The organism is Brucella pseudintermedia, from assembly GCF_008932435.1.
Classification (GTDB): Bacteria; Pseudomonadota; Alphaproteobacteria; order Rhizobiales; family Rhizobiaceae; genus Brucella; species Brucella pseudintermedia.
Map to the genome: position 1 here is coordinate 169,983 of NZ_WBWE01000009.1, position 45,046 is coordinate 215,028.

A 45,046-nucleotide genomic window follows, 5' to 3' on the forward strand; every position below is an offset into this window, starting at 1 on the left:
GGACACTGCCCTTTGCAGCGTCGGCGCCTATCAGGTGGAGGGGCCGGGCATCCAGCTCTTTGAGAAGATTGATGGCGATTATTTCACGATTGTCGGCCTGCCGCTCCTGCCGCTGCTCGACGAACTGCGCAAGGAAAAACTGATCGATGGCTAAGAAGGCATTTGTCACCGGCTTTCCGATAAAACACTCACGCTCGCCGCTGATCCACGGTTTCTGGCTCGCCGAACTCGGGATAGACGGTTCCTATGAGGCCATAGAAGTAAAGCCGGAGGACTTTGCCTCCTTCGCTTCCTCACTGGCCGAAAACGGTTTTGCCGGTGGCAATGTCACCATTCCGCACAAGGAAGCAGCCTTTGCTGCCGTGGAAAGTCTGGACGAGGCGGCCAAAGCCATCGGCGCGGTCAACACGCTCTGGCTTGAGGGCGGCAGGCTTCACGGCGGTAATACGGATGCCTACGGTTTTGCCGCCAATCTCGATGCGTCGGCTCCCGGCTGGGACAATGCCGACAGCGCCCTTGTCCTGGGGGCCGGTGGCGCAAGCCGGGCAATCGTTCATGCGCTCCTGTCGCGCGGCTTTGCGAAAGTCGCCATCGTCAATCGCACGGTGAGCCGGGCAGAGGATCTTGCGGCCCATTTCGGACCGCGTGTCGCGGCGCATGGATGGGATGCGGCACAGGACCTCGTTTCCGATGCCGGACTGATCGTCAACACCACATCGCTCGGCATGAGCGGCCATGATGACGGGGAAAAATTCCCGCTCGATCTTGGCAAGGCGTCGCCAAAGGCAGTCGCTACCGATATCGTTTATGTGCCGCTTCAAACGCCGTTTCTGAAAAAGGCCGAAGAAGCCGGACTGGCAACCGTGGACGGGCTTGGCATGCTGCTGCATCAGGCCGTTCCGGGTTTTGAGCGCTGGTTCGGCAAAAGGCCGCAAGTGACGAAAGCCCTGCGTGAGCATATTCTGGCGGATATGAAAAAGGCTGGTGCTTTATGATCGTGCTCGGACTGACCGGCTCCATCGGCATGGGAAAAACAACGGCGGCGAACATGTTCGCCGAAGCCGGCGTGCCAATCTATAGCGCCGATGATGCCGTGCATCGGCTTTATTCCGGTCGCGCGGCCCCGTTGATCGAGGCTGCTTTTCCGGGCGCGGTGGAAAACGGTGCGGTCAACCGGGACAAGCTTTCCGCCGCCGTCATTGGAAAACCGGAAGCCCTGAAAAAGCTGGAGGCTATCGTCCATCCGCTTGTGCGTGAGGAAGAAGAAGCCTTTCGCCGCGAGGCGGAAGAAACTGGCGCGGCCCTGGCGCTGATCGACATTCCGCTGCTTTTCGAAACCGGCGGCGACAGGCGGGTGGACAAGATCGTGGTCGTCTCCGCGCCCGCCGAGGTGCAGCGCGCCCGCGTACTTGCAAGGCCGGGCATGAGCGAAGAAAAGCTCGACGCCATTCTCGCCCGCCAGACGCCGGACGCCGAAAAGCGCGCGCGCGCGGATTTCATTATCGATACGAGCGGGAGTTTCGACAATCTGCGCCGCCAGATTACCGAAATCGTCGCGGAATTAAGTGGAAAGCCTGCGGTCGCGACCGAATAGCGGCAGCCGCTGTGCTATAGCTGTTCAACATATTTCCCGAGAGGTTCTTCAATGCGTGAAATCGTTTTCGATACGGAAACCACCGGTCTGGAAAGGCTTGAGGACCGTGTGATCGAAATCGGCGGCGTGGAACTGATCAACAAGTTTCCCACAGGCCGCAGATTCCACAAATACATCAACCCGCAGGGACGTCAGGTTCACCCCGAGGCGCTTGCGGTGCACGGCATCAGCAATGAGCAATTGCTGGACAAGCCGACATTCGCGGAAATTCTGGACGAGTTTCTGGAATTTTTCGATGGCGCGAAGCTCGTCGCGCATAATGCCATGTTCGACCTTGGCTTTATCAATGCGGAACTGGCACGGCTGGGAAAGGCTGAAATCCAGGCGGAACGCATCATCGATACGCTGGCGCTGGCGCGCCGCAAGCACCCGATGGGTCCGAACTCGCTCGATGCGCTGTGCAAGCGCTATGGCATCGAAAACGGCCACCGCACCCTGCACGGCGCCTTGCTCGATTCCGAGATTTTGGCGGAAGTCTATATTGAACTGATCGGCGGCAAGCAGACGGCGCTCGGCCTCAGCATCGGGGGAACGACGAGCGGCAGCAATACCGGGGATAGCGGCGCGGGCATCATCCTTGCTGCGCGTCCGAGACCGCTTGCACCGCGCATTACGGATGAGGAACGCGCGGCTCACACGGCACTTGTGGCCAAGCTCGGCGACAAGGCCATCTGGAAGAAATATCTGTCTTAAAAATTCCGCCCGAATGAAAAAAGCCCGGTCGAACCGGGCTTTTTGCTTCATGAAGTTTGCGATCAGCTTTTCACAGCGGCTTTGGCCTGTTCTTCGGCCATGCGGGTCTGGAACATCTGCGCGAAATCGATCGGGTCGATCATCAGCGGCGGGTAGCCGCCGTTGCGCGTTGCGTCTGCGATGATCTGACGTGCGAACGGGAAAAGGAGACGCGGGCATTCGATGAACAGAAGCGGCAGCATGTGCTCCTGCGGGATGCTCTGAATGCGGAACACGCCGCCATAGACCAGCTCGGTGTTGAAAAGGACGTCCTTGCCGTCGACGGCCTTGGCTTCCAGCGTCAGCACGACGTCGAAATCCGTTTCGGACAGCGGATTGGCGTTGACGTTGACATTGATGTTGATGGACGGTGCCTTCTCGCGCGGGCGCAGCGACAGCGGCGCGCCCGGGCTTTCAAAGGACAGGTCCTTCACATATTGCGCCAGAATGTTGAGGGACGGCTCGGCCGTCGCGCCATTGCCGTTCTTTACTTCGCCCGCGGCCTTATCGCTCATTATCGGTATGCCTTCTATCGGTGATTGAGATTTTTGCGCTTCCGGCGCAGCCTGTGCGCAAGCTGCTCCGAAAGGTCGAAGTGTTTGGCTAGCATGTGCGCGAGCATGAGGCAAGAAAGGCTTTTTAGGTTAGTATTTGTGCATTCAGCGATCGTCACTTGCCAGATTTATCGTCGGGCCGGGCGGTATAATCTTCAGGATCGAGATCAATGACATGGTCCTGGCGCGGATTGTGGCCGGGGCGCTGCTGCCCGTAACCGTCCGAATAGCGTGCCGACGTGGCGACGACCATGCGGCCGCGCATGAATTTTTCCCACATGACATCGCGAATGAACGGAACGAACAGCAGAATGCCGATGGCGCTGCTCACAAAGCCGGGCACGATCAGCAGGATCGCCGCCAGAACCAGCATGGCGCCATGCACCACTTCGCGATCCGGAACGCGCCCGGCCGCAGTTTCGGTGCGAATGCGCTGCAAAAGCCCGATGCCCTGCACGCGCAGGAGGAAAAAGCCCAGCATCGCGCTCAGGATAACCAGGCCGAGGGTCGCGAAAACGCCGATCTTGCTGCCGACGATGACGAAACCGGCAATTTCGATGAAAGGCATCGCCAGCAGGACGAGAGGGGCGAAAGAGGAGGACACGGAGGTTACGACCTTTGTTGTTTGGTTCCGGGGTTCAGTCTAGCCTGAATTGTAACTTTTTAAGGTTCGGAACGAAATTGAAACTGTCTGTCATGCAATATCAAATAGGTACGCATGATCGGGATTTGAATGATGACGTAAGCCGATCTATATGTATGAGATATAAATGGCAGCGTATCCCGAAAAATGCGAAGCGGTTTTCGGAAAAAGATGCGCGTAAGGACAAATGGATAGAGCATTTCCAATGGTTCACTCAGAACGGGAAACGCTCTGGGGATAGGAAAGGCGAAACGCCGGTTCCTTCAATTAGCGGCAGGCGGCATGGAATTTTTTGATTTTGGCACGATATTCTTCTTCATCGCAGCGGTGATCATCTTTCTCCAGCTGAGGAATGTTCTTGGCCGTCGTACCGGAAATGAAAAACCGCCCTTCGATCCGTACACGTCGGCACGCAGTGCCGATGTTGCACCAGCGAACAGCGAGACGGACAACGTCGTCTCCCTTCCGCGCCGGACGGGCGAAAAGGATTTTACCGCTATCGACAAGGCGGCTCCTCTTGGCACACCCGTTAATGACGGCCTGCGCGCGATTTACGCTGCCGATTCGTCGTTCGATCCCGCCGGTTTCGTGGACGGCGTAAAGATCGCCTATGAAATGATTGTGATGTCCTTCGCTGACGGGGATCGCAAGGTTTTGAAAAACCTTCTTTCCAAGGATGTCTTCGAGGGCTTTGTTTCAGCGATCGACGAGCGCGAAGCCCGCGGCGAAAGCGTGCGTTCGTCCTTCGTCGGCATCGACAAGGCGGAAATCACCGGCGCCGAGATGAAGGGATCGGAAGCGCATGTGACGGTCAATATCGTCAGCCAGATGATTTCTTCCACCTATGACAAGGAAGGCAAGCTTATCGACGGCGATGCGGACAACGTGCTCGAAATCAAGGATTTGTGGACCTTTGCCCGCGATACCCGGTCGCGCGATCCGAACTGGAAGCTTGTAGCGACCGAAGCGGAAGATTAAGAGAAAACATATGAATCGGGCCGCTGACCCCAGCGGCCTTTTTGTTTGTGTATGATTGACGGATACGGCGATGAACGGCTTGGCGAGGATTTTGCGCCCGGTGGCCTTTTCGGATTGTCCGGGCTGGGACCGGGACGATCAGTCTGCTGCATTCGCCGCATTTCGCCGTTCGGCCGATTACGCTGCCCGCCAAACCTACAAGAGCGGGAGTCTTGGCATCCGTTTCGGAGCGCTGGCGCCGATCTTTGCCGCCGCGCGCGCCCTCGACAATCCAGACCGGGCGGAAGCGCGGGGTTTTTTCGAACAGAATTTTCTCCCCTGCCGCATCGTTCCCGATCAGGGAAACGGCTTTGTGACCGCATTCTATGAACCGGAGATCGAGGCCTCGCTTCAGGCGGACGACCAGTTCAAGGTGCCCTTCCTGCGCCAGCCGGACGACCTCGTGAAAGTCACGGACGAAAACCGCCCGATGGGCCTCAATCCGTCCTTTGCCTTTGCGCGCCAGACGGAAAACGGTCTGGCGGAATATGACGACCGCCGAATGATCGAACGAGGCAGCCTTTCGGGCCGAGGGCTGGAAATCGCTTTCGTCGCCGACCGGGTCGATGCTTTTTTCGCGCATGTGCAGGGCGCGGCGCGCCTGAAACTGCGCGATGGCGGCTTGCTGCGCGTCACCTATGCGGCTAAATCCGGCCACCCGTTCACAGGCATTGGCCGCATTCTGGTCGCCAATGGCGAAATTCCGGCCTCGGAAATTTCCATGCAGACGATCCGCCGCTGGCTGGCCGGACATCCAGACCGGGCCGATGACCTCATCTGGCGGAACCGGTCCTATATTTTCTTCCGGGAAGCGCCGGTGGATGACCCAGACGCCGGTCCGATTGCCGCCGCAAAAGTTCCGCTGACCGCCGGGCGTTCGCTGGCCGTCGACAGATTGCTCCATACGTTCGGGACGCCGATCCACGTCAGCGCGCCGACTGTGACCGTCTTTGACGGCGAGCCTTTTGAACGGCTGATGATCGCGCAGGACACCGGTACGGCTATCGTCGGCCCTGCCCGGGGCGATCTTTTCGCCGGGTCGGGCGATGCGGCGGGCGAGATTGCGGGCGGCGTCAAGAACGATGCCGAATTTTACGCGCTGGTGCCGCGTACCCTGCTGGGGACTTAAATGGCGCGCGCGACCGACAAGCCGGAAAAGGACTATCTGCGGCCCGAAGACCGCATCTTATGGGAAACGGTCGCCAAGACCGCAAAGCCGCTGGTAAAGCCGAAGGCGAAACCGGACGCGCTTCCCGATTTCAAGACATTGATGGCGGAAGAAGAAAAGCGCCCGGCCAAGGCGAAGGTTCAGCCTGCGATGGAGGCGAGCAAGCCGAAGAAGGGCTTGTCGGCGCTCGGCGAAATGCAGGTTCAGTCGCTCGACAAGCCGACACATCGAAAAATAGCGAAAGGCCGCGTCGATATTGAAGCCCGCATTGACCTCCATGGTCTTACGCAGGGCGAAGCGCACGGCCTGCTCTACGGATTTCTGGTCAGCGCCCATGCGCGCGGCCTGCGTCATGTCATGGTCATCACCGGCAAGGGCCGTTCGTTTGGCAGCGAAGGCATTTTGCGGCAGGCGGTGCCGCACTGGTTTTCCACGCCGCTGTTCAGGCTTCTGGTCAGCGCCTATGAGGATGCGGCGCGTCACCATGGCGGGCATGGCGCGCTTTATGTCAGGCTTCGCCGCCAGACCCAGAACACGGCACAGCAGATATTGCCTGGAGGAAACAGGCTGCGATGACGCCATTTGGAATACGCTTGCGGGAATTACGGGAAGAACGTGGTGTGACGCAGAAGGATATGGCTGCGGCGCTCCGCGTTTCCCCGGCCTATCTGTCGGCGCTGGAACACGGACGGCGCGGCCAGCCGACCTGGGACCTGCTTCAGCGCATCATTACCTATTTCAACATTATCTGGGACGAGGCGGAAGAGTTGCAGAACCTTGCCGCCGTGTCGCATCCGCGTGTGGTGATCGATACATCGGGCCTGTCGCCGCACGCGACGGAGCTTGCCAATCTTCTGGCGCGCAATATCCGCATCATAGATCGCGAAACGATCAAACACCTGAGCGAGGAAATCGAGGCGGCACGCAAGCGTCGCCGGGGAAACAGGCCAGCAGGTTGAAGCGCTTCTCCGTCTGTCCAGGCTGGATGATCTTTGATTTACTTAAAATAAGCCGCGCAATTCGTCCAATTTGGAATTGACCAGCCAGCCATAGTAATTTTCCTGCGGCAGTAGGGGTTCCTGGCCGTCTGCCTTTCGCCTGGCGTTTTCGTTGGCCAGGGCCCGCGCGCGCGCTTCCGCGCCGCCGGTATTGTAGAGCGTGGCGGTGAGGCCCGGATTCTTCGAAATGTCGAAATCGGCGATCTGTCGATAGGAGTTGATCGACTGTTTCAGCGTTGCCGCGATGTAGGGCAGCGTCAGGTCGGGGTCCATGATGGTCTTGTAGACGGCATTGCCGTCTTCGGCATTAAGCTTGGGTAGGCCGGAAACACGGTTCACCATGTCCGACATCTGCAAGGCCGTCAGCGGATTGATCTGACCAAGGCCGAATGTCTGGCCCGCATAGAAAGGCTGGAAGAACACCGCGCTGAAGCGGTTGTTGGGATAGGCGTTGCCGCCGACCGACTTGCCGCGGAAGCTTTTATTCCACACATTCTCGCGGCAGGACCACAGCGAATAGCTGTCCTTGTGCTTCAGGCAATCGGCAAATTCAGGCCGCTTGATGAACTGGCCGATGCTCTCGCCATCATAGCCGAAGCTGACTCCCTGATTCACATAGGACATGGCCTTGACGTAATAAGTCTGCAGCCGGTCATAGACGTCGACATTATAGGTGTGCTCGCCGACGATCGCGCCGACAATGTGGATGGGATCGATGCCGTAGGCTGCTGCCGTGGAACGGATCTTGGAGCGTAGCGCAGCATCCTTTTTCAGCAGACCGTAGATCTTCTGATATTTCTTCTCGTAAGTCGTGCTCAATTCACGCGTGCGCTTGGCGGATGCGCCGGGGATCGGCGGCTGTTCCGCATTGCGATTGCCGGGTGGAACAAGGGTCGCCGCTTGCGCGCTCTGGCTGGCTACAATGAAGGCAAGGCAAAGGCCAGCAAAGCGGTTCAGTGATCTGGTCATTGTGCGGAAACGGCCCCAATATGGTGAATATCTGGTAAATTTGCCGGAAAATAGAAAACCCCCCGATGCAAGTCGAGGGGTTTTTGCGCAGTCGTTGAAAGTGGCCGGAAGCCGTGGCTTTACTGCCACTTAAATGCAAGCGCTTTTAGAGGATGAAGCGCGAAAGATCGGTATTCTTGGCAAGTCCGCCGATCTTGTCTTTCACATAGGCCGCATCAATTGTGAAGACCGCACCGGTCTTGTCGGGAGCGGTGAACGAGATTTCATCCAGAACCCGTTCCATCACCGTTTGCAGGCGGCGCGCGCCGATGTTTTCAACCGTCGCATTCAGATCGACGGCGATATCGGCCAGAGCGTCGATGGCGTCATCGGTGATTTCGAGCTTCACCTCTTCCGTCGCCATCAAGGCGATATACTGCTTGATCAGGCTTGCTTCGGTCTCCGTCAGGATGCGACGGAAGTCCTCACGCGTCAGCGCGTTGAGTTCCACGCGGATCGGCAGGCGGCCCTGAAGCTCCGGCAGGAGATCGGACGGCTTGGAGACGTGGAACGCACCTGATGCGATGAACAGCACGTGGTCCGTCTTCACCGGCCCGTATTTGGTCGCGACCGTGGTGCCTTCAACCAGCGGCAGAAGATCGCGCTGCACGCCTTCCCGCGACACGCCCGCACCCATGCCGCCTTCCCTCGAGGCGATCTTGTCGATCTCGTCGATGAACACGATGCCCTCGTCTTCGGTGACGCGAAGCGCTTCCTGCACGATCTGGTCCTGATCCAGAAGCTTGTCGGATTCGTCGTTGATCAGGATCGGATAGGAATCCTTCACCGTTGTCTTGCGCGTCTTGGTGCGCCCGCCCATCGCCTTGCCCAGCATGTCGGACAGGTTCATGACGCCGATATTGGCGCCCGGCATACCCGGAATCTCGAAGCTCGGGCCGGAGCCGGTATCGGCGACCTCGATTTCGATTTCCTTGTCGTCGAGCTCGTTATTGCGCAGCTTCTTGCGGAAGCTGTCGCGGGTTGCGGGGCTTGCCGTCTTGCCGACTAGCGCATCCAGCACGCGTTCCTCTGCATTGAGATGCGCCTTGGCCTTCACGTCCTCGCGGCGCTTTTCGCGCACCAGCGTGATGGCAACCTCGACGAGGTCGCGGACGATCTGCTCGACGTCGCGGCCCACATAGCCGACTTCGGTGAACTTGGTCGCTTCCACCTTGACGAAAGGAGCACCGGCGAGCTTGGCGAGACGGCGGGAAATTTCCGTCTTGCCGACGCCGGTCGGTCCAATCATCAGGATATTCTTCGGCATGACCTCCTCGCGCATCTGCCCTTCAAGCTGCTGGCGGCGCCAGCGATTGCGCAAGGCGATGGCGACGGCGCGCTTGGCGTCGTTCTGGCCGATGATGAAACGGTCGAGTTCGGAGACGATTTCACGGGGGGAGAAGTTACTCATGTTTTATAACCCACTTTGCCACTGCTTGATGAACTCGAACGGATGCAGCAGCATGATCACGTTGAGCGTAAGATTGTCGCGGATGACGATCAGCGCCAGAATTTCCATAAACAGCGCGATGGCGACGGTGATTTTGGTTGGCAGCCTGGCTGCGATCAGAAAGCCGAGCGCGGCGGCGAGCGTATCGGAAACCGAATTCACGATGCTGTCGCCGAAATAGTCCACCGAGGACGTATTGGCGCGATAGCGTTCGATGATGAAATTCGAATTCTCGACCAGTTCCCACAGGGCCTCTATGCCGACCGCAGCTGCAAGCCTCAGACCGAGCGGGGCTTTGGGTGAGATGACCGTGAACAGCCAGTAGAACAGAAAGCCATGGATGATATGCGACAGCGTATACCAGTCGGATATATGCTGCGAATTTTCGGTCATCAGCGAACCGGACCATAATTTTATGGTTCCGCATTCGCACATGGCAATCCGCCCGTCGAGATAGAGCCAGAAGGCTTGTACCGCGACTATGGCGAGAACGATCAGGGCGCCCAGGCCCCAGCGTTGCGCATTCGGTTTTGAGGCCTGCGCCAGCGAGCTCATTCTGCGTCCAGGCTTTCCACGAGGATATTGTGGTTGGTATAGATGCAGATATCGGCGGCGATCTCCATCGCCTTGCGGGCGATTTCCTCGGCCGACTTGTCGGTGTCTATCAGCGCGCGGGCGGCGGCCAGCGCATAATTGCCGCCCGAACCGATGGCCATAACGCCATGTTCGGGTTCAAGCACGTCGCCGGTGCCGGTCAGCGCCAGCGTCACCTTGCTGTCGGCAACCAGCATCATGGCTTCCAGCTTGCGCAGGTAGCGGTCGGTGCGCCAGTCCTTGGCAAGTTCGACCGAGGCGCGCATCAACTGGTCGGGATATTGCTCCAGTTTGGCTTCAAGGCGTTCCAGCAGGGTGAAGGCGTCGGCGGTGGCCCCGGCAAAACCGGCAATCACATTGCCCTTGCCGATGCGGCGAACTTTGCGCGCATTGCCCTTCATCACGGTATTGCCCAGCGAGACCTGTCCGTCACCGGCGATGACGACCTTGCCGCCCTTGCGCACAGTAACGATGGTCGTGCCGTAAATTGTCGTGGGATGATGTTCGATCATGGATGCTCCTTTGGCGACACATGCAATCCCGGAAGGCAATTGCAGGTGCCCCTTCATCTGTTAGAGAAACAGGTTCGGCCAGCCGTCGGCGGATGAATCGTGCTTCGCTGAGAATATTTAAGAACGTGCGGACGAATTGCAAATGCCGAATTGCAGCTCGCGAAACCGGCAAAAGGAATTGGCAAAGTGGGCAAGCTGTTCTAGAACCCCTCCAAGCTACAGGATGAGGAAAGCTTATGACTGCTGAAAGCACCCGCAAGGCAAGCATCGAACGCTCCACGAAGGAAACGAGCATTGCTGTTTCAGTCGATCTGGATGGCGTCGGCAAGTTCGACATCACCACTGGCGTGGGCTTCTTCGATCATATGCTGGAGCAGCTTTCCCGACATTCGCTGATCGATATGCGCGTGATGGCCAAGGGCGATCTGCATATCGATGATCACCACACGGTCGAGGATACCGGCATTGCGCTCGGTCAGGCCATTGCCAAGGCCTTGGGCGAACGTCGCGGCATCGTGCGCTATGCCTCAATGGACCTCGCCATGGACGATACGCTGACCGGCGCGGCCGTCGACGTGTCGGGACGCGCCTTTCTGGTCTGGAACGTCAATTTCACCACGGCCAAGATCGGCACGTTCGACACCGAGCTGGTGCGTGAGTTCTTTCAGGCTTTCGCGATGAATGCTGGCATCACGCTGCATATCAACAATCATTACGGCGCCAACAACCACCATATTGCGGAGTCGATCTTCAAGGCGGTAGCCCGGGTTCTGCGCACGGCGCTGGAAACCGATCCGCGCCAGAAGGATGCAATCCCCTCCACCAAGGGCTCGCTGAAAGGCTGAGTGATGGCGCAATTCGTCGTTCTTGAACCGGAAGATACTCAAGCAATTCCCGGAAAAGTGGGAACCGGTTTTCCGTCTGGAACTGCGATGCAAAAAAGCCTTGAGCAAACCGTGTTCGTGCGCGACGGATTCCATGTTCTGGGACTGCTGTTGCCCTTCGTCTGGCTGCTGGCGCAGCGTCTGTGGTTCGAAGCCTTCGCTGTGTTGGGCGTCACGATCTTGCTTGGTCTCGTTGCGACCCACTTCGGCATTAACGGCGCGGTGCCTCTTCTAACCCTGTTCATGTCGCTCTTCGTCGCGCTGGAAGGTGTCGACTGGAAGATCGCCAAGCTCAGGCGCCAGGGTTTTGTTGAAAAGGCGGTCATAGACGCGTCCGATCTGGAAGAAGCGGAAATCCGCTATTTCCACGGCCTCGAAGATGCGAGCCAGCCTGCCCCCGCCTGGACCACCGACTGGACTCAGGCACCCCCTCGTTCCACTTATTCCTCATTTGGCTCAACGATCGGATTCGTGGGTCATCGCGGAGAAAACTGAAAATGCGTGTTGCAATCATCGATTACGGCTCCGGCAATCTGCGCTCGGCCACCAAGGCTTTTGAGCGTGCCGCGCATGAGAGCGGTATCGCGGCGCAGATCGACCTGACGGCGGATGCCGACCGCGTGGCGAAGGCTGACCGCATCGTGCTCCCCGGCGTTGGCGCCTATGCCGATTGCCGCCGCGGCCTCCATGCCGTTCCCGGCATGGTGGAAGCGCTGGAAGATGTGGTTTTGAAAAAGGCGCACCCTTTCCTTGGCATCTGCGTCGGCATGCAGCTCATGTCCGAGCGCGGGCTTGAAAAGGAAATCACGCAAGGTCTTGGCTGGATTGCCGGCGACGTGCGTGAAATGACGCCATCCGACCCGACGCTCAAAATTCCGCAGATTGGCTGGAACAGGATTCACGTGAAACATTCTCACCCGGTCTTCGACGGGATCGAGACCGGCGAGAACGGCTTGCATGCCTATTTCGTGCATTCCTATATGTTCGACGCGAAGAACAAGGCTGATGTGCTGGCTGTGACCGATTACGGCGGCGATGTCACCGCAACGGTCGGTCGCGACAATATGGTTGGTACGCAGTTCCACCCGGAAAAGAGCCAGCTGCTCGGCCTTTCGCTCATTGCCAATTTCCTGAAATGGAAGCCCTGAGATTATGATCCTTTTTCCCGCCATCGATTTGAAAGACGGTCAGTGCGTGCGCCTCAAGCTCGGCGACATGGATCAGGCCACCGTCTATAATGAAGACCCGGCAGCGCAGGCCAAGGCCTTCGAGGATCAGGGTTTTGAATGGCTGCATGTGGTCGATCTCAACGGTGCCTTTGCCGGCGAAAGCGTCAACGGCAAAGCTGTGGAAGCGATCCTGAAAGCCACGAAAAATCCGGTGCAGCTCGGTGGCGGCATCCGCACGCTCCAGCATATCGAGAACTGGCTTTCCAAGGGGCTGCGCCGCGTCATCCTCGGCACGGTCGCTGTGCGCGATCCGGCGCTGGTGATCGAGGCCTGCAAGGAATTTCCGGGACAGGTTGCCGTTGGCATTGACGCCAAGGGCGGCAAGGTTGCTGTCGAAGGCTGGGCGGAAGCATGCGAACTCGGCGTAGTCGAACTCGCGAAAAAGTTCGAAGGCGCTGGCGTTGCCGCCATCATCTATACCGACATTGACCGCGACGGCGTTCTCGCCGGCATCAACTGGGATTCGACGCTGGCGCTTGCCGAAGCTGTTTCCATTCCTGTGATCGCATCCGGGGGCCTGGCTTCCATGGACGACATCAGGCGTCTTGCTGCGCCAGATGCCGCAAAACTGGAAGGCGCGATTTCAGGCCGTGCGCTTTACGATGGCCGCATCGATCCGGCGGAAGCATTATCCCTGTTGAGGGCTTCAGCATGACACTCAAGGCACGCGTGATCCCATGCTTGGACGTTAAAGACGGTCGGGTCGTCAAAGGCGTCAACTTTGTCGATCTGATCGATGCGGGTGATCCGGTGGAAGCCGCCCGCGCTTATGATGCGGCGGGCGCAGACGAATTGTGCTTCCTCGACATCACGGCGTCCTCGGACAATCGCGAGACAATTTTCGATGTGGTGGCGCGAACGGCCGAACAGTGCTTCATGCCGCTCACCGTTGGCGGCGGCGTGCGTCAGGTTGCCGATATTCGCAAGCTTCTGCTGGCCGGTGCCGACAAGGTGGCCATCAACACGGCTGCGGTGAAGACGCCGGAATTCGTCGCCGAAGCTGCCGACAAGTTCGGCGATCAGTGCATCGTGGTTGCCATCGACGCCAAGAAGGTTTCGGGCGAAGGCGAAGCCGATCGCTGGGAAATCTTCACCCATGGCGGTCGCCAGGCGACTGGCATCGATGCGGTGGAGTTCGCGCAAAAGGTGGTGGGCCTCGGTGCGGGCGAAATCCTTTTGACCTCGATGGATCGGGACGGAACCAAGGCCGGTTACGATGTGGCCCTGACGCGCGCCGTGGCTGACAGCGTGCGCGTTCCGGTGATCGCTTCGGGCGGTGTCGGAAATCTCGACCACATGGTCGCGGGCATTCGCGATGGTCATGCGGCAGCGGTTCTCGCCGCGTCAATCTTCCACTTCGGCACCTATACGATTGGTGAGGCCAAGCGCTATATGGCCGAAGCTGGCATTCCGATGCGGCTCGATCCGGTCCGTTGAGAACAATATTTAGGGAAATCCGATGACCGAGTTCACTCTTTCCGACCTTGAACGCATCGTCGCGGAGCGTGCCAGCGTGACGGACGGCTCGTCCTATACGGCAAGTCTGGTGGCAAAGGGGCAGCCACGGGCGGCGAAAAAGCTGGGCGAGGAAGCCGTGGAAACAGTCATTGCTGCCGTTGAAGGTAACCGCGCCGAAGTGATCACCGAAAGCGCTGATCTGCTTTATCACCTGCTTGTGGTTCTCAAGATTGCCGACGTGCCGCTCGATGAGGTTCTTCAAGAGTTGCGACGCCGCACGGCGCAGACCGGCCTTGAGGAAAAAGCCGCTCGTCCGAAAGCCTAAATGAAAATAGGACCGGAAGCTGCTAGTGCAGAATGGGCGTTGAGGGAGAGCAGCGACAATATGTGGGAAAAAGTGGACCAGCTAACGCCGTCGCGTTACTCGCCTTACCGTTTCTTTTCGGCTGAGGAATGGGCGGGCTTTCGCGCCGATACGCCGCTTACCTTGACTTATGACGAGGTCAAGAGGCTGCGCTCGCTGGGTGACCCCATCGATCTGGACGAGGTGCGGCGCATCTATCTGTCGCTGTCGCGATTGCTGTCGGCGCATGTGGAGGCAAGCCAGCTCCTGTTCGAGCAGCGCAAGCAGTTCCTCAACATGGAAGAGTCGTTCAAGACGCCTTTCATCATCGGCATCGCCGGTTCGGTCGCGGTCGGAAAATCCACGACCGCGCGTATCCTCAAAGAGCTGCTTGCCCGCTGGCCATCAAGCCCGAAGGTCGACCTCGTGACGACCGATGGTTTTCTTTATCCCAATGCGGTCCTGCGCGAGCAGAACATGATGGAGCGCAAGGGCTTTCCCGAAAGCTATGATGTCGGCGCGGTCCTGCGCTTCCTGTCGGCGATCAAGGCGGGCATGAGCCAGGTGCGCGCGCCGCTCTATTCGCACTTGAGCTACGACGTGTTGCCGGACGAATATCAGATCGTCGACAAGCCGGATATCCTGATCTTTGAAGGCATCAATGTGCTGCAGGTGCGCGATCTGCCGGAAGACGGCAAGATGGTGCCTTTCGTTTCGGATTTCTTCGACTTCTCCATCTATATCGATGCGGAATCGGAACTGATCCACAAATGGTATATCGACCGCTTCATGCGGCTGCGGGAAACCGCCTTCGTCAATCCGGAATCCTTCTTCCATCGTTATTCGCAGCTGTCCGAAGACGCGGCGCGTTCGATCGGCGAAGGGCTGTGGAACAATATCAACCTGAAGAACCTCAAGGATAACATCCTGCCGACGCGTCCCCGCGCCGACCTGATCCTGCGCAAGGGCAGCGATCATTTGATTGAGGAAGTAGCGCTGCGGAAGATTTGATCCACTTTGTTGCGCCTTGGTATTACTTCTTGGCTTCCGCTTCACAATTCAGAACGGATATGGGCGGATTGGGCTGCAGGAAAGAAGCCAGGGAGCGGTACCGTTTGTCAAGCTGCGAAGCCAACCAGAACAGTTGAGCGCTGTTCTGAGGTTGCCAGGGCGCAATCTGTTCAGCCTCGACGCCGGCTTGCCGTCGGGCCTTGTCAAACGGGACAGTCGAATGCAGAAATTCGATGTGTTGCTTCGTGCCTTCAGCGTAGGGAACCAGCCAGTTCAGAGCATTTGTCAGAGAGCCACCCTTCTGTGAACGATAATGAAACCAATCGCGGCCAGAGCGATGGGCTGCGATTGACGCCTCCACCAAGGGCTGCAAATCATAAGTTACATAGTGAAGCGCATCCCGCTTGTAAAAATCCTCGACCGAACCATCCGAACGAATGTTGTAGGATATTTGTGTCTTGAACAGTTTTTCGGTCTCGTTGAGCTGGTTCCTGTCCCCCAGTGCCGCAGCTGCAAGCGTTGCGATTTTGATTCTGTGGCTCTGCCAGTTCGCATGATCCCGATCCATGATGTTCGCGCCGCTTTGTATATAGCCTTCCGCAAATTGTTGAATGAGAGGTTGGATGCGAGACCGATCCGCTGAAGGCATGTCATCCTTCAGCAAAGCGTAGGCTTGTATGAACGGGCCGAAATTAGTTTCATCGATCGGGTTGAAGCTTGGCTTATAAAGCGCTGCCCAAGCCTCCAGATATTCTATTGCCTTATTGAGATAAACGGGATCATGTGTCAGTTGATAAGCCAGCGCAAAAGTATATACACGCGGAAAATCTGCTTCCGCGATGACGGATTGGTCGTGAATACCGTGACCCGGCAAGGTCCCCTCCGTATGTATCTTCTTTAACGGATTCGGTTTTTTGCCAAGGTTTTGATGAGCGGCTGCAATGATGCGTTTTGCGTCTTTATCCGAGATATGACACGTTTGTGTTCCAGAATGCGCCGCTGAAATCGTCAGAAGAGTGATCGATAGCGAATATAAAATACTTTTTTTTCATTTGGCTAAAGAGCAATCAAAGAGTTAATTTTCTAAAAATATTTATTAAAGTAGCTTTAATAATCAATAAAATTTAGTATTTTGCTATTTTAAAGTGAAAAAATATTGCCACGCAGGCGCATCCGTTAATTGTCTAAAGTTATCCCGATAATGTGGTTTAATTTAGACGGTCTATCTTCAATCGAAAGAAACCTTTCCCCTGCCCTTCTTGATGTCGGACCGGCCGGATTTGGCCTTGAGGCGGCGTTCGATGGAGCCTTTCGTCGGCTTGGTTTTCTTGCGCGGGGGCGGCAGTGGTTCGGCGGCCTTGGCGACAAGCGCGATCAGCCGCTCGCGGGCGTCTTCGCGATTACGCTCCTGGATGCGGAAACGATTGGCCTCGATCAGGATATCGCCGTCCTTGGTGCCCTTTTGCCCGGCTAGCTTGAATAGCCGCGACAGGATGTCTTCCGGCAGGCCGGAGCGGGCAGCATGAAAGCGCAGTTGCACGGCAGTGGAAACCTTGTTGACGTTCTGGCCGCCGGGACCGGAGGCACGGATAAAGCTTTCCTCCAGATCGTCTTCACGGATCGACAGGCGATTGTTGATGCGGATGATGTTCCGGTTCTCTTCCATGGCAAGGAGATATACCGCTTTGTATCCCTTATACAAAAGAAAAACCCGGCCTTTCAGCCGGGCCTCCCTCCTCCTCAGGATGGTAAAAGCATGTCTCCAAAAAGTGGGAACCGGTTTTTGGATAAAGACATGCGTAGAAAAAGCTATTCCGCGGCGATGCGGATCGACGGGGCCGCGTCCTTGACCTCGTGATCGACATGGCTTTCGAACTTCTCGAAATTCGTGACGAACATGTCAACGAGCTTCTTGGCCTGCGCGTCATAGGCGGCCTTGTCGGCCCAGGTCGAACGTGGATCGAGGATCGATGTGTCCACGCCCGGCACTTCGACCGGAACCGCAAAGCCGAAATTCGGATCGATGCGGAATTCGGCATTGTTCAACGAACCGTCGAGCGCTGCCGCCAGAAGCGCGCGGGTTGCCTTGATCGGCATGCGCTTACCAGTGCCATAGGCGCCACCGGTCCAGCCGGTATTGACCAGCCAGCAATCGACCTTGTGCTCGGCGATCAGCTTGCGCAGCAGGTTGCCGTATTCCGATGGATGGCGCGGCATGAAAGGTGCGCCGAAGCAGGTCGAGAAGGTCGCTTCCGGTTCGGTCACGCCCTTTTCGGTACCGGCGACCTTGGCCGTGTAGCCGGACAGGAAGTGGTACATGGCCTGTGCAGGCGTCAGCTTGGCAATCGGAGGCATCACGCCGAAGGCGTCGGCGGTGAGCATGATGATGTTCTTCGGCTGGCCGCCCTTCCCCGTTTTCGACGCGTTCGGGATGAAGTCGAGCGGATAGGCGCAACGGGTGTTTTCCGTCAGCGAACCGTCGTCGAAATCCGGCTGGCGGTGTTCGTCCAGAACCACATTTTCGAGAACCGTGCCGAATCGCTGCGTGGTCGCATAGATTTCCGGCTCCGCTTCGGCCGACAGGCGGATGGTCTTGGCGTAGCAGCCGCCTTCGAAGTTGAAGATGCCGTGTTCACCCCAGCCATGCTCGTCATCGCCGATCAGCGTGCGGGTCGGATCGGCCGAAAGCGTGGTCTTGCCGGTGCCGGATAGGCCGAAGAAAACGGCGGTGTCGCCGTTCGGTCCTTCATTGGCCGAGCAGTGCATCGGCATCACGCCCTTGGCGGGCAGGATGTAGTTAAGCGCCGTGAAAACCGACTTCTTCATCTCACCGGCATAAGAGGTGCCGCCGATCAGCACGATCCTGCGGGTCAGGTCGACCGCGATCACCGTTTCGGTGCGTACGCCATAGCGTTCCGGATCGGCCTTGAAGGACGGCAGGTCGACGATAGTCATTTCCGGCACATAGGAAGCAAGCGCTTCCTGTTCCGGACGGATCAGAAGATTGCGGATGAACAGCGAATGCCAGGCATATTCGGTAATGACGCGGGCATTGATCTTGTTGTCGGCGTCAGCGCCGCCGATCAGATCCTGCACGAAAAGCTCCTTGCCCTTCGCATGTTCGATGAAATCGGTATGCAGCAGATCGAAGGCCTCGCGACTCATCGGTTTGTTGTTGTCCCACCAGACATGATCTTCCGTATCGGCGTCCCGCACCACGAACTTGTCTTTCGGCGAACGGCCCGTGTGCTGGCCGGTGCGCGCGACAAGCGCACCTTGCGCCGACAGCTCGGCTTCGCCCCGGCGGACGATTTCTTCATAAAGACGCGCGGGCCCAAGATTGTAAAAGACTGCGGAGAGTTCCTTCAGTCCTGAAGTGGCAATGGAAGCGGCCGTGTTGTGAATGCCGGTCTCTCTCATGATGTCTCCGCCGTGGTTTGACAATTGATCGGTCCTCTTTGCGTCTCCAGATTGAACGCAAAACAGAGGATGGCAGTCAGAAACAGATTAATCGTGGCAATTCAAATATTTAATCGATTTAAAATTTTTGAAATTTTTTTAAATCGGTTAACCTATATGTTATGAGCCCTTTGATTCCGGGATTGTCCACCATGCGGTCATTAACCAAACAGCGATTCGATGAGGGGCGGTTTCACTGCTTCTTGGGGCGCTGCCACATTTTGTACCTAATTTGTACTGCACAAGCAGGCGCATTATACTAGTATCGACGCCGAACCGGACGTTCGATCCAGAAATCCGCCAGCTTGTGGCGGCTGAAAGACGTCACTGGCCGGGTTTTCCGGCCGGCTTAGTTGAAGGAGAAAGGTTCGCATGAAGGAAGCCTCGGCAACGCAGACGATTGCGCTGGTCGACGACGACCGCAACATCCTGACCTCCGTGTCCATCGCACTGGAATCGGAAGGCTATCGGGTTGAAACCTACACCGATGGCGCGTCTGCGCTGGACGGTCTGATGACGCGTCCGCCCAATCTTGCGATCTTCGATATCAAGATGCCGCGCATGGACGGTATGGAGCTTTTGCGCCGCCTGCGCCAGAAATCGGACCTGCCCGTCATCTTTCTTACCTCCAAGGATGACGAGATCGATGAGCTTTTCGGCCTCAAGATGGGCGCGGACGATTTCATCACCAAGCCGTTCTCGCAACGTCTTCTGGTCGAACGCGTCAAGGCGGTGCTTCGCCGGGTCGCTGCGCGCGATGGCACGGCCAAGCCAACCGGACAGCAGGCGAAATCGCTCGAGCGTGGCCAGCTTGTCATGGATCAGGAGCGTCACACCTGCACCTGGAAGGGCGAACCCGTCACGCTGACGGTCACCGAATTCCTGATTCTTCATTCGCTGGCACAGCGCCCGGGCGTCGTGAAAAGCCGTGACGCCCTCATGGATGCGGCTTATGATGAGCAGGTCTATGTGGATGACCGCACCATCGACAGCCATATCAAGCGCCTGCGCAAGAAGTTCAAGGCGGTTGACGATGATTTCGAAATGATCGAAACGCTCTATGGCGTCGGCTATCGCTTCCGCGAGGCCTGATAGATAATTGCATATCGCCAGTCCGTGAGGTCTGGCGATAGCTTAGTGAGAGCAGACAGAGCGACATGGTCGCAGAGACCCGGAACGATGGCCTGACCGGTCAGAAATCGGATTTGCGCGAACGCAGGGCCCGGCGGCAGCGCTCGGTGTTCTGGCGTCGCTTTTTTGCGCCCCTGCGCAAGTTTCTCGGCCAATATCTGTTCTCGAGCCTGACGCGCCGCATCCTGTTTCTCAATCTGGCGGCGCTGGCGGTTCTGGTTTCCGGCATTCTCTATATGAATCAGTTCCGCGAGGGGCTGATCGATGCGAAGATCGAAAGCCTGCTCACCCAAGGCAAGATCATTGCAGGCGCAATCTCCGCCTCGGCGACGGTTGACACCAATTCGCTGATGATCGACCCGGAAAAGCTTCTGGAGCTTCAGGCAGGCCAAAGCCTGACACCTTCGCCGGATTCGCCCGATAACTGGGAATTTCCGATCAACCCGGAAAAGGTCTCTCCGCTGCTGCGCCGGCTGATCTCACCGATAAGCACGCGGGCGCGCATCTATGATCGCTATGCCAATATGCTGCTTGACTCGCGCGCGCTCTATTCGCCGAGCTTCCCTTCGGCAGGGCCGGTGCTGCGTTACGACCTGCCGCCGATCGAGGAGGAGACCCCTTCGATCTGGGAACGTGCCGGAACGTGGATCTCGCATCTGTTTTATGGCGGAGGCCTGCCGGTCTATCAGGAACAGCCGGGCGGCAACGGCCTCGCCTATCCGGAAATCGTCAAGGCGCTGGCAGGTTCGCCGCAAACCGCGCAGCGGCGCAATGAAAAGGGCGAACTGGTCGTCTCCGTTGCTGTCCCGATCCAGCGTTCGCGCGCAATTTTGGGCGTGCTCCTGCTCTCCACCGAAGGCGACGATATCGACAAGATCGTGCAGGCCGAACGCATGGCGGTTTTCCGCGTGTTCGGCGTCGTGTCGCTGGTCATGGTCATCCTGTCGCTCTTCCTCGCCTCGACGATTGCAAGCCCGCTGCGCAAGCTTTCCGCCGCCGCCGACCGTGTTCGCCATGGCGTGAAAAGCCGCGTGGAAATTCCCGATTTCTCCGAACGTCAGGATGAGGTGGGCCATCTTTCAACATCCATCCGCGAGATGACCGATTCTCTCTATACCCGTATTGAAGCCATTGAGAGCTTTGCCGCGGATGTCAGCCACGAGCTGAAAAACCCCCTCACCTCGCTGCGCAGCGCCGTTGAAACCCTGCCGCTTGCCAAGACCGATGAATCGCGCAAACGGCTTCTCGATATCATCCAGCACGACGTTCGCCGCCTTGACCGCCTGATTACCGATATTTCGGATGCGTCGCGTCTGGACGCGGAACTTGCGCGCGAGCATATCGACCGCGTGGACATGAAGACGCTCCTGACCAATCTGGTCACGGCGGCGCGCGAAGTGCGCCGCAACAAGGTCGGGACCGAAATCGTCTTCAATACCGGCAAGCTGCCAGCCGGAAAGAAGGGCTTTTATGTTGCCGGTCACGACCTGCGCCTCGGTCAGGTGGTGAGCAACCTGATCGAGAATGCCCGTTCTTTTGTACCCGATGATACGGGCCGCATCGTGGTGACGCTTGCCGGTGAAGGCAGCCGCCTGCGCGTGCTTGTTGAGGATAACGGCCCGGGCATTCCGATCGAAAATATTGAGCGCATCTTCGAGCGCTTCTATACGGACCGTCCGGCGTCCGAGGCTTTCGGACAAAATTCCGGTCTCGGCCTTTCGATCAGCCGCCAGATCATCGAAGCGCATGGCGGCACGCTGACGGCGGAAAACATTGTCAATCCCGCAAAGCCCGACCAGTTCAAGGGCGCGCGTTTCATCGTCGATCTGCCGGCAAGCGCATGACGCCGGAAGAGGAAAAAAGCGGGCTTCACGCGACGACGCTTCAGGTGCGGGGGCGCGGCGTCATGATCATGGGGCGTTCGGGCGCGGGCAAGACCGAGCTTGCGCTGACGCTTGTTGAACGAGCGCTCCTGCGCGGCGAGGCGGCATCGCTGGTCGCCGATGACCGCACATTGCTTCATGCGGAAGACGGCAGGCTGATCGCCAGTGTTCCCACGGCCCTTGCCGGGGGCGTGGAGATTCGCGGTGCGGGGCTTTTCAGGGTCACTTTCGTGGAAGCAGCACCGCTTTATCTCGTCGTCCGGCTTGTGGATCGTGACGAGGCGGAACGCTATCCAAGCGGCGAGACCTGGGAATTCGAGGGTGTTTCGCTGCCCCGGCTTCTTTTGCCGGCTTTATCCTCGAACGGTGATTCCAACGCGCTTTCGCGGGCCATCGAGGCCAGTTTGTTCTACGAAAAATGGCCTTCCGACGAAGGCTGAAGCGGGCTTCGTTACGAATCGATTAATATTTCGCCGCACTGCGGCATTTTGCTTTTTTCATGGCAGCGTGGGAATTTTTCACTTGCTATCAAGATTTGCGCTGCCAAGATGCACAACTCGCCGGCGTTTTTCCGGCGTGGTTTCAGTGCCATCTGACACTCTGGCGGGGTGATGCGGCGGGCACGCGACGGGAGCTTTTATAGTATGATCGGACTCGTGCTTGTCACGCACGGAAGATTGGCCGAAGAGTTTTTGCATGCTGTCGAGCATGTGGTCGGGCCGCAGGACAATTTCGAGACCGTATGCATCGGTGCCGAAGACGATATGGAGCAGCGTCGGCGGGATATCGTTGACGCTGTGGAGCGGGCCGATAACGGCAGCGGGGTCATCATTCTGACCGATATGTTCGGCGGTACGCCGTCCAATCTCGCCATTTCCGTCATGAAAGAAGGCAAGGTAGAAGTCATCGCAGGCGTCAATCTGCCGATGCTTATCAAGCTGTCGAGCGTGCGCATCGGGGGCGACATCAAGACAGCGCTGCGCGAAGCGCAGGATGCGGGGCGCAAATATATCAATGTTGCGAGCCAGGTCCTGACAGGAAAGTAATTCATGCACTCCAGCGTGCCCGTTACCGGTCAATACGAACCCGAAACCGCAGTTTCCCGATCCTTCGAGATTGTCAACAAGCGCGGCCTTCATGCGCGCGCCTCGGCCAAGTTCGTGCAGCTGGTCGATGGCTACAACGCACATGTCCGCGTGAGCAAGGACGGCATGACAGTGGGCGGCACGTCGATCATGGGCCTGATGATGCTCGCAGCATCGCCCGGCTGCTGCATTGATGTGAGCGCTTCGGGCGAACAGGCCGATGCGGTACTCGACGCGCTCCAGGCGCTCATTGCCGACAAGTTTGGCGAAGAATGCTGAAGCACGGAGCCGTTGCGATAGGTGATCTCGACGATCCGGTGGCCGTTTTCGATGCAGGCATCGGCAGTTACGCTCTGGTCGAACTGATAAGGCGCAGCCAACCGCAGCGTGACATCATCTATTTGGCCGATCGGGCCAGTTTTCCCTATGGCGCCAAAAGCCGGGATCAGCTGCTGTCGATCATGCGTCATACGATCCGGTATCTGACTGGCCTTGGCGCTCAAACGATTGTACTTGCTTCCAATGCGCCCTCGGTCATGGTCCTCGACACGCTGAAAAGCGAGTTTTCAGTTCCGGTTTACGGTGTGGCGCCGCCGGTTCGGGCCGCGCTTGACAAAAGCCGCAGCGGCAAGGTTGCAGTCATGGGCGTGCGCTCGATGATCGAGAGCGAAGAGCTTGCGCGCTTTGTGCGGGCCGAGGCCGACAGACCGGATGATGTTGCCTTGATCAATGCCTCACCGATGGTGGAGCTGGTGGAAAACGGGGCCTTTCTTCGGGAGCCGGATGGGACCGCACAAAAGGTTGCCGCATTCTGCGATGAGATTGCCGCAAGCCACCCGCTCATCGACACGCTGACCCTCTCCAGCACCCACCTGCCATGGCTGAGATCATTCTTCGAGCAGGCGCGTCCGAACTGGCGGTTTCTTGATCCGGCAGACGATGTGATCGCCGCGCTCCCGCAACCCGAAGGCGGCGCGGGCCGAACGGTTGCCCTTGTCACGGAAAGCGAAACCTATCCCGTTTCCGGCTTTCGCCACATGCTCGAAATATTGCAGGTCGATCTTCCCTTGACGGTCATCGATCCCCTGCGCGGCAAACATGACTGATATGCACGTATAAAGATTTCTTTATATTGCGTTGTGCTTCTGGCTGCAATCTGCTAGTCAAGTCGCCAGCCGGGGCGCTTTCACGCATGGGAAGCCGCTCCATACTGGAACGCAATTCCGGCCGCAGACTGCTTTTTCGTCGGGCTGGGACTGCCTTTGACTGGAGCACGCGATGACCGCAAGCCAAGATTTTGTCGTCAAGGACCTTAGCCTGGCCGATTGGGGCCGCAAGGAACTAGATATCGCAGAAACCGAAATGCCCGGACTGATGGCTGCCCGCGAGGAATTCGGCAAGTCGCAGCCGCTGAAGGGCGCGCGCATTTCCGGCTCGCTGCACATGACGATCCAGACTGCCGTTCTGATCGAAACGCTGCAGGCGCTCGGCGCACAGGTTCGCTGGGCTTCCTGCAATATTTTCTCGACGCAGGATCACGCTGCTGCCGCGATTGCTGCAACCGGCACGCCGGTTTTCGCCATCAAGGGCGAAACGCTTGAAGAATACTGGACCTATACCGACAAGATCTTCCAGTGGCCGGACGGCGAACCGTCCAACATGATCCTCGACGATGGCGGCGATGCCACCATGTATATCCTCATCGGCGCGCGTGCCGAAGCGGGCGAGGATGTTCTTTCGAACCCCGGTTCGGAAGAAGAGGAAGTACTTTTCGCGCAGATCAAAAAGCGCATGGCTGAAACGCCGGGCTTCTTTACGCGCCAGCGCGACGCCATCAAGGGCGTGACCGAGGAAACCACCACCGGCGTCAACCGTCTTTACCAGTTGCAGAAGAAGGGTCTCCTGCCCTTCCCGGCCATCAACGTCAATGACAGCGTCACCAAGTCGAAGTTCGACAACAAGTATGGCTGCAAGGAATCGCTCGTTGACGGCATTCGTCGCGGCACCGACGTCATGATGGCTGGCAAGGTTGCCATCGTGTGCGGTTATGGCGATGTCGGCAAAGGTTCCGCCCAGTCGCTCGCCGGTGCAGGCGCTCGCGTCAAGGTGACCGAAGTCGATCCGATCTGCGCGCTTCAGGCCGCCATGGACGGTTTCGAGGTCGTGACGCTGGATGATGCCGCTTCCACTGCCGATATCATCGTGACCACGACCGGCAACAAGGACGTCATCACCATCGACCATATGCGCAAGTTCAAGGATATGGCGATTGTCGGTAATATCGGTCACTTCGACAATGAAATTCAGGTGGCCGCGCTTCGCAACCTGAAATGGACCAATGTAAAGCCGCAGGTCGATCTCATTGAGTTCCCGGACGGCAAGCGCATCATCCTGCTTTCCGAAGGCCGCCTGCTCAATCTGGGCAATGCAACCGGGCATCCGAGCTTCGTCATGTCGGCCTCGTTCACCAATCAGGTTCTGGGCCAGATCGAGCTGTTTACCCGCACCGACGCCTACAAGAATGAGGTCTATGTGCTGCCGAAGCATCTCGACGAGAAGGTCGCGCGCCTGCATCTCGACAAGCTCGGCGCCAAGCTGACTGTGCTTTCTGAGGAACAGGCCGCCTATATCGGCGTCACTCCACAGGGGCCGTTCAAGTCGGAACACTACAGGTATTAACCATACATTAAGCATTGCACTACATGTTGAGACCGGGCGGTTGACAAGCCGCCCGGTCTTTCTTTTTGCGTGCAAGATGCTTCACGTGGATTCGCCGGAAGGGTATTGTGTAGGCGAATCAAGGTGTTTGAGCGGGTGTTTGCGTTGCGCGTTTTTTGCCGTTGTGGCGGGAAGCGAGAGGACGATTCATCCCCTGAATACCTGAAAACGCGTTGACTATCGTGCACTGTGGCGGCGTGCGTATGGTCAGGCTCGATGTGTATTGAAGTGTTTTAATACGGCCAGTCTGCCCTGGGGCGGGTTTCATGGCCGGGTGGCGGAGAAAAGGACAACATGCCAGAGTTCGGCGCAACAGGGATTTTGCGGAATGTTTCCGCAATCGTTACTGGCAGGCAATGGCGTCCTGCCGCCCATGTTGCGAAGCCGCATGCCTGGCTCTCCCTGAAAAAAGCCGTGATGAAGGCTTCCGTTTCCCTTGCAACGCTTTTCGCTGCCGTGCCTGCTTTTGCACAAGGTGCGGAATCGGCGCGCATCGCCCTTCCCTTTGGCGGCGGCAGCGTCGGCGCTTTCGAGGTCATTCAGTTTTCCATGTTCCTCGGCGTGATGGGCGCGGCGCTTCTTTCTGCCGGCTGGCTGATCCGCGAACGGTCGCGTGTTGCCGCAGAAAACAAGGAACTGCGCTCCAAATTCGCCGACCTCAATCTGGTCGCGCAGCGCAATGAGGCCCTGCTCAACCTCAAGGATCAGCGCATCGTGGTCTGGGATGGCCACAGCACGCGCGCCGAGGTTGTCGGGTTGCTGCCGGACGAAAGTGCGGCACCGCAGGATCGTTCGGCATTTCTGGCCTTTGGCCGCTGGCTGCGCCCGCAATCGGTCGTGGCGCTTGAACGTGCCATTGCGATGCTGCGCGAACAGGCGCGGTCTTTCGATCTCACGGTTGAAACTGTCAACGGCACCCTGCTCGACGTGCGCGGACGCACATCAGGCGGCTTTGCGGTGGCGCGTTTCCTGAGCCTCCAGGGCGTACAGGCGGAACGCGCGGCACTGCAGGCGCAGAACCGCGAATTTTCCGAGCGTATCGAGCTCTTCCGCCGTCTTCTCGACCGGATCGACCAGCCGGTCTGGGCACGCGATGCCAGCGGTCGCGTCGAATGGGTCAATGCGGCCTATGCGCGAGCGGTCGATATGGCCGATGCAAGCCAGGTGATTTCCGAAGGGCGTGAGCTGTTCGGCGCGCAGGCGCGTCAGCGTCTGGAGCGTGACCGTTTTGCCGAACCTGTGCTACAGGAACAATTGACGGCTGTCGTGCATGGCGATCGTCGCCTTTTCAACGTGACCGATGTCAGCGCGGACACGGGTTCCATTGGCCTCGGCGTTGATCTCACCGAAGTGCAGGCCGTGCGCGAGGAGTTGAACCGCACGCTGAAGAGCCATGCCGAAACGCTGGACCAGCTTTCGACTGCGGTGGCGATTTTCGATCCCGAAATGAAGCTGCAATTCTTCAACCAGGCTTTTGCCAAACTCTGGTCGCTCGATACGGCCTGGCTGGAATCGCAGCCGAGCAACACGCTGATCCTCGACCGCCTGCGTTCGGAAGGCAAGCTGCCCGAACAGCCGGAATGGCGCAAGTGGAAGGATTCTGTCCTTTCCGCCTATCGCGCTGTCGAGCCGCAGGAACATATGTGGCATCTGCCGGATACTCGGACCATGCGCGTCGTCGCCAATCCGCATCCGCAAGGCGGCGTCACCTGGTTCTTCGAGAACATGACCGAAAAGTTCGAACTCGAAGGCCGCTACAATACGCTCATCAAGGTGCAGGGCGAAACGCTTGACCATCTGGCGGAGGCCGTGGCGGTGTTCGGCTCCGATGGCCGTATCCGGCTTTCCAACCCATCCTTTGCCGATCTTTGGGCGCTGCCGATGCCGCTAATCGTTGAAGGCACGCATATTTCGTCGATTGCCAAAATATGCAGCGAGCGCGGCGGTAATGGCTTGTGGGATGATTTCGTTTCCACCGTCACCGGCTTCCTCGACAAGCGCGACGGGCGCATGGGGCAGGTGGAACTGGACGATGGCACCATTCTTTCCTTTGCCGTGGTGCCGCTGCCCAAGGGCCAGACCATGCTGACCTTCATCGACGTCACCGACACGGTGCGCGTCGAACGGGCGCTGAAGGAAAAGAACGAGGCGCTGGAACTGGCCGACCAGATCAAGAACGATTTCGTCCAGCACGTTTCCTACGAGTTGCGTTCGCCGCTGACCAACATCATCGGCTTTACCGAACTGTTGCAGACGCCGACTTTCGGATCGCTCAACGAACGCCAGATCGAATATCTCGACCATATCAGCACCTCGTCATCGGTATTGCTGACCATCGTCAACGACATTCTTGATCTTGCCACCGTCGATGCGGGCATCATGGAACTGGAGGTCGGCGACGTTTCCGTCGTGGAGGCGATTTCGGCTGCCGCCTCTCGCGTCAGCGAGCGGATGCGCGACCACGATATCGGTCTCGATGTCGACGTTGCCGACGATGTGGATGTGTTCAAGGCCGACGCCAACCGCGTCCGTCAGGTGCTTTTCAACCTCCTGTCCAACGCCACAAATTATGCGCCCGAAGGCTCCAGCATCCGGCTGCAAGTGGCGCGTGAAGGATCGGAAATCGTCTTCGCGGTCCACGATGACGGTCCGGGCATGCCGGGCGAGGTACTCGATACGGTTTTCAAGCGCTTCCAGTCCTATCCGAATGGCGGCCGCCGCCGCGGCGCCGGGCTTGGACTTGCCATCGTCAAGAGCTTTGTCGAACTGCATGGCGGATCGGTGGATATCGACACGGGTTCCGGTCGCGGAACAACGGTGATTTGCCGCTTTCCATCGGAAACACGCAGCTTCCGCATCGCCGCCGAATAAGATAAAGGGTGCCTATGAGCGCCTCACAATCCAGCATCAGCTATTTCTTGCCCGATGAAACCGCAACGCAGCGATTTGGTGAAGATTTCGCCCTCGCGCTTCAAAAGGGCGATCTTGTCACGCTTTCCGGCGATCTGGGGGCGGGAAAATCCTCGCTTGCCCGTGCCATCATCCGGGCAATCGCCGATGACGAAGGGCTGGACGTTCCAAGCCCGACGTTTACGCTGGTGCAAAGCTACGAGCAATTGCGGATTCCGGTCGCCCATGCCGACCTTTACCGTATTTCGCACGGCGAAGAACTGGATGAGCTGGGACTGCCGGAATTTATGGAAGACGGCGTGGTTCTGGCCGAATGGCCGGAGCAGGGCGAGGGTTTTTTGCCTGACCCGTCTTTTGCCGTTAGGCTGAGCCATGAAGGGGCAGGGCGACGCATTGCCGTGTCCGGTCCCGTGGCTGCGATCCAGCGTCTGGAACGTTCGCGGGCTATTCGGGCATTTCTGGACAGCCATGGCCGTTCCGATGCAACGCGGCGCTATTTGCAGGGCGATGCGTCCCCGCGCAAGTACGAGACGATCCGCACATCTGCCCATGGTCTCGAAATTCTGATGAATGCGCCGCAGATGCCCTATGATCCGCCGCTACGCGACGGCAAATCCTATCGGCAGATTGCGCATCTGGCGGAAAACATTTTTGCCTTTGCTGCCGTTGACGGGCTTCTTGCGAGGCAGGGCTTTCGTGTGCCGCAAATGCGTGCCGCGGATCTTGATGCCGGTTTTCTCATTCTCGAAAATCTTGGAACGCAAGGCGTGCGTGCGACGTCCGGCGAACCTGTCGCGGAACGTTATGAAGCCGCCGGGCGTTTTCTGGCGCATCTGCACGGTATCACTTGGCCTGACCGTGCGCCGGTGCCTGGCTATCCTGACCACATCATCGCCGGTTTTGACCGCGATGCGATGATGATCGAGGTCAGCCTGATCGGCCAGTGGTATGCGCCGCGCATGATGGGCAGGCAGTTGACAGAGGCAGAAAAGCAAGCTTTCGAGACAGCTTGGGATCGCGTGATCGCCGGGATTGCCGATGTCGAGAAAAGCCTGCTCTTGCGCGACTATCATTCGCCGAACCTGTTCTGGTTCCCGGAGGCACAAGGCAAGGACAGGATCGGTGTCATCGATTTTCAGGATGCGATGATCGGGCCAGCAGCCTATGACGTGGCCTCGCTGGCGCTCGATGCGCGCGTAACGATTTCGCCGGAGCTGGAGCAGGCTGTGGTCGCAGCCTATTGCGAAGAGCGCCGTGCGCTCGGGCATGCGTTCGATGAGAGCTTGTTCCGCAAGGCCTATGCGGCAATGGGCGCACAGCGCAATGCCAAGCTGCTCGGTCTTTTCGTGCGCCTTGACGAGCGTGATGGTAAGCCGGCTTATCTGGAGCATCTGCCCCGCATTCACGACTATCTCGGACGTGTGCTTAAAGATCCGGTCATGGCGCCTGTGGCTGCATGGTTTGAGCAATTGGGGTTGATGCAGCAGGAAGAGGCCGCGCAATGAAAATGCCTGAACTGGTAATGGTTCTTGCTGCCGGTCTTGGCAAGCGCATGCGGCCCATCACCGAAACCATACCAAAACCGCTGGTCAAGGTAGCGGGCAAGCCCTTGCTCGACTGGGGGCTCGATGCGGCGGCACGCGCCGGTATCCGCACCGCAGTCGTCAATGTGCATTATCTGGCCGACCAGCTTGAAGAGCATCTTCGGGACCGTAACGATCTGGAGATCGTGATCTCGGATGAACGCGACATGCTGCTCGATTCCGCTGGCGGCATTGTGAAGGCGCTGCCAACACTGGGAACGGAACCGTTTTTCATTCTGAACGCTGATACATTCTGGGTTGGTGATGAGATGGCCCCCAACCTTACGGCGCTGGCTGAGGTCTGGGATGCGGAGCGGATGGATATTCTGCTGATGACGGCCCGTCTCGACCAGGGAACCGGCTATGAAGGCAAGGGCGATTTCGTTGCCGACGAGAAGGGACATCTGCGTCGTGCGCGCGATATCTCCGGCGAGCCGGTGATCTATGCCGGTGCGGGAATCATCCATCCCCGCATTTTCGATGGCGCGGAACCGGTCGTGTCCTCGCTCAACCGTTATTTTGATGAAGCGATTGCGGCGGGTCGCCTTTATGGTATGCCAATGACCGGGCACTGGCTGACCGTCGGGACGCCGGACGCCATCGGCGAGGCGGAGGCCGCACTGACCGCATTTGCATAAGGAGGTGAGCACATGAGCGCACGCAGACCCAGAGATGGGAAACAGCGCCTGTTTTCAATTCCTCCCGGCACACCGTTTTTGCCAGCCTTTGCCAATGCACTTCTGGAAGGGCGGCTGGTCGAAGGTTTTCCCGGCAATCCTTCCGATCCGCTGGTACTGGCCAATGCAACCATCTACGTGCCGACGCGCCGCGCGGCGCGTGCGCTAAGATCGATTTTAGTAGATAAGAATCGAGCTAGAAGCGCTATATTGCCGACGATAAAACCGCTCGGCGATGTGGATGAGGATGCCGCTTTTTTCAATGCCGGTTCGTCGGGCGTGTTCGACATCAATCCGCCTATCGGCACGGCGGAGCGGCTTCTGCTTCTGGCGCGATTGATCCGTCCATGGCGGGAATCGCTGCCCTCCCATGTGCGTGCCTTGTTTGGCGTTGACGACGTTTCCGTTCCGGCAACCACTGCCGATGCGATCTGGCTTGCCCGCGATCTGGCGGGGTTGATGGATCAGGTTGAAACCGACGGAGCTGCATGGAGCGAGCTTGCGAGCATTGCCCCGGAAGACCTCGCCGACTGGTGGCAGGTCACGCTCGGCTTTCTCAATATCGTCACCAATCTGTGGCCGGATATTCTGGCGGAGCGTAAGCTCTCAAACCCCGCAGCGCATCGCAACGATCTCATATGGAGTGAGGTAAAGCGGCTGCGCACCCATCCGCCCGCCGGTCCGGTTATCGTCGCTGGTTCCACCGGCTCCATACCGGCGACTGCGGAACTGATTTCCGCCATCGCCGACTTGCCGAATGGAGCGGTGGTGCTGCCGGGGCTGGACCGCGATCTCGATGATGCGGCCTGGCAGCTGCTGGCATCGGTGACCGACAATCCCTCGACTTACGGTCATCCGCAGTTCGGTTTGCGCAAACTTCTGGATGCTATGCAGACCTTGCGCGAGGATGTGGAACATCTGGACGATATGCCAGTCTCCAAACGCCTGCGCGAGCGGGTGGTAAGCGAGGCGCTGCGCCCGGCGGAAACGACCGATGCGTGGGGCAAGCTCGATATAGAGGCGGACAGTCTGCACATGGCCGCGCAGACGATCGACCTGATTGAAGCTGCCAACGAACGCGAAGAAGCGCTCGCCGTCGCGCTTGCCTTGCGTGATGCGATCAATGAGGAAGGCAAGGCGGCGGCCCTCGTCACCGCCGACCGTAATCTGGCGCGGCGCGTGGTGGGCGAACTTGCCCGTTTCGGCATCGACGCCGACGATTCGGGCGGACGGCATCTGCGCGATGTCGAAACCACGACATTGCTGCGGCTGCTGGTCGAAACCGTGTTCAATCCGGGCGATCCAGTTGCCTTGCTGGCGTTGGTCAAGCATCCGCTACTGCGGCTGGAGGCCCCCCGCATCGAACGCCGCCTTGCCGCCGAAACGCTCGAACTCATCGCCTTTCGCGGCGGCACGGGCCGCGCTTCCGTGCTCGATCTTCCGGCATTTTTCGACCGGCGGCTGGAGGAAAGCGCCAGCCAGCCGTGGCTACCGGCATGGCACGACACGGTTACGCCGGATATGATCGCCGCTGCGCGAAATCTTTGCGAAAGCCTGTCGAATGCCGTGGCGCCGCTCGCACCTTTCGTCCTCGCTGGCCGCAGGACCGAGATCGGCGAAATCGCACGCGCCACGGTCGAGGCGCTGGAAAATCTGGCGCGCAACGAAAAGGCCAGTGTCGCGCCTTTTTATTCCGGCGAACGCGGAGAACAGCTCGCCGCCTTTTTGCGCGGACTGGTTTCAAGCGAAGCCGGGCTTGATTTTGAAGCTTCCGAATGGCCAGCCGTGCTGGATGCCTTGATGGCGGGTGAGACGGTCAAACCGCATCCGGGCGGTCATCCGCGCCTCTTCATCTGGGGTGCGCTGGAGGCGCGCCTGCAAACCATGGATACGGTGGTGATCGGCGGTCTCAATGAGGGAAGCTGGCCTGCCCGCACCCGCAACGATCCGTTCATGTCGCGCCCGATGAAGTCGATGATCGCGCTCGATCCGCCTGAACGGCGCACCGGCCTTGCCGCCCACGATTTCCAGATGGCGCTGGGCATGGATCATGTCGTGCTGACGCGCTCGCAGCGGTCCGACAATGCGCCGACGGTTGCCTCGCGCTGGCTGCAGCGGCTCGAAACGGTGCTGGGCGCTGATGTGACCGCACAAATGCGCAGGCGCGGGGCGCGTTTCATCCAGTGGTCACGGGAAATCGATCAGGCACCTGACGTGCCTTTCGTCAAGCGCCCGGAACCGGCCCCGCCTGTTGCCGCCCGTCCGAAGCATTTTTCGGTGACGGAAATCGAAACGCTGCGCCGCGATCCCTATGCGATCTTTGCGAAAAAGATACTGAAACTGCGGCCACTTGAGCCTTTGATCCGTGATCCGGCGGCGGCAGAACGTGGCACTTTGTTCCACGATATTCTGGGTCATTTCACGCAAGAGGCAATCGATCCGCTGGCACCCGATGCCGCCGAACGCCTGATGGAGCTTGGCCGCATTCTTTTTGCCGACATGGACCTGCCTACCGAAATCGAGGCCGTGTGGTGGCCGCGCTTCACGGCGCTCATTCCGCAGTTTCTGGCCTGGGAGGGCGAGCGCGCTTATAATGTCCAGACCCGCTTTGCCGAGATTTCCTCCGACAAGCGTGAGGTTGAAGGACTTGGCGTCACGCTTTCCGGCCGCGCTGACCGCATCGACCTGATGCGCGACGGGACAGCCGAAATCATCGATTACAAGACCGGCTCGACGCCATCGCCCAAACAGGCGCATGTGCTGCTGTCGCCACAGCTGGCGCTGGAAGCCGCACTTCTGGTGCGCGGTGCGTTTCGTGAACTGGGGTCGGTCCGCGCTTCGGATCTCACCTATGTCCGTCTCAAGGCGGGCGGCGAGGTAAAGCCGGAATCCATCCTCAAGATCGGACGACCGCCATCGGAAAAAACTGCCCCGGCGCTTGGCGAGGAGTCCTGGCAGCGGTTGGCGCAACTGCTGGCGGAATATCAGAAGCCGGAAAAAGGCTATCTTTCCCGTGCATTGCCGTTCCGCGAGACGGACCTGACAGGCGATTACGATCATCTGGCGCGGGTGCTGGAATGGTCTGCCGGTGGCGACGCGGGCGGGGAGGGCGAGGCATGAAGAAGAAGCTCCATATTCCGCCGGAAACATTGTTTGCGCAGGGCAGGGCCGCCGATCCGTCAGCTTCCGTCTGGGTTTCCGCCAATGCGGGTTCCGGTAAGACGCATGTTCTGACTGAACGGGTTATCCGCCTGCTGCTCGAAGGTACGGACCCGTCCAAGATTCTCTGCCTCACCTACACCAAGGCGGCGGCGGCGGTGATGCAGAACCGCGTGTTCATGCGGCTTTCCGAATGGGCGGTCTTGCCCGATATCGAACTGGCCGAGCGCCTGAAATCGCTGGAAGGACGCAGGCCGGGCGATGCCCGGCTTGCCGCAGCGCGACGGCTGTTCGCGCGCGCGCTGGAAACGCCGGGCGGGCTCAAAATCCAGACCATCCATGCTTTCTGTGAAGCGATCCTGCACCAGTTCCCGCTTGAGGCGAACATTGCCGGTCATTTCGAGATGATGGACGACTTGATGCAGGCCGCTCTTGTCGGTGAAGCACGTCGCCAGTTGCTGGAGACCGCGCATGGCGGCGGAGACATGGAGCTTGCCGCTGCCTTTGCCGATGTTCTGCAGGCAGCGGGCGAGATGGGCCTGCAATCGCTGCTGGATGAAGCGGTAAGCAGGCGCAATGGCTTGCAGACCTATATCGCCGAACTGGGCGTTACCGCGCATCGAAGCGACGCTTTGCACCGGGCATTCGGCTTCGATCCGCAAACCAGCGAAGACGATCTTGTTGCCGATCTCTGGCCGATACCGGAATTTTCCGACGATGCGCTCGATCTCATCATGTCGATCCAGAAAGGGGCGTCGCGCGCGCAGGATTTTACGCTGCAACTCCGGCGTTTCGACAAGGTGACGAGCCAGCGCGACCGCGAAGCCGTGTTGCGCGCCGCCTTCCTGAAAAGTACCGGCGAGCCCAAATCCGGTTCCTATGTCTGCTCGGCAGCGGTGAAAAAGCTTCTGCCGGATTTTGAGGAGGATTTCGACGCGGCGGCGGCGCGTGTCGAACAGGGGCTCGACCGGCTGAAGGAGTTGCGTCTGGTGCGGCTCAATCTGGCTGCGCTCACGCTGATCGACAATCTCCTGCAACGTTATCATGACCTGAAGCGCCAGCGTGGCCTGCTCGATTTCGAAGACCTCATCACCCGAACCGTGGCGCTACTTGCCCGCAACGGGGCAGGGCAGTGGGTGCAGTACAAGCTCGATCGCGGCATCGACCATATTCTGGTCGACGAGGCGCAGGATACCAGCCCCGACCAGTGGCAGGTGATCCGCATGCTGTCGGAAGAGTTTTTCTCCGGCCTCGGCCAGCGCAATATCAGCCGCACGCTCTTTGCCGTCGGTGACGAAAAACAATCGATCTATTCGTTCCAGGGCGCAGTGCCGGAGGATTTTGCGGCGCAGGGGCGTTCCGTCAGTCTGCGGGCGGAAGATGCGGAGCTGAAATTCGAGCGAGTCAGCCTCAATTTCTCGTTCCGCTCCGCGCCGGATGTTTTGCAGGCGGTCGACGAGGTTTTTGCGAGACCCGAAGCTAATCGCGGCCTTGCGGGCGCAACGGTGCATGAAGCCATTCGTTCCGACGCGCCGGGCGAGGTGGAAATCTGGGATATGCTGACGCCGGAAGTGGTGGAAGAACCGGACGACTGGCGCGAGCCGGTCGATCATCTGGCAGCACCTGCTGTCCGGCTGGCGGATCAGATAGCCGCTACCATTCGCCACTGGCTGGATAGCGGCGAAGCTATTCCGGGCCAGAACCGGCGGATCATGCCGCGTGACATCATGGTTCTGGTGCGAAAGCGTGACCAGTTCATGCCTGCCCTGTCGCGGGCGCTGAAAAATCTGTCCGTTCCGGTGGCAGGCGCTGACCGCCTGCGGCTCACCAGCCATATCGCCATTCAGGACCTGATGGCGCTCGGGCGCTTCGTGTTGCAGCCTTCGGACGATCTGTCGCTGGCATCGGTCCTGAAAAGTCCGCTGTTCGGCTGGGATGACGACCAGCTTTTCGATCTTGCCCATCCGCGAGGTTCAAGCCTCACATTGTTCGAGCGGCTTTATCAGGTCTCGCGTGGCGATGCCGCGCTGGCCGAGGTGCACAAGACCTTGAGCCGCTGGCGCAATATGGCCGACACCATGCCGGTGTTCGAATTCTATGCACGCATATTGAGTGCGGATGGTGCGCGGCGAAAACTTCTGGCCCGGTTGGGGCCAGAGGCTGGCGACATTATCGATGAATTCCAGAATTATGCGCTTTCCGCCGAGCGCGCCGGTCTGCCCGGCTTGCAGGCCTTCCTTGAAACGCTGGAAGCGGCATCGCCGGAAATCAAGCGCGAACTCGATCAGGGGCGTAATGAAGTGCGCATCATGACCGTCCATGCCGCCAAGGGGCTGGAAGGGGCGGTGGTGTTCCTTGTCGATCCGGGAAGCGCTGTCTGGACCGGCTGCCGCGCGCCAAAGCTCATTCCCTTTGATTTTTCAGACGGTAATTCGCCGGTGAAAGGCTATCTCTGGCAACCCAATGCGGGATACCAGACCGGATTCACGGCAGCGCAGATCGATAAGCTGAAGACACGGGCCGAGGAAGAATATCGCCGCCTGCTCTATGTCGGCATGACGCGGGCCGAAGATCGCCTCATCATCTGCGGCTATCGCGGCACGCGTGAAAGCGGAGAGACATGGCATCGCCTAGTCGAAGATGCGCTGGCCACCAAGGCTGAGACATTCGTTCATCCCGTGCTGAAAGTTGCCGCAAGGCGTTATCGCAATACGCCGCGCGGAATGGTCGAGATTGCCGATCAGGATAGAGCCGAAGAGCATAAAGTGCCGTCACTGCCGCTCGACTATCTGCGCCCGATAAAGCCGGAAACCGGATTGCCACGCCCCCTGGCGCCGTCCGGCGCGTCTGCGCTGATCGAAGCGGATGAGGAACCGCCGCTCGATACGTTTTCACCGGTTCTGGGGCAGGGCAACGGGACGCCCGCCTTTGCGCTGCGTCGCGGTACGGCGATCCATATGCTGCTGCAATATCTGCCCGATGTGCCACAGGCTGACCGTGAAACGCTTGCGCATGAATATCTTGACCGGATCGCCGCCGATTGGCCGGAAACGGAGCGCCAGATGGCATGGCAGAGCGTGCGGACCATTCTGGATGATCCCACCTATGCGCCTGTCTTTGCGGAGGGCTCACGCGGGGAGGTGGCCATCATGGGCACGATTGAGCTTGGCGGGCGCGATCATGCGGTGTCAGGCCAGATAGACCGTATCAGCGTTGGCGAGGACCGTGTCCTGATCATCGACTACAAGACCAATCGACCGCCGCCGAAAACCATCGAAGCGGTTCCCTTCGCCTATCGGGCGCAGCTTGCCCTCTATCGGGAATTGCTGGCGCCGCTCTATCCGGGGCGGATTGTCGAAACGGCGCTTCTGTTCACCGAAGGCCCGTTTTTGATGCCCTTGCCGGATGCGATTCTGGACGAGGCGTTGCAGTCCCTGAAAGACTCTCAAGTAAAGGTGACGAACCAGAACTTGACGGATGGCAGCAGACACGCCACATGATATAGCGAATAAAGAGCGGAATGTGTTGTGAGTCTGAAAAGATGTCTGCCGTTCTTGGAGAGAAAAGAGGATAGCCCTATGGCAACCGTTAAGGTCGATAACAGCAATTTTCAGTCGGACGTTCTTCAGTCCAGTGAGCCTGTCGTGGTGGATTTCTGGGCTGAATGGTGCGGTCCCTGCAAGATGATCGCTCCGGCTCTGGACGAAATCGCGACCGAAATGGCCGGTCAGGTCAAGATCGCCAAGGTCAATATCGATGAGAATCCGGAACTGGCCGCGCAGTTTGGCGTGCGCTCGATCCCGACGCTTCTGATGTTCAAGGACGGCGAACTCGCCGCCAATATGGTCGGCGCTGCTCCGAAGAGCCGCCTTGCCGACTGGATCAAGGCTTCTGCTGCGTAATCAGCGCATCCAAGAGATGAAAAAACCCGGCCTTCGAGCCGGGTTTTTTGCTTATTGAGGTGGTGTGCCGTTATCTCGCAGGACTTCGCCCGCGAGATAAAGCGATCCGCCAATCAGGATGCGCGGCGGCGCTTCATCCGGAGGCCATGTGTCGCGCAAAAGTTTCAACGCATTGGCAACCGAATGCACGGGCTCCGCCGAAAGATTGGCTTTCTGCGCGGAAACCGCCAGCTCATCGTTGGGAATGCCCGCATCGCTGGACGGGATCGGCACAGTAAACACATGCCGCGCCATGCCTGAAAAGGCTTCGAAATAGCCGACCGGGTCCTTGGTGTTGATCATGCCGGTGATGAGGAACAGCGGGCGTGCATTGCGCTCTTCAAGGTCGCCGAAGGCTTCCGCGATCACTGCACCCGCACCCGGATTGTGACCGCCATCAAGCCAGATTTCGGATGCTGCCGGGGCCATATCCACAAGCGTGCCATGAGTCAGCCGCTGCATGCGGGCAGGCCAGTCCACCACCATCAGCGCCTTTTCGACAGCTTTGTCGGTCAGGTTGAAACCGGCCATCTGCACGGCCTCGATTGCGGCTGCGGCATTGGAAATCTGGTGGCGTCCGGGCAGGCGCGGCAGAGGCAGGTCGATCAGGCCATCCTCGTTCTGGAACACCATCCGGCCATGTTCCTCGAAGGCGAGAAAATCCTGTCCGTAGACCGAAACCGGACAGTCAAGCCGGTCTGCTGTCGAGACAAGCACCTCCCGCGCTGCATCGAAGGGCTGGAAGCCGACCACGACCGGGCATTCCTTCTTGATGATGCCAGCCTTTTCGGCGGCAATAAGCTCCACGCGATCACCGAGATAGGCCTGATGGTCGATGGAAACCGGCATGATGAGCGAGACGGCGGGATCGGTAATGACATTGGTGGCGTCGAAACGCCCACCGAGGCCCACTTCCATGACGACGACATCCGCCGGATGCTCGGAAAAGAGCACGAAGGCCACAGCGGTCAGGATTTCGAAAACGGTGATGTGCTGCCCGTCATTGGCCGCTGCAACACGTTCTATGGCATCGGCCAGAACATCATCGCTGACCAGCTTTCCGCCGCCGGGCGCCGCCAGTCGATAGCGCTCATGCCAGTGGACAAGATGCGGCGAGGTGTGGACGTGAACGTCGAAGCCGCCTGCTTCCAGAAGCGCACGGCAGAAAGCGGTCGCCGATCCCTTGCCGTTGGTTCCGGCAATGTGGATGACCGGCGGCAGCTTCAGATGCGGATTGCCGAGCTTCTCCAGAAGACCGCGGATGCGGTCCAGGGAAAGATCAAAACCCTTTGGATGCAACTGCATAAGCCGCTCGATTGCGGCGGCGGCTTTTTCTGTCACGATCAGGCTGCCTTGCTGTTTGCTTCCGTCTTCTTGGCGTCCGGAGTGTCGCTGTTGCCAGGCTGCTTGGTCATGATCTTAAGGAGGCGCGCAATCGTGCTCTTTAGTTCAAGGCGAGAGACGACCATGTCGACCATGCCATGTTCCATGAGATAATCGGCGCTCTGGAAGCCCTCGGGGAGCTTTTCGCGGATCGTCTGTTCGATGACGCGCGGTCCGGCAAAACCGATCAGTGCGCCGGGTTCAGCGATGTGGATATCGCCCAGCATGGCATAGGAAGCCGTCACGCCGCCGGTGGTCGGATTGGTCAGGACAACGATATAGGGCAGACCGGCTTCTTTCAGCATTTCCACGGCAACTGTGGTGCGTGGAAGCTGCATGAGCGACAGGATGCCTTCCTGCATGCGTGCGCCACCGGAGGCGGCGAACAGAACCATGGGGCGCTTCAGCTCGATGGCCTTTTCAAAGCCCTGAATGATCGCTTCACCGGCACCCATGCCAAGCGAGCCGCCCATGAAGCCGAAATCCTGGACGGTGGCGACAATCGGCAGGCCTTCGATGGTGCCGAGGCCGTTGACGATGGCGTCATCCATGCCGGTGCGGGTGCGATAATCCTTGAGACGGTCGATATATTTCTTCTCGTCGCGGAATTTCAGCGGATCGACCGGCACTTTCGGCGCTTCAAGGGTGGTGTATTCGCCATTGTCGAAGAAGAAGCGCAGGCGATCCTTCGCCTTGATGCGCATGTGATGGCCCGAGGACGGGATCACGAACTGGTTGCTCTCAAGGTCCTTGTGAAACACCATCTCACCGGTCGACGGATCCTTGATCCAGAGGTTTTCCGGCATTTCACGGCGACCGAGCATCGAATTGATCTTCGGACGGACGTAGTTGGTGATCCAGTTCATGACGTTTGGTTCCGTTTCTTGTTCTTCGGCAACGACTTCTCAGCCGCTTAGATGGACGATTTATTGGGCGGCTTCAAGGCGTGTAGCGCGAACGCTCTCTGCAAGAGCGTGGACAAGCCGGGTTGCGGCGGCGACAGGATCGCCCTTCGCCTTGCCGTTTTCGTCCAGTTCACCGGCAATCGCGTTGACAATCGCCGTGCCGACGACGACGCCATCCGCATGGGCGGCGATGGCTGCGGCCTGCTCCGGTGTCTTGACGCCGAAACCGACGCAGATCGGCAGATCGGTGCTCTTCTTGATGTGGCGCACGGCTTCGCCGACCTTTGCCGTGTCGGCAATGGCCGAACCGGTAATGCCGTTCATCGAGACGTAATAGACAAAGCCCGATGAATTATGCAGCACCTTCGGCAGGCGCTTGTCGTCGGTGGTCGGCGTGGTGAGGCGAATGAAATTGATGCCAGCTTTCATGGCGGGGATGCAAAGCTCCGCATCCATTTCGGAGGGAAGATCGACGACGATCAGCCCATCCACGCCGGAAGCCTTGGCATCGGCCAGAAAGCGCTCCACGCCATAGATATAGATCGGGTTGTAATAGCCCATCATCACGATAGGCGTCGTGTCATCTTCCTTGCGGAATTCTGCCGCCATGTGCAGCGTCTTGGCAAGCGTCTGGCCCGCTTTGAGGGCGCGAAGGCCTGCCGCCTGAATAGCCGGGCCATCCGCCATCGGATCGGAAAATGGCATGCCAAGCTCGATCACGTCCGCACCGGCCTTTGGCAGGGCTTTCATCACCTTGAGCGAGGTTTCGAGATCCGGATCGCCACCCATGAAATAGGTAACGAGCGCCGGACGGCCCTCGGCCTTCAGTTCTGCGAATTTGGTGTCGATGCGAGTAGTCATACCGTGCCCCGTGGCAAAGTGCGCGCCAGGTAGTCGGCAACGGGCTTGCCCGCCATCGCCGTTTCCATCCATGCGCGCCGTTCAAAGTCTATGATTCCCAGTTCCCACACGCAGGCCATCAAGAGCGGCTGTGCGGGCATGAATTCCACCTCGTCGCCGAGTTCCGACTGCCAGAGGATTTCCGTGGCAATGCCGCCCTCAAGCCACCAGTGCAGGAGCAGCCACAGGCCATCCTCACCCTGATGCAGAATCGCGAAACCCACGCCCAGATGCGGCAGGGCGGCGAGCTTTTCGGCGGCGGTTTCAATCTGTCTGCGGGCGAGGCCAACAGCGGCTTCCGCGACAGGGTTGGCCGGATCGGCTTCAATGATGTTGAGCTTGATCGTCGCCGGACCGCACGTCGTCAGGCCGTCGAACCATGCGGCGCGCGGCTTGTAGACGGAGATTTCGGCGACGTCGTTGCCCATGTCAGATGTCCATGCCGAGAAGCTTGCCGACCGTGTGGACATCCTTGTCGCCACGACCGGACAGATTGACGATCATGACCTGATCCTTGCCCATGGTCGGGGCCATTTTCACGGCCTGCGCGATGGCATGGGCGGATTCGAGGGCGGGAATGATGCCTTCGGTGCGAGTGCAAAGCTGGAATGCATCCAGCGCCTCATCATCGAGGATCGGCACATAGTCGACGCGCCCGCTGTCTTTCAGCCACGAATGTTCCGGCCCGACGCCCGGATAGTCGAGACCAGCGGAAACCGAATGGCCTTCGAGAATCTGGCCTTCGTCGTTCTGGAGGAGATAGGTGCGGTTGCCATGCAGCACGCCGGGACGGCCAGCGCTCATCGAGGCGCAATGTTCGTCACCGTCAAGACCGCGCCCGCCAGCTTCCACGCCGACGATCTTCACGGAGGCATCGTCGAGGAACGGATGGAACAGGCCGATGGCGTTGGAGCCGCCGCCAACCGCAGCCACGATCACATCCGGCAGGCGTCCTTCCTGTTCCAGAATTTGCTGGCGTGCCTCTTTGCCGATCACCGACTGGAAGTCGCGCACCAGTTCCGGATAGGGATGCGGACCGGCGGCAGTGCCGATCAGGTAATAGGTGTCTTCGACATTCGTCACCCAGTCGCGCAACGCTTCGTTCATCGCATCCTTGAGCGTGCCGTTACCTGCGGAAACCGGCTTCACTTCGGCGCCGAGCAGCTTCATGCGGAACACGTTCGGCTTCTGGCGCTCGACATCGGTTGCGCCCATATAGACCACGCAGGGCAGGCCGAAACGCGCGGCAACGGTGGCCGAAGCCACACCATGCTGGCCAGCGCCGGTTTCGGCGATGATGCGGGTCTTGCCCATGCGCTTGGCCAGCAGAATCTGGCCAAGGCAATTATTGATCTTGTGACTGCCGGTGTGATTGAGGTCTTCGCGCTTGAAGTAAATCTTCGCGCCACCCAAATGCTTGGTCAGGCCTTCGGCATAATAGAGCTTGGAAGGACGACCGGCATAGTAGGTGGAAAGCGCGTTCAGCTCCGCCTTGAATTCAGGATCGTTCTTGGCCGTTTCATAGGCTTCCTGCAATTCGAGGATCAGCGGCATCAGCGTTTCGGCAACGAAGCGTCCGCCGAAAATACCGAACATGCCTTCTTCATCGGGGCCTGTTTTGTAGGAATTGGGTTCAACCGGCTTGTTCAACGCTTTCGCTCCGTCATTTCAGGCTGCCTGCGGGCGTCAGTGACAGCCCGGAAAAAATTCTCGATGAGGCGCACATCCTTTTCGCCGGGCGCGCGCTCGACGCCAGACGATATATCGATACCGGGCGCATGGGTCTTGTGCAGCGCCTCTGCGATATTGTCCGCATTCAATCCACCGGAAAGCATGTAATCGATATCCGCGTCAAGCGCAGCCAGAAGTTCCCAGTCGAATGACACGCCATTGCCGCCCGGAAGCTCCGATCCCTTCGGCGGCTTGGCATCGAACAGGAAACGGTCGGCTATGCCTTTATAGGCCGCAATCGGCGCTAGATCGCTGGCCTCGCGCACCGAAAAAGCCTTCATGACCGGCAGGCCATAACGCGCCTTGATGGAGGCCACGCGTTCCGGCGTCTCGTGGCCATGCAGCTGCAAAATGTCGGGCTTCACCGTTTTCACGATGTCGTCCAGCGTTTCATCGTCGGCATCGACTGTAACGGCAACCGCAAGCGCGCGTCCCTTGACCGCATCGCGCAGGCTTGCCGCTGTCTGCGGCGTTATATGGCGCGGGCTTTTGGGAAAGAAGATGAAACCGATATGCGTCGCCCCGCCGTCGAGGGCGGCGGCAACAGCCTCCGGCGTCTTCAACCCGCATATTTTGATATCAAGGACCATAGGTTCCCCGTCGCACAAATCAGGGCACTACTCAAGTTGCTATCGGACCGGATGCCCGTCAAAACCTTGTGCAATCAGAAAATCATACGCCTCCATGACCTCAAGGGGAACTGCCTGCGCGATCTGGTAGCCCTTGGCGGGATATTCCAGAATGCGTTGCAGGTCGCCAGTCATCTCATGGATAAGCATTTCGACCGGATGATCCGCCGTCGGCTGGTCTTCAAAGGCGGTGAGGGGAGCGGTGATGCTTGCGCGCGCTTCCGGCCATTGGCGCGCCACGGTCGCCAGAACGCGGCGCTGGGTCTGCGGCTTTGTCACAAGGATGGCGCTGATGGCGCCGGGCGCAAGCCTTTCGCGGCTGAACCTTATGTTTTCGCCGATATTGGTGGCATTGGGCTCGATCGTGATCGCTTTTTCCGGCACGCCGCGCTTGATGGCGATTTCGGCAAAGGCTTCCGCTTCGCTGGTCTTATAGAGCTTTTCCGTCCAGTGGCCGCTTTTGCCGGTGAATACCAGCCAGGTCGCCATGCCTTCGAGAAAAAGATCGGCTGCTCTTTCGGCCACGCGCGGATCGTAGCTGCCAAGCCCGATGATGACATCGGCGGTTTCCAGCGGATCATAGATGCAGTGATAATCCCACAGCACCTTGGCGGCGGTCAGTACGGATGGGTTCATGTAAAGTCGATAGCCTGTAATGCGCTGCCATTGCGCTTCAGCCACGCCTTGCAGCGCTCCGTGTCGGGGCAAAGCTCATGGCAGAGTTTCCAGAATTTCGGCCCATGGTTCATCTCGATGAGATGGGCCACTTCATGGGCGACAAGATAATTGATCACCGGGGCAGGCGCCATGCCGATGCGCCAGGAGAAGGAAAGGACGCCGTCCGAGGTGCACGATCCCCAGCGGCTTTTCGTATCCTTGAAACGCACCGCTTTCGCCTTGCGGCCGACAGCGGCAGTGTGGCGGGCGACAAGCGCCTCGATCTCGCGCTTCACCTCGCGCTTGATGTGGTCGGCAACGCGGCGCGGCAGATGTGCCGGATCACCATGAACCAGCAGGATGTTGCCTTCAAGAAGCTCGGTGGTGCCGCGTCCCGGCTGGTGCACGATCTTGTGCGGCACGCCGCGCAGGGGGATTTTGATACCGGCGCGCACGCCCGGCTGGTCGGGCAGTTTTGCGATGCGGCTTTCAATCCAGCCTGCGTGGCGGTTGAGAAAGCTCAGCACTTCGCGTTCGGGAAGGCCGGGCGGAACCGTGACACGCAATCCCTTGCCGCCGGTTTCGATGCGCAAGGTCAGCCGTTTGGCACGGGGATTTTCGAAAACGCGCAAGGGAAGTTCCCGCCCAGCGACCGCGTGGATGCGTTCGCTGCGAACGGTTGTCGTCCCAGCGGATGCCCCTTTGCCGCTGATTTGCCGAAGAAAGGAAAGGCCCATCATTCAAGAATAAGCGATTCGTTCAAAAAGCCAAAAAATTTGCAGCTTACAGCAAAACGGCGCGGTTTGACCGCGCCGTCAGACTGCTGACAAACCCCTGGCCTTGTTCAGGGGGTTGTGATTCATTGGCCATGTTGAAGAAACCCGCTCCGTCGCAGACGGCACTCGAGATGGTGACGCTCGACAGTCTGGTTCCGAAGGATCACCTGCTTCGCAAGATCGATGCTGTGATCGACTTCTCCTTCATCCACGACCGCGTTGCCGGACTTTACTGCGCCGACAACGGCCGCCCGGCGCTCGATC

Annotated in this window: 45 protein-coding genes and 1 pseudogene (1 of these 46 running past the window's edge); 29 read left to right on the forward strand and 17 right to left on the reverse strand. The window is 58.9% G+C overall.

Annotation, left to right across the window (positions count from 1 at the left end; all coding sequences use genetic code 11):
* The 4 genes in view from F9K78_RS13380 to dnaQ are tightly spaced (at most 51 nt apart) and all read left to right on the forward strand, a layout consistent with a single transcriptional unit that may run on beyond the window.
* On the forward strand, window positions 1–154 hold the 3' end of the coding sequence (locus F9K78_RS13380; RefSeq protein ID WP_121986866.1) for a Maf-like protein. 443 nt of this gene lie to the left of the window's left edge; only the last 154 of its 597 coding nucleotides appear in the window; the start codon falls outside the window, past its left edge; it ends in the stop codon at window positions 152–154.
* Complete coding sequence (locus tag F9K78_RS13385; RefSeq protein ID WP_121986865.1) at window positions 147–995, forward strand: shikimate dehydrogenase; 849 nt, start codon at window positions 147–149, stop codon at window positions 993–995. Before F9K78_RS13380 ends, F9K78_RS13385 begins: the two co-directional genes overlap by 8 nt.
* Window positions 992–1,594, forward strand: a complete 603-nt coding sequence (gene coaE, locus F9K78_RS13390; RefSeq protein WP_121986864.1) for a dephospho-CoA kinase — start codon at window positions 992–994, stop codon at window positions 1,592–1,594. The genes F9K78_RS13385 and coaE overlap by 4 nt, the downstream gene beginning before the upstream one ends.
* A 51-nt stretch (window positions 1,595–1,645) precedes the next feature.
* Window positions 1,646–2,347, forward strand: coding sequence for a DNA polymerase III subunit epsilon (dnaQ, locus tag F9K78_RS13395; protein ID WP_121986863.1), 702 nt, complete (start codon window positions 1,646–1,648; stop codon window positions 2,345–2,347).
* A gap of 62 nt (window positions 2,348–2,409) precedes the next feature.
* On the opposite strand, the gene secB is transcribed toward dnaQ, so the two are convergent.
* Both secB and F9K78_RS13405 read right to left on the reverse strand, forming a co-directional pair.
* On the reverse strand, window positions 2,410–2,901 hold the full coding sequence (gene secB, locus F9K78_RS13400) for a protein-export chaperone SecB (protein ID WP_121986862.1): 492 nt from the start codon (window positions 2,899–2,901) through the stop codon (window positions 2,410–2,412).
* Between the two features lie 154 nt (window positions 2,902–3,055).
* Window positions 3,056–3,544, reverse strand: coding sequence for an FxsA family protein (locus F9K78_RS13405; RefSeq protein WP_121986861.1), 489 nt, complete (start codon window positions 3,542–3,544; stop codon window positions 3,056–3,058).
* Window positions 3,545–3,865: 321 nt separating this feature from the next.
* Between F9K78_RS13405 and F9K78_RS13410 the strand changes: the two genes are divergently transcribed.
* The 4 genes from F9K78_RS13410 to F9K78_RS13425 all read left to right on the forward strand — a co-directional run bounded on the left by F9K78_RS13410 (window position 3,866) and on the right by F9K78_RS13425 (window position 6,727).
* Window positions 3,866–4,561 (forward strand): Tim44/TimA family putative adaptor protein, encoded by a 696-nt coding sequence (locus F9K78_RS13410; RefSeq protein ID WP_121986860.1) that lies wholly within the window; start codon window positions 3,866–3,868, stop codon window positions 4,559–4,561.
* 70 nt (window positions 4,562–4,631) lie between these two features.
* Window positions 4,632–5,729, forward strand: a complete 1,098-nt coding sequence (mltA, locus tag F9K78_RS13415) for a murein transglycosylase A (RefSeq protein WP_121986859.1) — start codon at window positions 4,632–4,634, stop codon at window positions 5,727–5,729.
* Window positions 5,730–6,344, forward strand: coding sequence for a Smr/MutS family protein (locus tag F9K78_RS13420; RefSeq protein ID WP_121986858.1), 615 nt, complete (start codon window positions 5,730–5,732; stop codon window positions 6,342–6,344).
* Window positions 6,341–6,727 (forward strand): helix-turn-helix domain-containing protein, encoded by a 387-nt coding sequence (locus F9K78_RS13425; protein WP_121981211.1) that lies wholly within the window; start codon window positions 6,341–6,343, stop codon window positions 6,725–6,727. Before F9K78_RS13420 ends, F9K78_RS13425 begins: the two co-directional genes overlap by 4 nt.
* A gap of 42 nt (window positions 6,728–6,769) precedes the next feature.
* Here the strand turns inward: F9K78_RS13425 and F9K78_RS13430 are convergent, their stop codons facing one another.
* The 4 genes from F9K78_RS13430 to hslV form a co-directional block, all read right to left on the reverse strand.
* A complete protein-coding gene (locus F9K78_RS13430; protein WP_121986857.1) occupies window positions 6,770–7,735 on the reverse strand; it encodes a DUF1402 family protein in 966 nt (321 codons plus the stop codon).
* A 145-nt stretch (window positions 7,736–7,880) separates the two neighbouring features.
* Window positions 7,881–9,185: an ATP-dependent protease ATPase subunit HslU gene (hslU, locus tag F9K78_RS13435; protein WP_121981213.1), complete on the reverse strand. Its 1,305-nt coding sequence runs from the start codon at window positions 9,183–9,185 to the stop codon at window positions 7,881–7,883.
* A gap of 3 nt (window positions 9,186–9,188) precedes the next feature.
* Window positions 9,189–9,779, reverse strand: a complete 591-nt coding sequence (locus F9K78_RS13440; protein WP_121986856.1) for a DUF2585 domain-containing protein — start codon at window positions 9,777–9,779, stop codon at window positions 9,189–9,191.
* Entirely contained in the window at window positions 9,776–10,330 is a 555-nt protein-coding gene (gene hslV, locus F9K78_RS13445; RefSeq protein WP_121981215.1) for an ATP-dependent protease subunit HslV, read from the reverse strand. The genes F9K78_RS13440 and hslV overlap by 4 nt, the downstream gene beginning before the upstream one ends.
* A gap of 236 nt (window positions 10,331–10,566) precedes the next feature.
* Here hslV and hisB point away from each other — a divergent pair, with 236 nt between their 5' ends.
* Genes hisB through coaA form a run of 7 tightly spaced genes read left to right on the forward strand, consistent with a single transcriptional unit; the run spans window position 10,567 to window position 15,255 of the window.
* Entirely contained in the window at window positions 10,567–11,175 is a 609-nt protein-coding gene (hisB, locus tag F9K78_RS13450; RefSeq protein ID WP_112586829.1) for an imidazoleglycerol-phosphate dehydratase HisB, read from the forward strand.
* Between the two features lie 3 nt (window positions 11,176–11,178).
* On the forward strand, window positions 11,179–11,709 hold the full coding sequence (locus tag F9K78_RS13455; protein WP_121986855.1) for a DUF2628 domain-containing protein: 531 nt from the start codon (window positions 11,179–11,181) through the stop codon (window positions 11,707–11,709).
* Window positions 11,710–11,711: 2 nt separating this feature from the next.
* Window positions 11,712–12,362, forward strand: a complete 651-nt coding sequence (hisH, locus tag F9K78_RS13460) for an imidazole glycerol phosphate synthase subunit HisH (RefSeq protein WP_121986854.1) — start codon at window positions 11,712–11,714, stop codon at window positions 12,360–12,362.
* A 4-nt stretch (window positions 12,363–12,366) separates the two neighbouring features.
* Window positions 12,367–13,098: a 1-(5-phosphoribosyl)-5-[(5-phosphoribosylamino)methylideneamino]imidazole-4-carboxamide isomerase gene (gene hisA / locus F9K78_RS13465; protein WP_121986853.1), complete on the forward strand. Its 732-nt coding sequence runs from the start codon at window positions 12,367–12,369 to the stop codon at window positions 13,096–13,098.
* A complete protein-coding gene (gene hisF, locus F9K78_RS13470) occupies window positions 13,095–13,880 on the forward strand; it encodes an imidazole glycerol phosphate synthase subunit HisF (RefSeq protein WP_121986852.1) in 786 nt (261 codons plus the stop codon). Before hisA ends, hisF begins: the two co-directional genes overlap by 4 nt.
* 22 nt (window positions 13,881–13,902) lie before the next feature.
* Window positions 13,903–14,226 carry a phosphoribosyl-ATP diphosphatase gene (locus F9K78_RS13475; RefSeq protein WP_121986851.1) on the forward strand — a complete coding sequence of 108 codons (324 nt, stop codon included), beginning with the start codon at window positions 13,903–13,905 and terminating at the stop codon, window positions 14,224–14,226.
* A gap of 60 nt (window positions 14,227–14,286) precedes the next feature.
* Window positions 14,287–15,255 carry a type I pantothenate kinase gene (gene coaA, locus F9K78_RS13480; RefSeq protein ID WP_121986850.1) on the forward strand — a complete coding sequence of 323 codons (969 nt, stop codon included), beginning with the start codon at window positions 14,287–14,289 and terminating at the stop codon, window positions 15,253–15,255.
* Window positions 15,256–15,277: 22 nt separating this feature from the next.
* Here the strand turns inward: coaA and F9K78_RS13485 are convergent, their stop codons facing one another.
* The 3 genes from F9K78_RS13485 to F9K78_RS13495 all read right to left on the reverse strand — a co-directional run bounded on the left by F9K78_RS13485 (window position 15,278) and on the right by F9K78_RS13495 (window position 18,675).
* On the reverse strand, window positions 15,278–16,294 hold the full coding sequence (locus F9K78_RS13485) for an alginate lyase family protein (protein ID WP_121986849.1): 1,017 nt from the start codon (window positions 16,292–16,294) through the stop codon (window positions 15,278–15,280).
* 189 nt (window positions 16,295–16,483) lie between these two features.
* Window positions 16,484–16,921: an alternative ribosome rescue aminoacyl-tRNA hydrolase ArfB gene (gene arfB, locus F9K78_RS13490; RefSeq protein WP_121986901.1), complete on the reverse strand. Its 438-nt coding sequence runs from the start codon at window positions 16,919–16,921 to the stop codon at window positions 16,484–16,486.
* A gap of 143 nt (window positions 16,922–17,064) precedes the next feature.
* Window positions 17,065–18,675 (reverse strand): phosphoenolpyruvate carboxykinase, encoded by a 1,611-nt coding sequence (locus F9K78_RS13495; RefSeq protein ID WP_121986848.1) that lies wholly within the window; start codon window positions 18,673–18,675, stop codon window positions 17,065–17,067.
* A 411-nt stretch (window positions 18,676–19,086) separates the two neighbouring features.
* Between F9K78_RS13495 and F9K78_RS13500 the strand changes: the two genes are divergently transcribed.
* The 13 genes from F9K78_RS13500 (at window position 19,087) to trxA (ending at window position 37,762) form a co-directional block, all read left to right on the forward strand.
* Entirely contained in the window at window positions 19,087–19,806 is a 720-nt protein-coding gene (locus F9K78_RS13500; RefSeq protein WP_121981224.1) for a response regulator transcription factor, read from the forward strand.
* Between the two features lie 65 nt (window positions 19,807–19,871).
* The gene (locus F9K78_RS13505; RefSeq protein WP_121986847.1) at window positions 19,872–21,689 is read left to right on the forward strand and encodes a stimulus-sensing domain-containing protein; all 1,818 of its coding nucleotides are present in this window, start codon (window positions 19,872–19,874) and stop codon (window positions 21,687–21,689) included.
* Window positions 21,686–22,168, forward strand: coding sequence for an HPr kinase/phosphorylase (locus F9K78_RS13510; protein WP_121986846.1), 483 nt, complete (start codon window positions 21,686–21,688; stop codon window positions 22,166–22,168). The genes F9K78_RS13505 and F9K78_RS13510 overlap by 4 nt, the downstream gene beginning before the upstream one ends.
* 204 nt (window positions 22,169–22,372) lie before the next feature.
* On the forward strand, window positions 22,373–22,774 hold the full coding sequence (locus tag F9K78_RS13515; RefSeq protein WP_006472522.1) for a PTS sugar transporter subunit IIA: 402 nt from the start codon (window positions 22,373–22,375) through the stop codon (window positions 22,772–22,774).
* A gap of 3 nt (window positions 22,775–22,777) precedes the next feature.
* Window positions 22,778–23,092, forward strand: a complete 315-nt coding sequence (locus F9K78_RS13520; RefSeq protein ID WP_121981227.1) for an HPr family phosphocarrier protein — start codon at window positions 22,778–22,780, stop codon at window positions 23,090–23,092.
* Window positions 23,086–23,919 (forward strand): glutamate racemase, encoded by an 834-nt coding sequence (locus F9K78_RS13525; RefSeq protein WP_121986845.1) that lies wholly within the window; start codon window positions 23,086–23,088, stop codon window positions 23,917–23,919. Before F9K78_RS13520 ends, F9K78_RS13525 begins: the two co-directional genes overlap by 7 nt.
* A 172-nt stretch (window positions 23,920–24,091) precedes the next feature.
* Window positions 24,092–25,492 carry an adenosylhomocysteinase gene (gene ahcY, locus F9K78_RS13530; protein WP_121986844.1) on the forward strand — a complete coding sequence of 467 codons (1,401 nt, stop codon included), beginning with the start codon at window positions 24,092–24,094 and terminating at the stop codon, window positions 25,490–25,492.
* 456 nt (window positions 25,493–25,948) lie between these two features.
* Window positions 25,949–28,402: a PAS domain-containing sensor histidine kinase gene (locus F9K78_RS13535; RefSeq protein WP_235925424.1), complete on the forward strand. Its 2,454-nt coding sequence runs from the start codon at window positions 25,949–25,951 to the stop codon at window positions 28,400–28,402.
* A 14-nt stretch (window positions 28,403–28,416) separates the two neighbouring features.
* Window positions 28,417–29,946: a tRNA (adenosine(37)-N6)-threonylcarbamoyltransferase complex ATPase subunit type 1 TsaE gene (tsaE, locus tag F9K78_RS13540; protein WP_121986842.1), complete on the forward strand. Its 1,530-nt coding sequence runs from the start codon at window positions 28,417–28,419 to the stop codon at window positions 29,944–29,946.
* Window positions 29,943–30,662 (forward strand): nucleotidyltransferase family protein, encoded by a 720-nt coding sequence (locus tag F9K78_RS13545; RefSeq protein WP_121986841.1) that lies wholly within the window; start codon window positions 29,943–29,945, stop codon window positions 30,660–30,662. The genes tsaE and F9K78_RS13545 overlap by 4 nt, the downstream gene beginning before the upstream one ends.
* Window positions 30,663–30,674: 12 nt before the next feature.
* Window positions 30,675–33,821 (forward strand): double-strand break repair protein AddB, encoded by a 3,147-nt coding sequence (addB, locus tag F9K78_RS13550; RefSeq protein WP_151682235.1) that lies wholly within the window; start codon window positions 30,675–30,677, stop codon window positions 33,819–33,821.
* Window positions 33,818–37,360 carry a double-strand break repair helicase AddA gene (addA, locus tag F9K78_RS13555; RefSeq protein ID WP_151682236.1) on the forward strand — a complete coding sequence of 1,181 codons (3,543 nt, stop codon included), beginning with the start codon at window positions 33,818–33,820 and terminating at the stop codon, window positions 37,358–37,360. Before addB ends, addA begins: the two co-directional genes overlap by 4 nt.
* A gap of 78 nt (window positions 37,361–37,438) precedes the next feature.
* Entirely contained in the window at window positions 37,439–37,762 is a 324-nt protein-coding gene (trxA, locus tag F9K78_RS13560) for a thioredoxin (RefSeq protein ID WP_006473274.1), read from the forward strand.
* Window positions 37,763–37,813: 51 nt separating this feature from the next.
* Here the strand turns inward: trxA and F9K78_RS13565 are convergent, their stop codons facing one another.
* Genes F9K78_RS13565 through F9K78_RS13600 form a run of 8 tightly spaced genes read right to left on the reverse strand, consistent with a single transcriptional unit; the run spans window position 37,814 to window position 44,743 of the window.
* Window positions 37,814–39,106: a bifunctional folylpolyglutamate synthase/dihydrofolate synthase gene (locus tag F9K78_RS13565; RefSeq protein ID WP_174813488.1), complete on the reverse strand. Its 1,293-nt coding sequence runs from the start codon at window positions 39,104–39,106 to the stop codon at window positions 37,814–37,816.
* Window positions 39,107–39,144: 38 nt separating this feature from the next.
* Window positions 39,145–40,050 carry an acetyl-CoA carboxylase, carboxyltransferase subunit beta gene (gene accD / locus F9K78_RS13570; protein ID WP_151682237.1) on the reverse strand — a complete coding sequence of 302 codons (906 nt, stop codon included), beginning with the start codon at window positions 40,048–40,050 and terminating at the stop codon, window positions 39,145–39,147.
* A 60-nt stretch (window positions 40,051–40,110) separates the two neighbouring features.
* On the reverse strand, window positions 40,111–40,950 hold the full coding sequence (gene trpA / locus F9K78_RS13575) for a tryptophan synthase subunit alpha (RefSeq protein WP_121986836.1): 840 nt from the start codon (window positions 40,948–40,950) through the stop codon (window positions 40,111–40,113).
* Window positions 40,947–41,417 (reverse strand): hypothetical protein, encoded by a 471-nt coding sequence (locus F9K78_RS13580; protein WP_121981238.1) that lies wholly within the window; start codon window positions 41,415–41,417, stop codon window positions 40,947–40,949. Before F9K78_RS13580 ends, trpA begins: the two co-directional genes overlap by 4 nt.
* 1 nt (window position 41,418) lies before the next feature.
* Window positions 41,419–42,639, reverse strand: coding sequence for a tryptophan synthase subunit beta (gene trpB / locus F9K78_RS13585; RefSeq protein WP_121986835.1), 1,221 nt, complete (start codon window positions 42,637–42,639; stop codon window positions 41,419–41,421).
* Window positions 42,636–43,310, reverse strand: a complete 675-nt coding sequence (locus F9K78_RS13590; RefSeq protein WP_121986834.1) for a phosphoribosylanthranilate isomerase — start codon at window positions 43,308–43,310, stop codon at window positions 42,636–42,638. Before F9K78_RS13590 ends, trpB begins: the two co-directional genes overlap by 4 nt.
* 39 nt (window positions 43,311–43,349) lie before the next feature.
* Window positions 43,350–43,985: a YdcF family protein gene (locus tag F9K78_RS13595; protein ID WP_121986833.1), complete on the reverse strand. Its 636-nt coding sequence runs from the start codon at window positions 43,983–43,985 to the stop codon at window positions 43,350–43,352.
* Complete coding sequence (locus F9K78_RS13600) at window positions 43,982–44,743, reverse strand: M48 family metallopeptidase (protein WP_121986832.1); 762 nt, start codon at window positions 44,741–44,743, stop codon at window positions 43,982–43,984. The genes F9K78_RS13595 and F9K78_RS13600 overlap by 4 nt, the downstream gene beginning before the upstream one ends.
* A gap of 131 nt (window positions 44,744–44,874) precedes the next feature.
* Here F9K78_RS13600 and F9K78_RS13605 point away from each other — a divergent pair.
* Window positions 44,875–45,046, forward strand: a pseudogene (locus F9K78_RS13605) (IS5/IS1182 family transposase); the annotation flags it as partial.

Bases quoted from the DNA above. Each gene is read 5' to 3' on its own strand.
- dnaQ (WP_121986863.1), top strand. From the start codon at position 1,646: ATGCGTGAAATCGTTTTCGATACGGAAACCACCGGTCTGGAAAGGCTT.
- F9K78_RS13425 (WP_121981211.1), top strand. From the start codon at position 6,341: ATGACGCCATTTGGAATACGCTTGCGGGAATTACGGGAAGAACGTGGT.
- F9K78_RS13430 (WP_121986857.1), bottom strand. From the start codon at position 7,735: ATGACCAGATCACTGAACCGCTTTGCTGGCCTTTGCCTTGCCTTCATT.
- F9K78_RS13545 (WP_121986841.1), top strand. From the start codon at position 29,943: ATGAAAATGCCTGAACTGGTAATGGTTCTTGCTGCCGGTCTTGGCAAG.
- F9K78_RS13580 (WP_121981238.1), bottom strand. From the start codon at position 41,417: ATGGGCAACGACGTCGCCGAAATCTCCGTCTACAAGCCGCGCGCCGCA.
- addA (WP_151682236.1), top strand. From the start codon at position 33,818: ATGAAGAAGAAGCTCCATATTCCGCCGGAAACATTGTTTGCGCAGGGC.
- F9K78_RS13520 (WP_121981227.1), top strand. From the start codon at position 22,778: ATGCACTCCAGCGTGCCCGTTACCGGTCAATACGAACCCGAAACCGCA.
- hisF (WP_121986852.1), top strand. From the start codon at position 13,095: ATGACACTCAAGGCACGCGTGATCCCATGCTTGGACGTTAAAGACGGT.
- F9K78_RS13590 (WP_121986834.1), bottom strand. From the start codon at position 43,310: ATGGTCCTTGATATCAAAATATGCGGGTTGAAGACGCCGGAGGCTGTT.
- F9K78_RS13495 (WP_121986848.1), bottom strand. From the start codon at position 18,675: ATGAGAGAGACCGGCATTCACAACACGGCCGCTTCCATTGCCACTTCA.
- F9K78_RS13565 (WP_174813488.1), bottom strand. From the start codon at position 39,106: ATGCAGTTGCATCCAAAGGGTTTTGATCTTTCCCTGGACCGCATCCGC.
- trxA (WP_006473274.1), top strand. From the start codon at position 37,439: ATGGCAACCGTTAAGGTCGATAACAGCAATTTTCAGTCGGACGTTCTT.
- hslV (WP_121981215.1), bottom strand. From the start codon at position 10,330: ATGATCGAACATCATCCCACGACAATTTACGGCACGACCATCGTTACT.
- secB (WP_121986862.1), bottom strand. From the start codon at position 2,901: ATGAGCGATAAGGCCGCGGGCGAAGTAAAGAACGGCAATGGCGCGACG.
- F9K78_RS13600 (WP_121986832.1), bottom strand. From the start codon at position 44,743: ATGGGCCTTTCCTTTCTTCGGCAAATCAGCGGCAAAGGGGCATCCGCT.
- F9K78_RS13410 (WP_121986860.1), top strand. From the start codon at position 3,866: ATGGAATTTTTTGATTTTGGCACGATATTCTTCTTCATCGCAGCGGTG.
- ahcY (WP_121986844.1), top strand. From the start codon at position 24,092: ATGACCGCAAGCCAAGATTTTGTCGTCAAGGACCTTAGCCTGGCCGAT.
- F9K78_RS13500 (WP_121981224.1), top strand. From the start codon at position 19,087: ATGAAGGAAGCCTCGGCAACGCAGACGATTGCGCTGGTCGACGACGAC.
- accD (WP_151682237.1), bottom strand. From the start codon at position 40,050: ATGAACTGGATCACCAACTACGTCCGTCCGAAGATCAATTCGATGCTC.
- F9K78_RS13535 (WP_235925424.1), top strand. From the start codon at position 25,949: ATGAAGGCTTCCGTTTCCCTTGCAACGCTTTTCGCTGCCGTGCCTGCT.
- F9K78_RS13515 (WP_006472522.1), top strand. From the start codon at position 22,373: ATGATCGGACTCGTGCTTGTCACGCACGGAAGATTGGCCGAAGAGTTT.
- trpA (WP_121986836.1), bottom strand. From the start codon at position 40,950: ATGACTACTCGCATCGACACCAAATTCGCAGAACTGAAGGCCGAGGGC.
- hslU (WP_121981213.1), bottom strand. From the start codon at position 9,185: ATGAGTAACTTCTCCCCCCGTGAAATCGTCTCCGAACTCGACCGTTTC.
- tsaE (WP_121986842.1), top strand. From the start codon at position 28,417: ATGAGCGCCTCACAATCCAGCATCAGCTATTTCTTGCCCGATGAAACC.
- F9K78_RS13440 (WP_121986856.1), bottom strand. From the start codon at position 9,779: ATGAGCTCGCTGGCGCAGGCCTCAAAACCGAATGCGCAACGCTGGGGC.
- F9K78_RS13595 (WP_121986833.1), bottom strand. From the start codon at position 43,985: ATGAACCCATCCGTACTGACCGCCGCCAAGGTGCTGTGGGATTATCAC.
- arfB (WP_121986901.1), bottom strand. From the start codon at position 16,921: ATGGAAGAGAACCGGAACATCATCCGCATCAACAATCGCCTGTCGATC.
- F9K78_RS13510 (WP_121986846.1), top strand. From the start codon at position 21,686: ATGACGCCGGAAGAGGAAAAAAGCGGGCTTCACGCGACGACGCTTCAG.
- mltA (WP_121986859.1), top strand. From the start codon at position 4,632: ATGAACGGCTTGGCGAGGATTTTGCGCCCGGTGGCCTTTTCGGATTGT.
- hisA (WP_121986853.1), top strand. From the start codon at position 12,367: ATGATCCTTTTTCCCGCCATCGATTTGAAAGACGGTCAGTGCGTGCGC.
- F9K78_RS13455 (WP_121986855.1), top strand. From the start codon at position 11,179: ATGGCGCAATTCGTCGTTCTTGAACCGGAAGATACTCAAGCAATTCCC.
- coaA (WP_121986850.1), top strand. From the start codon at position 14,287: ATGTGGGAAAAAGTGGACCAGCTAACGCCGTCGCGTTACTCGCCTTAC.
- addB (WP_151682235.1), top strand. From the start codon at position 30,675: ATGAGCGCACGCAGACCCAGAGATGGGAAACAGCGCCTGTTTTCAATT.
- F9K78_RS13385 (WP_121986865.1), top strand. From the start codon at position 147: ATGGCTAAGAAGGCATTTGTCACCGGCTTTCCGATAAAACACTCACGC.
- F9K78_RS13525 (WP_121986845.1), top strand. From the start codon at position 23,086: ATGCTGAAGCACGGAGCCGTTGCGATAGGTGATCTCGACGATCCGGTG.
- hisH (WP_121986854.1), top strand. From the start codon at position 11,712: ATGCGTGTTGCAATCATCGATTACGGCTCCGGCAATCTGCGCTCGGCC.
- F9K78_RS13475 (WP_121986851.1), top strand. From the start codon at position 13,903: ATGACCGAGTTCACTCTTTCCGACCTTGAACGCATCGTCGCGGAGCGT.
- F9K78_RS13505 (WP_121986847.1), top strand. From the start codon at position 19,872: ATGGTCGCAGAGACCCGGAACGATGGCCTGACCGGTCAGAAATCGGAT.
- coaE (WP_121986864.1), top strand. From the start codon at position 992: ATGATCGTGCTCGGACTGACCGGCTCCATCGGCATGGGAAAAACAACG.
- F9K78_RS13420 (WP_121986858.1), top strand. From the start codon at position 5,730: ATGGCGCGCGCGACCGACAAGCCGGAAAAGGACTATCTGCGGCCCGAA.
- hisB (WP_112586829.1), top strand. From the start codon at position 10,567: ATGACTGCTGAAAGCACCCGCAAGGCAAGCATCGAACGCTCCACGAAG.